This window comes from Paenibacillus sp. 7516 (assembly GCF_002272715.1).
Taxonomy (GTDB): Bacteria; Bacillota; Bacilli; order Paenibacillales; family Paenibacillaceae; genus Paenibacillus; species Paenibacillus illinoisensis_A.
Window position 1 is genome coordinate 286,118 of the sequence record NZ_NPBI01000009.1, and the last position, 57,671, is coordinate 343,788.

Here is a 57,671-nt window from a genome sequence, read left to right on the forward strand (position 1 = left end):
GGGTCTGTGCCTGTATTTTCATCAAGTCAGACGGTTCAATATTGAATAGGCGATCCATATTATTTAACCAGCCTTAGTAATAACCGCTCGCCTTCACTTCGTTTATGAACAGACTTTTCCAGGAACTCGGGCAGTTGCCGCAATTCGGCCGGACGATATCCGGGCCCGCATCCACAACTATGGAAGGTGATTCCGTGGCGATAAAGAATCGCTACCTTCTTCCATTGTTTCAGATCGCTTTGCTTCGGTGCTCTAAAATCTTTTCCCATGCTAACCATGGGTGCCGCACACTGCGGGCATTTAAATTCAAGCCTTTCATACACTTCAGGAGCGAGATCATGTCTCGATGTTTGCTTAAATGATTTGCGGCAGTCGAAACAGGCATACGTGTCTTTGTATGGTCCTGACATGGCATATCTGCACAAAGAACTGCACCTCCTTCATTAATTTCCATTATACGGTATATTCCAGGGAGATACGAATGCAAACTGGTAATTCCTAATGGAGAATATACTGAACTTTTTTTGATCCATCATTCGCCAGTAATACATTCATCCTGTCTTACCGCCAGCTTCCAGGCTTCACCGAGTTCCTTCACGGATGCATAGCGACGGGCCCGATCAGGATCCACTGCTCGAATTACAACCTGATATAAGGCTTTTCCAGCGTTCCACTTGGCATATGAATGATCCTTCTCTCCACCAAGCAGTACGAATGCCGCGGCACCCATGTTGAATACATTGGTTACTCCATCGATGGTAGCACCGAGCTCAAACTCCTCAGGAGACATGAAGCGGGATGAACCCCACATGCGTCCCATGATATTGGTAAACGAACCCTTCTGATACAGATCGATATCACAAATCTTGATCCTATTTTGTTCAAAATCATAGATCAGACTGCCATCGTAAAAATCAACAGCCACATACCCTTTTCGTTCTACCTCAATATGAAAATTCAAGATCTGCTCCATTGCCAGAATCTGCATCTTAATAGGGAGCTGTTTGAAACGATAATACGGTGAACGCGGATCTTCATATTTCGCTGGAGCCGGAAAATACCACTGGGAATGCAGACATTCTCCATCCACCCAATCAAATACACAGACATAACCCCGTTCCGTTGCAAAATGGTCTCTTAGTCGAATTAAAGCGTTATGCTTCAAATCCTCGTAGACTGAAACAGATGATCTCAAACTACGGATGGCTTCCTGCGGACTATTAAGTGTACTCGCATGAATGGTACGTGCTCCCGCATATTTTACAAAGAGCCTTGTTCCGTCCTTCTGTATCATACCAAAGGACAGATTACCGGAATCCTGCTGATCAAATACACGAAATACCTTGCCCAGTGGCCGTAACCATTCGAAAGAATGGGACTCTTGTAATACGAAGGCATACCCGTCTACTTCCAGATGAACCGCCTCGGTCATATGGACCTCACAGATGGATAAACGTATGTCATATGGGCTTCATCATAACCTTGTCCCCCAACTTCAAGAGCATAATTCTCTATGCCATACGTTTCGAATCCGTACTTTTCGTATAACCGTCTGGCTGATTCATTTGTCGTAACCACGCTAAGATTAATTTGCCTGATGCCCTCCAATGTCTCTCCCCGTTTCAATACTTCTCGAAGCAGCCTTGAAGCAAGCCCATGCCCCCGATATTGCGGGGCCACGTATACCCCCCAGATGAATCCCTTGTGCCTGAGTTTCATGCCGTATTCTCTCTTGAAACCCATCATTCCAACCAGTATTCCTTCTGCTGTATAGGCTCCAAGAATGTAATCATCGGGCTCATTATGTATGCGATCCTGCACTTCACTCATGGGAAGCTGAACGGACAACTCGTATGATGCTCCGAAGGACTCCGGATGATTTTTCAGCGCCTCCAGACGCAAAGACCAGTACTGATCCACTTCATCTCGCCGAATATTGCGAATATTGAACATGCTCTGCTTGATATCTTCACTCATTCTTCGATCACTCCTTGCATCTCGTAAGGATAATCGATCTGCCGCTTCACATTCTCGGCTGCCTCCCGTCCGGCAAGCAATCCCAGTACATAAATTCCGAGATCAATTGACGTTGCGACACCGCCGGCTGTAATGACATTTCCGTCCTTGACAATCCGGGCCTGGAGGACCTCGTCTGCGTACGGCTGCAGTAGATCATACACATTAGGATGAGTCGTAGCCTTCTTACCAGAAAGAAAACCAGCCGCACCCAGCAGCAATGAGCCCGTACATACCGACACCTTCATTGGAACCTTCTCCGCCTGTTTCAGCCAACCCACGAAAGCCTCATCAAACCGAAGCTTGCGCGTACCCATGCCACCAGGAACAAAAACCATATCGTACTCACCCAAGTCCGGCTTCACTCGATCCACTTGGAGCGTTAATCCGGATTCGTCCGTGACCTGATCGGTCATCGCGCAAGTTTCCCATGTACTGCCCTTGGTTGGTTCAAAGAAATTCAGCCGGTTGATCACATCATAAAATCCTGCAAAATCAAGAAAGGTTAAACCATCAAACAAAACAAAAGCAATTTTCAACGTGAAAACCTCCCATGTTTTTATTTCGACGCGTCTCGTTCCATCGCTTCCTTCACCCAATCACGTTCAGGGAGCTTGTTGTTGATCCGGAATAACAGTCCTACAACGGCTAAAAGCAATACAATCACGATGACTTCAAACAAGTTCAAGCCCTCCTGACTTAAATTTACAAGGTCTGCCCTATTTAAGACCACGCGCAATAATCCACTCCAACCACTTCCATGGAAGCAGCGTTTTGCCAACAATGAGCACACGTGATCCTTTGCCGAGTGCATAGCGGAGCCGTGGTGCACGCATCCGTGCAATGCGGGCGATCAGGTCAGCCACTTCCTGCGGATCGGGCGCAGTCTGGCCCGCATGTGTAGAATAACGAAGCACTGCGTCCAGCTTTTCTTTATAAGGGGAGTTATCATTGCGGTGTATTTCACCCAGTCCTTTATTCCAAATGGGTGTGCGATACGCTCCCGGCTCAACCAGGACTACCTTTACGCCAAACGAAGCCATCTCATGCCGAAGACTTTCGGTGAAACCTTCCACGGCAAATTTGGAAGCAGCATAGGGCGCATAGCCCGGGAACCCCGACAAACCGCTGACACTGGAGAGATTGATGATGAGTCCCCGCTTCTGTTTACGCATGACAGGAAGAACCGCACGCGTCATTGCAATGAGACCGAAGAGATTTGTCTCCATTTGCCGCCGCCAATCGTCCATGGTTACTTCCTCAATGAAACCACCAACTGCAAACCCTGCATTGTTCACCAGCATGTCAATTCGCCCATACATCTGAAGCACAGCCGCCACTGCCGCCTGTACCGAATCCGAATCCGTCACATCCAGACGCATATAATGCAATCGATCCGCAATGCCAGCTTGTTCTGCCAGCTGGACTAATTCTTCATTCCGGCTCAGATTGCGCATGGTTGCGGCAACCCGGTATCCCTGCTTGGCAAGTGTAATCGCAGTAAGCATGCCGAACCCACTCGAGGTGCCTGTAATTAACGCTACAGGTGCAGTCTCTCCCTTAATGTTCTGTACCATCTCCCCGTCCACCTTCCTCCATTGAATCGATTAGCTTCTCCCTTTCTATCATCACATGACTGAACATATCTGAATATCCGCTTCGCTTAAGTCCAAGTTCAACCACGCTGTCTCTCCACTCTGCGCAGCTTGGTCATTCCCGGTTCGAATGTATAGGGAACATAATCCGTCTGTGGCACAGTACACTCAAGCCGCTCCCCCAGTTTCAGCAGTTGACGCTGCACCTCGCCCTTCACCCACTCGAGATCATCACTATTCCCCCCAAGTCGAAGAGCGATTTCCAGTGATCCGTCCCTACACTGAACGACCCGGTAGTGCTCCAGATCCGAAGAAGCGGCAATGACCGCACGGGTGATGAAGTCCGGAAATACAGGTACCTCCTTGCTGGTATGACGATGTGAAAAATATAGCGTATCATCACAGCGGCCTTCGATCCGCTCAATGGCGGTAAAGGGAGAGCCGCAGTCACATGGGACGGCCGCCTCGGTTAGAATGTCATTCAGCCGATACCGGATTATCGGCTGTGATGTCCTGGAGAAGTCCGTAATAATGGGAACAAACCGCCGGGAAGCGGGATCAATAAACTCTTTTTCAATGTAAACAATATCTTCATTCAAATGCAGTGTGCCAAGACGGCAGGTCGCACCCAGAAATCCCTCTGTGCATTGGTAGACTTGATGAATGGTTTGACCAAAGACGCGCTCCAGCACCTTGCGATCGAGCGGATCCAGGACTTCGGCTACAGAGATGATTTTCTCCGGTATCACGGTCAACGAACCCGCTTGATAAGCATCGGCCAGCATTCTCAGCATGGATGGAGGAGCTACCCACACGGTGGGACGATACTCTTCCATACGCTCGACCAAGGTATGCACGGGTTCCAGCAGATCAAAATATCGAAATTGCAGCTTGCCCCGCTGCACCGATTCATACAGATTACTGTTAGCCCGCAGGAAAAAGGCAATCTTGGCAGGCTTCCACAGCCCACCTGGCAGCAGTTTGGCCAGCACTGTCCCCGTCCAGGCGTCCTGCTCCCGCTCACTCACAAGAAATAATCCCCGGTTCCCCGATGTCCCGGAGGAAAGACCAACCGTAATGCCTTGAACAGACGGCTTGAAATCACGTGTGTCCTCACTTTCTCCGGCAAGGGTCATGGCTTCGTTCTTCGAAATCCCGACCGTATTGAGCTGGTCGAAATGCTGCATCATGATCTTTTTATCGATTATCGGAAAGCTTCTCCAGGCGGATGCTTCAGCATCTCCCCACCACTCTCGATAAAACGGGGACTGTACACGAACTCGCTCGATATGCCGAAGGATCTGACGTTCCTGCCAGTGTTCGAGCTCCTTACGTGATTTCCATTTTCGCAGTCCGCGTGCCAAGGCATAATGATAGACAATACGCATGGTACTCATATGTAACTTCCTCCCGTCCCCCAGGCATTCAGCGCTTCCAGGCAATGGCTGGGTACAATTCGAATTTCGGGAAACTGCTGATGCAGCTTCACAAGCTTATCGAAATTCATTCTGTATTCGGATCGATCCGACATGATCATGCCTGCGAGCACATGCGGTCTGCGCTGTTCCCGGAAGGCCCGGCTGGACCACACCGTATCCGCGCACAAGAAGTAGTCCTGTTCTCCCGTGCTGAGCAAGATGCCCATCATGCCTTCTGCATGACCGGATACCTCTACACCAAGCAGGCTGCCATCACCGAAAAGATCGTATACCTCAGAAAAAGGGAAGTCGTCTCCCGCCTTCGTCCATCGCTCTGGCTGTGTCATCACGGGCAAGGATCGGTCCGTAAAATCTCCCGGCAAAAGTCCGGATAGAAATCCGGATTTCACGGCCGCCAACGGGCCAAGTGATCGCACCGCCTCGTATGCCTGGGGTAGATAGATGAACTGCGCATCCGGAAAGTCACGCACCCCTGCGATATGATCGCCGTGAAAATGCGAGAGAATAATGTAACGAATATCGGACGCTTTTAACCCTAACCTAGCCAGAAATTGTACCGCACTGTCCTCTTCACGATACACCACAGGCGTAATATGACGATACAGCGCATTGGGCAGATGTGCCGTCTCCTGGAAGAAACGGGAGCTGTACCCCGTGTCCAGCAGCATCGGACCATGCACGGGATGAATAATACAGGCAAAGCCCGCAGGAAAGGGCACTGGCCGTAAGCTTCCGCCCCGAATCGTCAGAAACTCCGGATGGGTACAGAAGCCTGCCGCCCCCAGATGAAGTTCTACCTTCGTTGTTGTCAGCATGATTTTGCCCTCCACCAATCTGCAAACTGCTGCAGGCCTTCTTCAATGGTTACTCGCGGTGTATAACCTATCCGCTCTCGGGCGTCATGAATATTCAGCGTTTGCGGAATGGCTAACGAACCCACGGTGTATCTGGTTAGCTGCGGTTCGCCCAGCATTGGCAGGAGACGATGCACATTCTCCAGCAACGATGCTGCTCCATAAGCTGCCCTGTAGGGAATATTTCGGCGATGCAGCGGCATACCCAGTAATTCAAACAGATGGCTCACCAGTTCGTGGAACGGTCTCGGGTCGCCATTGGAAATATTGTATGCCCTCCCCAGCGCTTCAGACGGCGCACTCCAGCATAACAGCAGGGCATCCACGACATTATCCACACAGCTGAGATCAATGACAGCCTGGCCGCCCCCAATCATGGGCACTCCTGATTTACGGTTAGCTGCGACGATTCTGGGGAAAAGCGTCTGATCATACGGACCAAAGATGGCTCTCGGGCGAATCATGATGGAAGGAAGTCCATTTGCATGGGCCCGCAACACCACTTGCTCTGCCATTCTTTTGGTCGCTGCGTAATGATTCGCTGGTTTGGCTGGCATGGGATCATCCTCATGAATGTCATATCGGGGTATATAATTAAAATACACACTGGGCGTTGATACGTGGATGAATCGCTGTACACCCGCTCGCCTGCAACCATCGACCAAATGCTGCGTCGCTTCCACATTGCTGCTGTAAAAGTCCTGGTATTTGCCCCAAGGCGACGATAGCGCCGCACAGTGAAAGACGGCATCCTGATTGGCGCATGCCTCAGCTGCTACGGACTTGTCACGCAGGTCACCCTGATAAAATTGGATCCCTTCGGCTTCCAGCTGAATACCGTATTCTTTTTTTCGGCCCATCCCGGTCACTCGCCAGCCCTGTTCTGCAAGCCTTAGCGCCAGATGTCTGCCCAAACAGCCTGTTGCTCCTGTAACCAATGCTCTATTCATGGTTGTTCACCGTTCCATTCTATGTCGTGAGTCAATGCTTCAGTCAGAGATAGCTTGTACTTGCGTGCAAGACGCCAGGCGGACAGGACCACGGCCGCTTGTTCCAGCATGGGGCGTCTATCATTCTGCAGGTGTACGACATCTCTTGTACCTCGCCAGGCTCTCATCCATGCTCGCCACTGTTCCGGTCGTCCAATCTGCTGCAATCCGCTGCCCAGCATAGGCAGCATGAGCATCGCCCTGCTGTGCTGTTTGGGAGTTATCAGGATACCTTCCTTCACCAGCGCTTCAGGCGTAACGATGGCACGCACCAATTCATCCCCCGGGTAGAAGAGATGGATTCCACTCGTAGCCCTGGGATTACACTCAATTGCAACCACCCGTCCCTGAGGTCCTTCAATAAAATCAAAACCAATCTGACCACTAAATCCGGTAGCCTCTACAAATTGCTGAACCCACTCATATGTACCCTCGTGCTCCACGTGTTCGAAATAGACACTGGCTCCCACGCTGCCTGTGCGATAGCGGCTGTCATACGTGGTATGAGCCACCATGTTCCCTTCATGGACAACACTGTATGTGCACAATGCTCGCCCAGCAACGTAAGCCTGAACTACCCAAGGGAGGGCTGATGATATTTCTGCCTCATCTGGAGGAACGTTCCGTGAGCCAGGCATGCGAACTCTGGCGGCAAATCGGGAATACACCGGCTTCCATACCCACTTCCCTTCCGTTTCCAGAACAGATTGTGTTTGAATCCATTCTTCCCGGCTGGTAATCAGACGTGTATCCGGTACAGCAAGGCCCATGGATTGCGCAAGCTGGATAAAATGAAACTTATGATGCAGCTTATGCAATTGCTCCAGTGGAGAAACAAGGACATGGCAATAAGGACGCAATCTCTCTGCTCCCTGCGCAATGTAGAACACTTCTTCACACATTGGAATAAGCAGGTCGATCTGCGATGCTTGAATAATCCGTTCGAGCTCAGACAAATATGACGCTGTTTCATGACGCGGGGATGGTACAACAAAGCATTGCTCCACTGCACCGGATAATCTGCATAGATGACGTGATGCACTCTCCGCAACATACACACGATAACCTGCACGCCGGAGCATACGTGCCAGATCAAGCGTAACGGGAGCACGTCCCCCAGTGAGTAATACATTTCGGATTGCAGGTGCATCATCGGATTCTCTCAATCTAGTAATCAAAAATAAGTCCTCCCAATGACAATCCAGCGGCCGTCCCGATCAGGAGCACCCGATCGCCTCGCCGGATACGCTGCTGCTTGATCGCCTCATGCAGTCCCATGGGAATGGATGCGGCAATGGTATTCCCATGGTTTCGTGTAATGTCCATAAAGCGGTCTTCGGGAATATTCAATTTCTTGCGAATCAATCTCATGGCCATGGCGCTACCCTGATGCGGAATGACCAGCTTAAAATCTTCCATCCGGTTTCCGGAGCTCTTCAGCATATCGTCCATGAATCCGGGAAGAAGCCTGGAAGCCATCCGGAAGATCGCCTGCCCATCCATATGAAAAAGGTAAGGCTCCGGCTGATCGGCCGCATAATTGGAGGCATGCAGCCGTGTCCCCCCACCGGCAATTTCCGAGAATCTCGCCCCTCGGCTGTACGTCTTCAGGGAAGCATGCACAATCCGGGAAGATTGCTCTTCTTCGGAACGTTCGATAATGACCGCGGCGGCTCCATCGCCAAAGAGGGCCGCACTCTCCTTATCCGACCAATTCAAACCTGCAGAAGCGATCTCCGTTGCTACGAGCAGTACCCGGCGATAACGACCCGCATCCACCATATAGGAAATGACGTCCAGACCGTTTAGAAAACTCAGACAGGTTGCATCCATATCAAATGCCGGTATGCCTGATTCCTGTTCTCCCATAGCATATTGAATGAATACCGCAGTACTTGGCAAAGGCTGCTCCTTCGTACCGCTGGTGCACACCAGACAGTCGATATCGGCAAATTGCAGTCCTGCGTCGGCAAGCGCAGCTTCTGCAGCTCTCGCCCCCATGAACGAAGATGTTTCCTGACCGGAAGCATAATGGCGAACACCTACACCCGTGGCTTTCGAGACCCAGCCTGCCGGCACCTTCAAGCGGATATCCAGCTCCTCGTCCGTTACTTTCCGCTCCGGCAGATACTTGCCCGTTCCGGCAATTCTCACTCTTCTAAGTCGCATTTCCCCAACCTCTTTCTGTTTCATCTGACTGATCAAATGACTTTTACACTGCACCAGAGATCCCGAAACGTCAGCGAACCCGAATCTCCAGAACATACAGCAGAAGGGCAGATCATCTGCCCTTCCGAATGAAACGTTGTATTCAATATAGTTGTTCAGTAATTCACACTATTTCAGAATCTCATCTAGTGCGGTGTCGAGCGTATCGTATATAAAAGTGAACCCTTCCTGCTCTATCCGCTCTGGGATAACCCAGCGGCTTTTGAGGACCAGCTCCGTTTCGGTCCGAATAAATCGCGCTCCCACTTCAAGCATCCAGCGAGGGGAAGGAAGCCCAATGCGGACGCCCATATGACGTCTCAGGCTCTCCATCAGTTGGCGATTGGTAACCGGATGCGGAGACGAAGCATTAAACACCCCTTCAAGTTCCGGATACTGCTGAAGATAAAGAACCATCCGAAACAAATCTTCAATATGAATCCAGCTGAACTGCTGTGTTCCGGGTCCCTGTGACCCGCCCAAGCCAAAACGCACCAGATTCGTGAGCGGCTCCATGACGCCGCCTTTGCCCAGTACAATCGCAATTCGTAAGGCAATCTGGCGGGTAGACGGCAGACTGAATTCGAAGAAAGCCTGTTCCCACGCCTTGGCAACATCCACCGAGAATCCGGAGCCAATCTCACCTTCTTTTTCTGTCATGGGGCGGTCTTCTGCATGTCTGTAGATCGTGGCCGTACTTGAATTGATCCATAGTTCAGGCGGATGGTCACATTCAAGGACAGACTCGCCAAGAATACGTGTCGTGCTGGTCCTGGACTCTAGGATAATCCTGCGATTCTCGTCGGTGTAACGACAGTTTACAGATTTTCCGGCCAGATTAATCAACATTTCGGCACCTTCAAGGGCTTGCCTGATACCATCGGAGTCCTCCCAGGCAATATGACCTGGCTGACGTGAGATGGTGAGCACCTCATATCCAAGTTTCTTTAACCTTTGTGCAAAATCCTGACCGACAAATCCCGTACCTCCGGCCAATACAACCTTCTTCACGTGATCCCCTCATTTCCATAAGCGATAAGACAATCCCTCATATATGGATAAACACGGTTACTGCACGTTTCGTTCGATGTTATCTGGCACCCATGGCTGCATACAGTCGATCCCGCTCTTGAATAGCCCAGGTGTTTGACGGATTCTGCTCCAGCTGATAACGGAGTTCATCATAGAAATCGTGAATCATGAATCCTTCGGGCAGTGTCCCAAGCATGCTTGCAAAATCATACTTCGGGAGGGCCCTCTGTCCTTCCCCAACCTGCTTCAGCCAGGTCATCCACGAGACAAGATCAAGCACTTCTTCCTGCCACAGTTCTGCCTGTAATCCCAGGGCATCCTGAAACTGCTCATAGGCAGCCGGATCAGGGAACTGCCGACAGGCCTTAACAGCCAGGTCATACAGCTCCATTAGAGCAGGCCGAACTTCATGCTTGATTTCCATGTCCAAACCTTCCGAGAAATCCTCAACCCGGATGCTCAAGCCGTCATCATATAATAATGGTGCTTGTGCAAGCAGGCGTACAATTTCTTCCATGTTGTTCGTTGAAATCTTCTTTTGCTCATAGAGAGCAGGTAACATATAAGTGGTAATCGTCATTCACTCCTACATCGTTCTTCTATTAATGACGTATATTATAACATGATTTGGCTGAGTATCCTTGAATTCACTTGAACAACGACAAAAAGCAGTTAAGCCAGAATTCATTCTGCTCAACTGCTTTTTGCACCATGTTATGAGATTCAGAACCTCGTGAAACTTTTAAATGTGAATAGAAAAGATTAACTCTACATAAAAGCCTTGACCACCGCAAAATACTCACGGATCATGTTGATCGGTTTCAGGTATCCCGGAGACGGGGCCGAAATGCCGTATTCGGCAGCGTAGCCATTTTTGGCAGCCAAATACTTGGAACGGAACATATGATAGTCACTGGTGACAATCATGATCTCGGGGTGATCCAGCCCCGCTTCGTCTATGATTTTTTTGGAAAAGGCCATATTCTCCTGCGTGCTGGTTGACTTGTCTTCCATAATAACCTGGGCTGGCGTAATCCCCTGTTCCACAAGATAGTTTTTCATGGCGAGTGCTTCTGGGATCGACTCCCCTGGCCCCTGTCCTCCGGATACAATGACCGGTGTCTGCGGATGGTTGCGGATATAGTCCAGACTGGCATCCAGCCTCTGCTTCAGTGTTAGTGATAACTCTGTTCCTCTGATGCCTGACCCCAAGATAATGACATAATCCGCCTGCTCCGGATCATTCGCATTCAGCTGCGTAAATACCAGTGCTTCAATAATGACAAAGGAAACCGCACCAATACTGAACGCCGTTAACAAAATGCGCTTAAGCACCACGTGCTTCTGGTAGTCAATCCGTCGAAGTACGATAAAAGCCACCGTAAGCAGCCCAAACAACATCACCGCGAAATTTCGGCCCCAGAATATCAGAAAAACGACAAAACAGGGTACCAGAACAAGATCAATGATCAGGCCTTTATCTTGAATAAACTTTTTCATTAACCGGGTAACACTCCTTCTTAAACCTGCACCGCTTGCTCTCTACGGATCCCATAATCAGGCTGTTGTATACCAAATAAACAAATTATTATGAAGGTTCGTTAAGACCCAAATTTGCCACCAGGCTCCATGGAATTATGAGGTCCATTACGGCCTTTGAAACTCATCCCTTCACAATCGTGAGCTTTGGCCATTGCTCCTGCCAGCGCTTCTTCTCTACACGCCGGTTGTACTCCAGGACATTCTCGTATAATGGACTGCGGCGAACAGTTAATGCATACAGGTCATCTAATCCATGCGGGGCACAGAACCCAATCCGGTCCTTTTCATCCAGCTGAACGCCTATGGCGGTTACGATCTCGGGCCAGTATCGCAGGGCATCTTCTGTAGACTGATAAGGCACTGTGCCATTGCGCAGATGCATTCTCGCCTGGTTTTTCACGGACCACTTGGGATTGCCTGTCGCCTCCCGCAGCTGCAGCTCCAGTTGTACATCGCGCCCTTCATTCAGGTCTTCGGGATCGAAGTATACCACATCAATATCGCTGTGCAGTTCGCGCTGAGTATATCCATGGAGAAGATCCCAAATGTAATTACGAATATACCCCGCACCGATGTAACACTGAGGCAGCCCCAGGCTCCGAACCTGCCGCAAATCATGCATTAATTTCTCATGTGCCTTAATGGACTGGGTGAATCTCTCCTCAAGCAGCACCTGATCCTCTCCTTACTTCTTTGCTCGTTAGGCTCTATTCTGTGACTCTATCTCTTGGAACTCTCTGACTCCAATATACCATGCTTAAGTACCTTCGATAAAATAGACAAATCCCCTCAGTCCATACCTGGAAGATCATCTTGGACAGATGCTCCTTAAGGTATGTCTCCACTGAGGGGATTGAAAAATTTATTTGGAAGCTTCAGAAGCCCGGAACAGCAGCAAGGACTTACACGATGTATCCATGACCTGGAATTGGAATCATCCCCACATGCCGATCAGCAGGATTCCACCAAAAATGACGATGGAGCAGAGAATTCGCTTTTTCCCCTGCTGCTCTTTTAACAATAAAATGCCGAGGAACGCCGCAAATACCGTTCCCACTTCACGCAAAGGGCCCAATCTCGCCATGGGAGCCTGCTCCAAAGCAAACAGGAATAACAGGTACGAACCTGGGTTCAATAGTGCCCCTAGCATAATGGTGGATCGGTTCACTTTCCACTCCTGGCGTAATTGCCGGGAAGCCAGAAGCGCCGGTGTCAGTCCGGCAACGAATCCGATGTTCGTCACCTCAAGCAGCGACAAGGGCGAGATATGCTGCAGGTTCAATTTGTCCACAAATACATAACTGGTCGTGCATAGCCCCACGCATAAAGCCATAAGGACCGGCTTCAATCCCTGTTTCCGTGAGCCCTGCTTGGCACCTTTGCCTCCAACCCCGCTAAGTACCAGAAATCCACCGAGCATGCAGGCAATCCCGATCCATCCGAACGAAGACAAGGTTTCTCCCAGGAAAAAGACACCGATCAGAGGCACCAGCAGGGTACTCGTTCCGCGCATAATCGGATAAATCTGAGACAAGTCACCAAGCTCGTAGGTTTGAGATAACAGCCAGGAATATAAAGCCTGCAGAGCCATCGACAAAACCAACAGGGCATAAGCCGGCATGGTTAAGGGTTCGCGTACCAGCTCCACAATGAGTACAGGCAGCAGGATGACGGTAGGAATCATCATAATGGACCACAGAAACACACTTTTATTCAAACTTCGTTTGGTGAACATGCTCCAGACGGCATGAGCCATTCCGGATGCGAGCACCAGAAATATCGGTAAAATCATACGTTATTAATCCTCTCTAATCGCCTTGCCCTTTTGAACTCTATTTCGCTGAATTGCTCTCAGGTTGATGTTCCGGCTGTTCCATGACGAGTGATCCGTCTTCGAGACGAATCCAGGTATCGAAGCTGCGCTGACCTGCCTGCAACTGAATGACCCTTCCTCCGCGCAGCATACCTTCTCTTCCATAGGTATTGTGCCCGCTCGAGCGCCCGTAACAGAGACGAATGCCGTGAAGTTCGCCGTGAAAATCATTCACGTGATCATGCCCGCAGAACGTACCCATCACATCGCCCATCTCCAGCAGCGCCGAGAACAGACCAGAGTTGACTTGCGCAGCACAGACGGGTTCGTGCTTGCCGCCGTAACATGTCTGAGTGTCCCACATCACTTGATATTCGGGAATCGGAATATGGAAAAACGCCAAGGCTGGAAGCTTCTCCCCGCGGCTGCGGCCGGGATTCACGCGTGTGGATTCAGACATCAGCCACTGGATCTGATTGGGCTGAACCCAGCCATAACCGGGGATCTCCGGGAACGACGAATAACTTCCCGAATCAAGAAAATACAACACGGCTGCCGGAGTGCCATCCGCTCCTGCAATCTCAAGTGTGTAATTGCCCAGGCCTGCAATTCCTCCGGGACCCGGTTCCGTTACCGTATGGTGATGCTCATGAATGACATCCATCAGACCAGCCGGTGTAATCCGATTTTCGGTATCATGATTACCGTACACAAATGCCCACGGAATCCCACATTCCTCCACGACAGATACGGCTTCGCGGAAGGCCTGTTCTGGATGCTCGCACGCCTTTTTCCCTGGATCAACGGGGCCTGTGTAGATTACATCTCCCGTAAACACGACCAGGTTCGGCTGCTCTGTTTCGATGACCGTTTTCATCAACTGACGGGTACGCAAGTCTTCAGGTCGACCATCTTTCCAATGCAGATCTGTAAACTGAACAATTTTGAACGTTTCATCCGCTTGAAATGCAAGCTGACGTCTCATATTGGTTCCCCCTAATAGTTCGTTATGTACATACATCGCACTGTTGTGGTTTAATGTGGTTTTTTGTTGTTTGTTTGATCCGATCTTATCCCCACCTCTTCATCCTGTCAATACATTTATTCCGGTCATGCAATAAGCACACTATAGCTAGAAGTATAAAAATTAACGTAGAATAGAAAAAAGTACGAATTGGAATACGGGAGGACATTTTATGTCATTAACCTACGAAGAACGAAGACAGACCATTCTAGCCCAATTGGCAACCCAGGGAAAAGTTCAGGTGCAGCTGCTGGCTGACCACTTTCAGGTATCAACGGAGACCATCCGGCGCGATTTGGACCGGCTTGAAAAGGAAGGTGAATTGCGTAAAGTCTATGGCGGTGCAGTTCGTGTGCGCTCCGGAATGATTGAAGACCCTTTTCAGAAGCGTTCATTACTGCAAATGACCGAAAAACAACGTATTGGCGCGGCTGCAGCATCTCTGATTGAGGATGGGGAAACCGTAATGCTGGACAACGGGACAACCACGCTTGAAATCATGCGCCAGCTGAGAAATCGTTCGCAGATCACGGTGATTACCAACTCTGTGCCCATTCTTGCCTGTGCTCTGGAGGATTTCGCAGGTAAGATCATTTTTGCCGGAGGCGATATCAATCCTGCGGTACAAGCCTCGACGGGTCATCTTGCTCATGAATTGTTGAATCAATTCAAAGTCAATAAAGCCTTCATCTCTGCCGGCGGGATATCGCTAACGGACGGCATCACAGATTATATGCTGGAGGAAGCCCAGATCTCCCGTAAGATGATGGAACGTGCGGAGGAATCTATTCTTGTAGCGGACCACACCAAATTTGGACGCTCTACCTTTGCGCAGATTGCACCCCTGGATCAGATCTCTATGGTCATCACGGACGATGGATGCCCGGCAGAGTGGGTAGACACGCTGCACGGAATGGAGATTGAAACGGTTCACAGAATTTGACAACCGAATTGGATTGTTATATTTTGGGGTATAATGATCGTTCTATCTGATCCTAAAGGGAGAGATTGCAGCTATGAGCAGTAAAAAGGAAATGCTGTTGAACGTGGCGGAAAATTTATTCTATCATCATGGATTTCACTCCATTGGCCTGAAGCGGATTATCACGGATGCAGATATTGCCATCATGACCTTATATAATCACTTTGATTCCAAGGATGACCTCATCGTGGAAGTTCTTCTTCGTAGAGAACAGCGATATCTGGAACAGCTGAGACAATATGCCGATAACAAGGCACAGCCCCTGTTTCTGAATTTAGCTGAAGGGCATGCACGCTGGCTGATGGAGCACGAGTCCCGAGGTTGTATGTTCTTGCGTGCCAAGGAAGAGTTTGGCGGCGATCCGGAACACGTGATTGTTCAAGCTGTGCATGCGCACAAAAAACATGTGATGACCCTGATAAAAAAATTGGATGCGTCCATTACGGATCGAGATATGATCCGATTTTCCCTACTCTTGGAGGGCTCCACCGCGCTCGCTGAGACTCAAGATGTAAGTATTGTCTGCCGGGAACTGCTTGACATGACTCGAAACAGTTTCAAGTTGTCCCACACCGGGTGAGTTATAGTTCAACTCACTTTTTTATTTCAGCAGAAATATAATGATCGTTCTATCTAAAAAGGCGGTGGATATGTTGAAAAAAATTATTTTCCCCGGGATCGCACTTATTTCGGTATGTTATGCGTTCGGGAGATTCAGTTATGGTCTGTTTATGCCGGAAATTTCGGAATCACTGCAGCTGAATGATACCCAGTCGGGTGCAATCAATTCGGCTACTTATATTGCCTATTGTCTCTCTTTGATCATTGCACCTTTGATTATTAATCGCATCGGTCACTACCCGGTTATTCATATGGCAGGCATAAGCGCCATACTTGGTTTACTTGGCATTGGCCTTTCTCCAAATGCCTTGGTCCTAACCATAGCCGTATTTCTCGCCGGACTGAGCACAGGCCTGGCTTCTCCTGCCTTGGGTAATACCGTCTATGCGGAACTTCAGCCTGAGCAGCAGGCCAGAGGTAACAGCTGGATTAACACGGGAACAAGCTTCGGCATTATCGTTTCTGGCCCCATTTATCTATTGTTCAGTGAATACTGGCGCTGGTCCTACATTTTTTTCGCCGTTCTTGGTGTTTTGGTTCTGCTGTGGAACAGACGCGCCCTTTCGCCTCGCAAAACCGAACCTTGCACCAAATCACTCTGGGCATGCATGAAACCCACTAGACCTGGTGTAGCTCTGCTTATGGCTTCCCTATTGACAGGCTTCAGTTCTGCGATCTATTGGACATTTGCACGAAGTTTTCTGACGGACGAAAAAGGGGCCTCCGATTCGGAAGCCGTATTGTTCTGGATTGTGATGGGGGTTTTGGGGATCTTGGGCGGTTGTGCCGGACGAATTATCGAACGAATCGGAATCGGGCGTTCCTATCATGTCGGTATCCTGCTGCTCGCCATTTCCCTTGGTGTTATTATTCTGCCATCCATGACTGCCAGTCTGACGTCTGCCGTCTTGTTCGGAAGCACCTACATCTTCCTGACCAGCGTGTTTATCGTGTGGGCGACCAGACTATTTCGTCCGAATACGTCGATCGGGATCAGCCTTGCCTTTCTTGCACTGGGTGCGGGACAGTTCTTCGGGTCTTCCATTGCGGGTTACACGATTGATGCATTCTCCAATACGACAGCATTTATCGCATTTGCCGTGCTGGGGCTGTTTGGATTGCTGATTCGGGTCAAGGTAGCAGAATGACGTCGATGTCTATGCCAGCTATATGGTCAATACATTCACGGCACATCGGAAACCGATGTGTCCAGTGGATGTATCTGGTGTATTGGGGATGCTTATGTTGAGGATGCACCTTAAATGCCTTGGTACGGTTGGATGATCAGCTCATCCCACACCTGAACTTCTATATAACGTTCCGGGCCCCGTTCACCATTCCGGTTCCATTCCTGAGGCCATCCATAGTTCTGAATGACCTGCAGGATTTCATCTTTGGTATACACCTGCTTTCGATACGGCTTATCATCCGAATAACGCATGGTTGGGAAGAGATCTCCATAGTAAAACTTACGGATTCGGCAGGCAGATCACACCAAGAAATTGCGATCCACTCCGGTTCCGTATACCATGATTTCAACCAATCGCAAGTCCCCAGAGTCATATAGTGGGGATAGGATTTCGACGGTTTCCCACCTTTGACAGTGAACTGCTCGTACGCTTTTTGTTCGAGCATTCTGCGAATCATCATGTAATCCGCTGAACGTTGACTGGCAAAATTTCGTCCTTCCTGCCTGATTTGCTGTGCAACGACTTCTGCATCCTGTTCAGACAAGCTGGAGAGGTTGCGGAACGGTCCAATACTTTTCTCAAAATAATGATATGCATTCAGGTCTGTCATATAGATCACGCCTTCGTCAGCGATATACATACACACTCTTCTATTAAAACTAACGTTATTTATGCCTCGTGCAGTCTGGCCTTCTGGATGACGGATTGAATAAAAGAAGCCTTAGCTGCAGTGTATCCCACACGGTCATGTCTGAACTGCTGTTCCAGCTTTTTCTTCAACGCGTAGTACTCCTGCATAACTTCCGAGTCTCTTCTGAGAGCGTCGCGAAACAGCAAGTTATCCGTCCATTCCAAGCTCCTGTACTTGTAGACATGGAGATGATGCGTACCAGCTCTCCATTGTCCTTTTCGGAAAAACAAACGTTCCGGGAAATCCGACTTGGGCACATACTCGTACCCCAGTTCTCCCAATGCTTCCATATGTACTGCCTTCACATCGCTCAACTCATGTACTCCTGCCATCATATCGATTAATGGTTTCGCGCCTAGACCCGGCACAGACGTACTTCCAATATGTTCAAAATCCACGCAGATCTCTGTCAGCACCCTCATGATGTTATCGCGTTCTACGTGATATTCTTCAACCCATCTTGGGTCATATTCCGATACGACCACTTCTTCTCTCATAGCAATTCAGGCCTTTCTGTCCCTTACATTTATTAGTCATAGTGTACAATATGTGAAGAATGATAGAAATAACGGTTGTAAATCAATTCGGTCTGGTTTCAAATGGTTTATTTAGCATTATTCATTATTAATAAGGAAATATTAACCACTTAATGATAAACTAATAAAAAGGTGGTTCGCCTTAACTCATGACTGATTAGGAGGACATACGATGTTAGGTGTAAAAGTAGAGCAAGAAAATGATCAACTGAATATTCGCTGGCAGTTTTCTAAAATTAGTATTCCGATCACAGATATCCAATCCGTTACACTTGATGAAACCTATGGTGGAAGTGAGCCTTCAGCCATTCGAATCGGTGCAGCGTATGGCGCTTCTGAAACCATCCTAATCCGCACAACCCATCAATCTTACGTCCTGTTCACTTCCAATGAGACTTTATTTCCGAAGATCAATACTCTGATATCGAGCTCAGCCAGTATCCCTTACATTTAATTACCATCCAGATCCATTAAAATCACGATTAAAAAGCGTTGGCATCCGCATAATTTCTTATGCCATGCTAACGCTTTTTGGTTCACAATACGCTTAACGCCATGAACGGCTATTTCCAACTCCACTCAGGCAACTGATCCAGAGTTACGACGTAGTCGCTGTTATACACTTCTTTTAAAAATTCCACTGTATTATGCTGGCCACCCCTCAGAAACTCACCTGTCCAGGTACAGAACCAGCTCCAATGAATGCCCTGCTCCTCCATCTGCTGCGGATCAGGAATGGAGCCGTTCTCCGCGAGTGCTATCATTTTGCTGTCACTCACCAAATTCCGCAAGTTCTCGTAACGTTCTGCAAGTGGATCATGGTCCCCTGGCTTCGGATATACATCCACACTCACAATGTCCACAACATCATCGCCCGGATACCATTGCGGCTGTTCCGAGTTCCACACCCAGATGAGATTATTTAGCTCATGTTGGTTAACCAATCGATCATACAGCAGACGATACAACTGTTTGGCAGGTTCAGGTCCTTTCGCTCCCCACCAAAACCACCCTCCTTCAGCTTCATGAAGTGGGCGAAATAACACAGGTACGCCTACATCCTTAAGCTCTTGCAGATGGCCGGCGATTACATCGATATCCCGGATCAACAAGGCATATTCATCCGATTCAGGGTGAGCCAACGCGGAGGCGATATCGAACGTTGTGGCCTCCGTATAAAAGCCCCGCCACCATTCTTTGCCGGGTTCATCGATCAGTTGGGACGGTGCATTCCAGTGCCAACACAAGGTCACGATCCCGCCTTGCTGATGCCATGCAATCATATCTCGTATTTCCTCGGAGGTCGCGCCCCGCTCTGTCCTTGAAGGTGAGTATTCCATCAGATCAAACCCAATTACAGCCGGTTTCCGTCCCGTATTCTCATTAATCCAGTTCAGGTTGCTGTATTCCTGCTGTCCCGAGAGCACTGCCGTCCCATAATTCTTCACCAAGTACTTCATCAATTCATTGGCCTCGGAAGTCGCATCTTGATTCACCAAGGTACTGCTTATCTTATTTTCCGTCATTGATAATCCTCCATTCCAAGGCAGGGCACATAGCGACCCAAATATCAAAATCAACCGAATTACGTATCCTATATGACTACGCCAAGCCCGCTTAACCAACAACGCCAGAACGCTCAATACTTTCCACGAAATAACGCTGTACAAACAGATACAAAATAATCAGCGGCGCAATCGCCAGCAAAATGCCTGTATCCACGATCATGGCGACATAGTTCGGATCAGCCTTCATGCCGGAGCTCGAACCAAAACCCATCAGTTGAGGAATCAGCTGATTCGCCTGAGCGGGTAATGAAGCGACCTTCAGTGAGATTAGTGGACTTTCACTCATGAACAGCGCCGAATAGAACGTATCATTGTACTGCCACACAAAGGAAAATAGGATAACAGTGATCAGTGGGGAAATGGCGTTGGGCAGCATGATTCGGGCAAATGTACGGAACCCGCCTGCACCATCGATCAGTGCAGCTTCTTCGATCTCTTTGGGCATACCCTTGAAGAACTGCCGGAAAATATAAATGAACAGCCCTGCCTTGAGCCCTCCAGCCGTCGCTGCAGTAATCACGGAAGGCCAATAGGTGTTTAGCAGATTGACCCCCTCCCTGCCCGTAAACAGCTGAATGATGCCCAGAAAGTCGAAACTCCGGAAATGCAGATACATCGGCACCATCAGCGTGCTTGTCGGCACCAGAATGGTGAGAATCACCAGCACAAAGAGGACATTACTGCCTGGAAAAGTAAAGCGGGCAAATCCATATCCGGCAAGCGCACAGGATATCGCCGTCAAAAGCGTCGTTATGGTAACAAACAGCAAGGTGTTCGCGAGCAAGGGCAGGTAATCCATTACCTGTGCGGCCAGCCTGATATTGTCCAGCGTGAAATGCTGGGGAATCATATAAATGGTTGGATTATAGATGTCTTGTTTATCCTTGAACGCAACCGAGATTTTAAGAAATAACGGATACAGAATAATAAATGAAATGCCGATGATCAATGCATATCTGAATATCGAATACAGGAGGTCCGATGTTTTATTTCGAACTCGCTGCAGTTGATAATTCTGCTTCGGAACCACCACCATGCGATCCGTTCCCGACACAGCCATAGTCTAGTAGCCCTCCTTTTACATTATCCGTCAGTTGTAATGCACCCGCCGTGACAATACCCAGCCAACAACGAGCAGCACAAGGCCGATCACCAGCGTATACAGCCAGGACATCGCCGAGCTCAGGTCAAAATTCTGGGTCTTAAATGCCGTTTGGTAGATGGCTTGTGTGACCGGACTTCCGGCGAATGAATCAATGATCGTGTAAATGACATTCGTCAATATCAGCGGACTGACCATTGGAAATGTAATTTTCCAAAATGATTCATAGGCTGTTGCCCCTTCGATTTTGGCTACTTCATACATGGAACCGGGTACGGACTGCAGGGCCGCGAGAAAGATCAGAATCTGAACGCCTGAGCGGCTAATGATCTCGTAAATTCGCATGATGGCTTCCACGATGTAATCCACATAGGCCATCGGCAGTCCAACATCAGCCAGCATTCGCACGATGGAAACCACGTTAAACGAAGCGCCTCCATCAGCCGTCGATTCAACGGCACTGGCGTCACCCATCAGATTGATCAGACCTGCAGATTCGGCTGCCGCTACCGCACTGGAGGCCAGAATAACGGGCAGGAAGAAGATCGCCCGCGCCATGGTTCTGCCCTTGAATTTCTGATTGAGTAAGGTCGCCGTAAAAAGGCTGAAAAACAATATCATGGGCACATTCAGCAGCATGGCCCCAACCGAATCAATCAGAATCCGGTTAAAGGTAGCATCCACGAGAAGTGCATCCTTAAAATTTTTCAGTCCGACAAAGTCAAGAACGTATCCTCCTGGAGCCACTGACAAATTGCTGAAGCTGAACCGAATCGATTGCAGGAGCGGCGTGGCAAAAAGGAAGATGAAACCGAGCAGCCATGGCGAGATAAACGCAAGACCGAGCAGCGCTCTCCGTGATTTCAATGATAAACGCAGGGTTCTCATTGGCTCACTCCTTCCACGGCATAGTCCATTTTGCCAACCGACACTCCGTCTACAGTCACCCGATCGTCAGTGTAGTTTACAAGGATACTCGTACCGCCGCTGTACGTGACCTGGACCACGCCTTCCTGAATTCGTTCATGCCCGGTCATCTGCTGATTCCCCAATCCTTTCAACACCTCATTTGCTTCCTTGTACAGTGCAACGGCATCATCTATCCAGTCTTCGTACGCGGTAGCATAAGCCGAATCATAATTCGTCAACTTCAGCCTGGATGATGGTTCATGTGTCCATTGGAAATGCGGCGCTGCACCAAGCTCAAGACTTCGCAGCAGCTGCTTGCGCAGATCCTGATCTCCTGATGTATTCATGGGAGATGCTGCGTAGTTCATATAACCATGAATGACCATTTCATAAAAAGGAACTTCCTCATCAGTAATGTTGAACCAACTGGAGCCTTGAGGCACATCCACTACATGCTCCGCAAATCCCCATGCATAGGCATTAGCCGATGATAACATTATGCTCGGATACTCCTGCTGCAGCTTGCCAAGCTGCTCCTTCACAATGTTCTTGGCCGTCTCGCGGTGAATGACACGGCTATCCCGATAATCGGAAGTCAGAACCTGCCCGAGATCACGGAGTGACAATCCGCCGAGCTCCAGTTTTGTAATGTTCCCGGAAAATTCGCTGATCACATATGGAAGCTTCGCAGCCGAGAGCAGATAATAGCTGTCCTTGCTCTGATCCATTCGGTTGAGCGCAGGACTGTAAGGATACAATTCTGCGGTCTCCTTGGTTACAAACCTGGCCGCATCGGAAGACGGCGCAAAACGCCAGTCATCATGATAGATCCGCTGGAATGCCACATCAGGGAATAGCGCTCCACCAGACTGCTGCAATTGGGTAGACAGCCCCTGCAGCTCAGAACGACTGCCTACCTCACGATCCAGCTTCACTTGGGTCGGTGTATGGTGGCTAAACCCGCCACCGAACCAGCCCTGATACCGCATCTGTACACGGCTCACACCTTCCTGCTGTAACGTTGCTGCCATGTCGGCAGCCTGTTCATACGTCGTCATGGCTAGTGTGGTCCGATAAGGCACACCCAGAAATGAGGCTTTTTGGTCGACTGCACCGAGTACACTCACATAGAACGGCAGCTCCGCCTGTTCTGCCAGCGGCTTCAGCACATCCCCATCTACCAACTGCTGCTGATACAGGCGAGCCATACCGGAATAACTGGCATCTTCTCCATGCAGGAAATGATATCGGACCTGGATATCTCCGCGAAAAGGCTCTTCACTCAGCAGTTGAATCTCCTGCATTTTCTGCGAGGTATACATCTCCAGTTCATCCTCCCCACGCAGGGAGAAGGTCGCATGTACATGGTTGTAGCTGTTCTGCCTGCCTCCGATATCGGCAGAGATGCTGGCCATTCCGTCTCCTTTTTCAATCACGGCAAACCAGGCATGCTCCCCGTTCTTCAGGCCAAATACAGGCATATGTGCTGATTCGCTAACCTGGGGCCGACTGAGCGAATTGTCGTTCGGGTCTGCACCGTATACACGCTGTACATATTGCTCTTCCTTGACCTTTCCGTTATTCAGATGGATCAAGCTGCCTGACCCGTCCGGCACGAACATATACCCTTGTCCTTTGGTATCCGCGGCACCGAAGTATGCGAGCAAATCCATGTTACGAATACGATATTGACCACTCTCTTCCACTTGACTCAGAGGTACGGTCACCACCAGCGAGCCTTGATCCAACCGATATTCCATCGGGATGACGAAGCTGGGCTTATCCGATGCACCACCACCTTCAACCCCATTTTCCTGATTGTCATAAGCAAGATCGTCTGCCGTGTAACCTGCTGTCTTAAAGGCATCCAGCATCTTGTTCAGGACAAGCTGCTTCGAGATCTGTCCATCCAGCCTTTCCAGAACATCCGGGTTGTTCTTGGTTGGATAGTAACGGGCAGAAGCATACCTTGCGGCGGTGGCATCCAGTTTCGAAAGAACCTTCTCCTCCAGGCGCTGTTTGCTAATCAATCTGGGCAATGCATCGATACCGAGCGAGGTATCTCCAAGTGTATAGGTAATTCGGATTCCCCCGTCCACATTGGCAGCAACAAATTGTTTGTTGGTAATACTGGTGCTGAAATTCGGAAAGTTCTCCAGTGTACCTATCGCATCCCGGAAATTGATATTTAGTTGGGACGACAAAACTTCCTTCTCGTAAGCCGAAGCCAGACCATCTTGGGCGCGTTCTTTCGGATTGCTGTACCAGATCTCCCCGCTAGCCCCGTCGCGCACGGCGATCTCGGTCGTCTCCTCGTTATAATAAAGCGCCAAGCCCTGATCCTCAGCGACCAATTGCATGCCTGGCACTCCCTGTGAGGTATCCGTAAGATACTTCAGTGAATCCGTTTCGGCTGGTATCGCCTCCGTTGTTGCTTCCAGATAAGCCGCTACTTCTACAGCGGGTACTCCCCTGTTGTTGATATACAGCAGTCCGGCTGTCATCAGAATCACAGCTGTGCCACTGGCCAGCACCGTATATAATCGTTGCCTTTTGATCACGGATGCCGCCTCCTTTAGGTCCGAAAAATCAACTCGCGGTATATGTTATAACCGAATTCATATAATTGCTGCAGCATACTGAACACGAGCGCTCCAAGGAAAACGATAATCCCCATCACAATGAGCGTCAGCAGCATCGTAATGATCGTTTTGAACACCGTATATTGGTGCAACGTCATCGTGCCAATGAACAGGAGCAGCAGAAACCAGAAGAATGCGATGCTATTAAACAGATAATAAAAAGCAGTCTCCTCCTGCACCATGAACCGGCTTATCACAATCATCGGAGCATAAATCAGAATAACCGGAATGAGCGAGTATCCTGTCGCCAGAAAGATCTCTCTAAACTTGCCTTCCCCTTCCATCAGCGTCGTCACCGACCAGTTGGCAATGCACCATAGAAAGAACGGCACCGCAACCGTCGCGATCTCCACAATACTGTTGATGGTGCGAGGATCAGTAAAATTGACGAGAAATCCCGCGTATTGCTTTTGCAAAGTCATCATGATGATGGTCAGCGCGAGTGACAAAAAAGCAACAAGCATCCGGCCCCGGTTATCCGACTTGAGGTCCCAGTATGCATCGATAGGGTGAAAAATGAGATGCAGCGGAAACTTAATGTAATCCTGCTTCACGGTCAATCTGCCTCCTCCGTCTCCATTTAACCGCCACCCGGGCCAGGATCAGAATGAAAATCAGGGCAATACCTGCGGTCAGGAACGTGCCGAAATGTTCTTTCATCATCTCCCGCCGATATCTTTTGAACGCCACCGAATAACTTTTACGGTCCATCCCAAGCTCGAAGTAACCGAGAGCCTCCTTATTTTTCTTCTCCATGAGCAAGGATTTGCCAATCCCGATATAGGCAATATCATAATTGGCATTCAGCTTCAGTACTTCTTGCCAGATATGTACAGCTTCCGTATCCTCACCCTGATAATGAAGGGCAACCGCCTCATTCACATGGGTTCCAAACCGAGTCGGCTCATAGACCACCAGATTGCTCTTCCCCCGGTCAAGAACCAGTTGGTGATCGCCGGATTGCTCAATCGCAACGGGTGTTTTGAGCGTGCCTACCTGATTTCCTTTGCCACCATAGATGTAGAGCAGATGACCCTCGTCGTCGTAAGTGAACACCCGATTCTGTGTCGCGTCCAGCACACTGTACATGCCGTTGCCCAGCACTTTCACATCAATAAGCTTGGATGGCCCTGTATTGTTGCGGAACCGGATATCCCCCTTGACGTCAAAATAACCAAACCGCTTCAGCACATCTTCTCCGGACGGATTGAGTCGTTTGATCGGCTCATTCGAACCAGGATCGATGTTGGTTGCGTAGACAAATCCTTTATGATCAATATCCACGCTCGAAAACTCGGTCGGTACAAACAGAACCATCTGTGCCCGCTGGGCCTTGGTGGAGAACATGCGCCAGATATATTCGCCGTAGTCCCGCTCCACCTTATTGGTGCCGACGTATCCGATGAACTTCCCCGTCTCGTCAAACTGCATAATTCCTTCGTAAACGCCTTGAGCTACTACATAAACCCGGCCCACCTGGTCAACCGTCAACTTCAGCGGCTGGAATTGAAAATTCGTCGCCAGAACATCCGACTCGGGCGCCTTGATAATATGATCCAATTGTCCCTCCGCATCCAGGATCACGACCCGACTGTTCCCTGTATCTGCAACGTAGATTCGCTCCTCTTCATCCACAAACAGTCCACCGGGAGCATTGAAAGTTTCCTTGGCGCCTTCTCTCGTGAACCCGTCCATGACCCGAAGAAGCTTATACTCTGCGTCCAATATAACAATCCGGCTGTTGCCGCTATCCAAAATATAGATCTGACCGGATGGAGATACATTCACATCACCGGGATCCTTAAACTCCCCGATGCCCAAATCGCTGCCCGAGATGGTTCGCTTGGGCAGATAGGCATCCGGGGAAGGAACGGCTTCTCTCCAGGAGTTGTAGTTGTAACTCTCATACGGCGCCGAAGAAGCCGCCGCAGGCACGGTATTCGCCAGCAGCAGGGATACTGCCGCCAGGAGAACAAGCCATCTTTTCACTGTGCGTGCCATATCGCTCCCCCTCAATCCTTCATGCCCGAGCTCGCCATCGTCTCAATAATGCGGCTCTGCGAGAAAATAAACAGTGTAATCGGCACACTCATCAGAATAAGTGCCACCGCAGCACCTGCTCCTGCCCGGGATATTCCGCCTTGAATGATCTGGCCTGCTGCGTAGTGCAGTGTCTTGAGCTGCTCGCTGTAAATGTAGCCATTGCCGTCACTGCCCCATAACATCTGGAACAGCAGGATGATCAAGGTCAGCCAGGCCGGCTTCACGTTCGGCATCACGATGGACCAGAAGATCCGGTATTCACTCGCACCATCAATCTTCGCTGCTTCCAGCAGGGCATCCGGGATCTGCTCCATGAACTGTTTCATCAGATACAGACCAAGTGAATAGGCGAATGCCGGAATAATAACGGCCCAATACGTGTCGATCCAGCCGAGCCAAGACATGATCATATAATTGGGAATGGCCGTTACAGCAGGTGTGAACATAAGCGACAGCACAACCACCTGGAACATGAACACTTTCCCCGGAAATTTATGCTTGGCAAGTGGATAAGCTGCTGCAGAAGCCAAGAGCACATGACCCACAATACCGATGCCTGTAATAAATACTGTGTTGAAAATATAACGTGAGAACGGTACCCACGAGTCACTCAGCAGATTCAGCAGATCCGTAAAGTTGCTGAGCGTGGGATTTTTGACAAACAGCGTTGGCGGAAAGGTGAAAATCTCATCCAATGGTTTGAACGCATTGTTGATGGCATAAATCAGCGGCAGCACCATGAAGGCACCAAATACGAGCAAAAGGGCAAACAGGGAGAGACTGCCGGATAACGAGCGATTCACCCGCTTTTTTCCTGTCGCAATTGCAGCCATAGCTATTCTCCCACCCTTCGCAGCAATTTCTGTACCAGTAAGTTGGTGCCTACCATAATCATGAAAAGTACGGTTGCAATCGCCGAAGCGTAACCCATCTCAAACCGTGTTGTACCAAAGTCGATCAGGTGAGTGACCACCGTCTCTGCCGCATAGTTCACGCTTGGAAACCCAGCCAGTGCGATGGAGACATCCGCCACAGCAAACGAGGTTGTCAGTTGAATGACTGCACCGAACATCAGCTGCGGCCGCATGGAAGGCAATGTAATATACCAGAGCTCCTGCCAGCGATTTTTGACCCCGTCTACCGCACCTGCTTCATATAACGTCCGATCAACCGTCTGCAACCCGGCGATGAATGCCAGAAACCCTGTACCCAAGCTCAGCCACAGCTGCACAAGTATAAGGATAGGCATGATGTACGCCTCCGTCTTCAGCCACTGAATCGGCTCCAGCAGGAAGCCCCATCGGATCAATAATCCATTGGCAATACCGTAGCGATCGCCCGAGAAGATCATCAACCAGATAAAGTAGACATTCCCGGAAATGGATGGCGCGTAGAAGATCAACGTCATGAATGCCCTCCATTTGGGCGTCAATTCATTAATGATCCAGGCAAACACGAAGCAGGCAATATAACTGATAGGTCCGGTAATAATGGCAAACAACAGCGTATTCTTGATGGCAATCAGGAATACGTCATCCTCCAAAAACAGTCGAGTATAGTTCTGCCAGCCAATAAAACGCGGAAACTCCAGCATGTTGAAATAGGTAAAGCTGAGTATGATTGAGATAACAACCGGGATCACGGTAAACATGGTGAACAGAATCATGTAGGGAGCCAGCAGGACGTAGGAATGCTTGCTGGCTTTCATCTCCTGGAGCTTCCAGCTCCACCATGATTTCATGCCCATCCTTGAAGCCTTCTCAGGAGGACTGTGTTGACCGTCTCGGAGTGATATTTGTGACACTGTTAACCCTCCCTCTGCTTACGGAAGACCAAATTCATTACGTTTGACCCGAATCTCGTCCTGAATATACTGGGTGTAGTCCATAATGGATTCTCTGGCTTCCACTTGACCAACCACCGTTTTGTAAAAGGCATTGAACAGATGGCGCCCGGTAAAATAACCCCCTGGCACTTCGGGAATTCCCTTCACCGTTTCGAATTGTGCCTTAAGATTGGCATAATCCTCAGCTGGCCACGGCAATGAATCAAGCGCCTTGATGTTGGCCGTGGGATAACGCGCAGCAGCGCCCATCAGTCCTTCCATCTCGCGGCCGAATTCAGCCTGTACCGGCGTGCTGGTCCACCATTTCATGAACTCCCACGCGGCCTCTTGATCCTTGGCGCTCTCCAGCATCATGACTGCACTACCTCCGCCGGGCACATCCCGATTCAATGTGCCATCCGCCTGTACCGTACCCGGGACAGGAACGAAGCCCCATAGTCCGCGAATCTCCGGTGCAAATACGGATAGCTGGTTATACATCGTGTAATCCGTCAAGCCGATCGGCATCTGCCCTGTTCTGAAGCGGTTGGCAAAGTCATATTCCCGCTCCAGCTTGTAATCGGTATAGAACTCTGTCCACTGCTTGAATGTCTCGATCCCAATACGGGAATCCAGATCGGATTCCTTGCCATCGTTGCGATAGAAGGATCCCCCATTCTGTAGAAGCATGGTTGCGTACTGCGAATTGGGCGGAATGTTGACACCCTGCATATTGGCCTGAGTTACAACCGGCATGCCGAATTCCATGTGGTTTTTGCTCAAAATAGCCAGCAGGCTCTCGACGTCTTCCCACGTTTGAGGGACTTCAAGTCCCAGTTCTGCGAGCACGTCTTTCCGGTAAAAGAGCATATTAAAAGTCTGTGTTTCCGGTAGGGCATACACACCTGAATCATAGACATAGGGGATGATGGCACTTTCCCTGAACTCCTGTTCCACCGAGGAATAGTCAGCGAACTTCGTCAGATCCACCGCCGAGTTCCTCATAGCAAAGTTTACCGGCAGATCATTGCCGATCTGCATCGCTACATCCGGTCCTTCACCAGACAAGGTAGCCGGCAATAACGTCCCCATGTTGACGAGCTTCAGATTGACATTAATGCCGCTCTCCGGCGTAAAGGTTTCATCAATCATTGCCTTCATCGTATTGGCCTGGTCACGCCCACTGCCGATCCAAACCGTCACGGTACGCTGGTCTTCCGAAGTGGCAACATTGCCGATTTGGTTATAGTCAATGAAGAACGAATGATAGAATGTCTTCGCTTCATGACCAACCTTTGCCAGCGCTCCCATACCTTTATGAGGGATGCTGCTGTCGATGGACGTGACATACAGGGCGTCAATTTCAAGCGGCTGCTCCCGTGCCTGCTGCACCCAGGTACCGAGACCACCCGTATTGGTTTTGTAAGCTGCAAGCCGTCTTGGAATGGTATCCGGCTTGTCAATCATCTCGTCCAGCTGCTGCGCCATCGTCTTGATCAATGCCTCCTGATCACTGGACTGGCCAGACAGAAGGCGAAGCTGTGCTGCCACGTCCTTGAGTCGTTTACTCTCCCCGGCAAATACCTCCAGCAGGTTCGGAATCTGCTTCTCCACCCGGTAATCCCGGAATTCATCCGGCTTGGTGCCTGTGATCATCAGAATTCTCCGGTACATGGAGTTCAGGTTATAGAGACTATCCTCTACATTGCGGATCAACGGAGCGAAGTCACCAAGGCTGTTCTCCAGCCGTATGACATGTTTGCCTTTTTCCAGCTGAAACTTGTAGGGTTCCTTCCCGCCCATCACATCCACGCGATAGTCACTTTGATAACGGAAAGGTGCTTTTGCCATCTCGGCAAATGGGACCTTACCATCAATGGTTAATTTGCGCGTGGAATAGATGCCTTTGACGAAATTCTGCTGTGCAGTAAAGCCGATATGATAAAGTCCACTCTCCGGCACATCGACCTCCCACTCAATCCACTGTCCCGGCAGACGCCAGTTGTAGCCACCAATCGTATTGACGCGCACTTGGGAAGCACTATAAGGGAATACCGCTGAACTTGATCTTTCGCTGGTCGGGTACAACGTTGGTGAGGATTTGGCAATCTCCGCTTCTCCTTCAATCCGAATGAGTACATCTTTTGGCTGTCCGGAAGAATCCGTCTGCTGTGCCCCTGCGGTTTCCGCATAAGGAAGGGCATTCTTCTCATTGAAGAGCCGCAAGGATCGAATGACCATCGGTTCACGCGTAGATTTCAGCGTTAGGGTGTGTTCCCCTTTTTCAAGAAAAAACTTGAATGGTGCCTGTTCGTATCCATCTGAATCCTGGAACGTCTCTTCCATCCAGCGGGGTTTTTCCACCTGCTTCGGACGAAGATCATTCCCCTGATTATCCTGTTGGACGGCTTCTTTCTCACTGCCCCATACCCGGTCAAATTGCAAATAAGCCGCTTCCGCAAATGGAAGTTCACCGTCAATATATAGCGCACGCTCAATCGCGGAACTTTTGCCTTCTACAGGAAAATAAACTGCCGAGAGATTATACATTCCGGTTTCCGGCACATCGACAACCCAATCGACCTCTCCTGTCTCGCCGGTATACAAGGAAACCCCTTCCTTGCCTTCATAATCGATCAGTTTGCGGACCTCTTCACCCTCAGCTCGTATGTAGTCCCCCACTTCAATGGTGATATCCACCTTTGGCCGCAATGCTTCACCTGCTTGGATTACATATTGTTCGTATCCCTTCTTCTGCCTCGTCTGCTGCAAGATTGCATCCACCTCAATAGTGGGCAGACTGCCAGGCGGGACATCCGCACTCTTCACATCCGTACCGGAAGCGAAATACAGCAAAATGCCGGCTGCAGCCGCTACGAGTACAGTAGGCAGGATCCATCGGTTTCGTTGTAGAATTCCAGCCATTCTACGAGTCCTCCTCATCAAGGCTGATGCCAGCAACACCCTGGTTGGAATTCAGAAAAACGGGGTTTCGTGCATGATTACAGGCACTGGAAACCCCCTCTCTGAATCACTTGCTGGTGTTATTGCTTGCCAAGTTTATCAACTGCAGCTTGTGCCTGAGCCTTATATTTCTCAGCTGTCGCTGTAACGGACGCGTTGTTTTTGATGATGTCGTTCACATAATCTCCGATGGGATACCCTGCGTAGGCATCATCGAGCAAGATACGTCCTGTACCGGCAATATGCTCACGAATCATGGCAATGTCCTTCTCGTCGGTATAGCGGCTCTCCAGGTAATCCTGACCCGGGTACTCTTCAATCTGCGGGATATCATAGGTCTCTTCATAAATCTGGTAGACAATCTTAGGATCTTCTACACCTTTGGGAATGAATTTCGCTGAGGCTGCGTTGTTGGCGTACGTCACATCCTTGCTGCCCTGAGGTCCGTTTGGAATGGGAACTACACCAGCGGCAAAGGTGATATCGCCCAGCTGCCATTCAGCGGCAGTGAATAAGGCAACGTCTCCATCCTTGAATGTATTGCTTTCCTCCCAGTTGGTTTTGTCCCCCGTTTTGACCTTCACGACATTCTCCACGTTATACAGACGTTTAACGAATTCGGCAGCTTCAATGGTTTTGGGATCGGACAATCCTTCTTTTGCATTTTCGTCATCTACGATCGTGCCGCCATTGGCAGCGGTGAAGTGACGAAGCACGTCAATCGGCCAACCGGAGAATCCGTATACGTCAATTTTGCCGTCGTTATCCGTATCTTTCGTTGCCTGTTTGGCCAGTTCCATGAATTTATCCCAATTCCACTCGCCTTGGTTATAGAGCTCCTGTGGATCAGGCAGCGACATTTTTTTGAACAGGTCGCGGTTATAGTGAAGTCCCAGACCGATGCTGATTGGATTATCGAATGAGTAGTAATCACCAGCGATAGCCGGATATTTGGTAATCAGGTTAGCTTCCTGATTAATGTTGTTCTCGGCTGTGGTGAATTCGGAGATCGGCAGCAGCTGCCCTTTGAGGATCGCGGGAAGAGCGGACTTGTATTCCATCTGGACGATGTCTGCGAATGGCTCGCCAGCCAGCGCAGTCGTGGTGAATTTATTCATGTATTCTTCGAATGGAACATTGACAAACTCGATTTTCACGTTATATTTTTTTTCGACTTCAGCAATCTTATCGAGACGGGCCTTATCCGATGCGGTCTCGCCCGCTGGCGTCAGATCCCACCAGGCAGCAACCTTGATGACACGTCCACCGAGATCCGGTACATTAGCTGCCACCTCTTCTGCCCCGGTTTCTGTCTCTGTTCCGGCAGTTTCGGTCGTCGTGCCCGAATTGGCGGTCCCCTCTGGATTCGTGCCATTTTGCGCTGTTCCACCTCCACTGCAAGCGGATACAAAAAGGATCACAGCCAGTAACATCAACGGCAGAACGTTCCATTTTCTAATCATGATTTTTACAACCTCCCCGAATGTGTATGCCTGAAATGGTCATGTTAAATCGCTAGCACTCACTCACCTAATAAAATCAGAACACCACCACCATTTGTTATTTCAACGTTTGGTTTGAACAAACAAAATTTAACATAGCAAAATGTAAGCGTCAACATTTTATTGTTAACATTTTCTAATTTATCTGATAATATGCTGATATAACCCATAAAAACGCTGATAATAAGCATACTAGAAATATTTTCTCTGTCCTAATCTTTGGCTTGGCGATTTCAACTTCGTTAAAATTTGTTATTTTATATAAATAACAAAAGGATAATAACGAGTGACATATTCCGATCTTTTCTCTCACCAAACTTCATCATTCCTATTTCAGGTCCAACTCACAACGATAGAACCACTAACATTTTTTATTCTGTATCCGTTATTAGATTAGAGGAAATATATCATGATATACTGGAATCAGTTTCATGCTACATGGTCAAGAATACGGCAGAACTAAGAATGTAAGGATGGTATGATGAAGACGAAGGTAACAATTCAGGAAATTGCACATTTTACGGGTCTGTCAAAATTTGCGGTTTCACGTGCGCTCTCGGGTAAATCCGGTGTGAGCGACCAGACACGTGATATCATCCTCAAGGCCGCTGGCAAACTTGGATATTTCAAAGATAACAGCCTGTTATCTGGCGATATGAACAACAGCAATGAACTTCACGACCCTCAAAACATACGGTGGAGCGGAACGATCCTCATTCTGTTTCCCAATGTCCGTTATCAAAACCAAGAATCTGTCTACTGGGGTCCTATCTTTAACGGGATATCATCCAGACTGAACCAGAAAGGGTTTAATATCCTCACTCTGACGGAGCCTTCTGCAGATCAATTATTTACACTGCTGAATCCCGATGCCATTCGGGGCATTATTACAGTCGGTTCGATTTCAACACCTATTTTGCTAGAAATCAAACGTCTGGGAATCCCTGTTGTTATGGTGGATCATCTCGACCCAGTCTTCCACAGTGACAGCATTTTTACGGACAACTTTGCTTCCATGCGTGAAATTATGCTATATCTCCTTCGTAAGGGATTCAAAAGCTTCCAATTTGTCGGGAACACCAGTGACGCCCATAGCTTTTATGAACGTTGGATTGCATACAGCTCTGTACTTACGGGTAACGGAATAGAGATGAATCAGATACCTGAATTGTGCAGTCCTGCGGTGGATGATTTCCGGCAAACGTTTACTTCAGTGCTCCATGAAGCGAACTTGCCAGAGGTATTTGTATGTGCCAATGACTTTTTCGCCCTCTACACCATTGAAGCACTGGAGAGCATGGGGATCAGCGTACCTGAACAATGTGTTGTCACCGGTTTTGATAACACGTACGACAATATTCCCGTGCTTGCCACGGTCAATGTGAACAAGGAATTAATCGGTGCACGTGCAGTGGACCAGATGTTGTGGCGCATTATAAACCCCGAAAGTAATGTGGAGAAAAAGCTGATTATGGCTGATGTCCTCATTCGGGAGCAATATAGCCGGCATAGCGGATAAACCACGCAAACGACAAAAAATCCCCCACGCCAGTGTTTAACTGGCTGGGGGATTTTGAGATCATGCCTACATATCATAGTCCTATGCTTATTACGTATCTGTCCGAACGTCATCCCATTCCTGATCCATATAACAAATGAGCCAATTCAGAGCACGGTGGCGTTCGTAAGCCACGCCTCCATTCAACCCCGCGGGAGGTGTTTGCTCATTAATCCGGCTGTTCACACATACCCAGTTGTAACGGTAGATCAGGTCGGCCGCATCGAGAATTTCACTTTTGCTCCGCAGGGATGCACCCGCGAGGAAGTCCTCGAAGCTGTCCTTTTGCTGCAAATAACCTACAGCCTGTCCAACGTTACATAGCTCTACTGGAGCTCCCAGCTCATCGACATAACCAAGCGCCCACAGCATGACATGATAGGCTTCGTATCCCCACGAAAAGGTGATGACTTCCTGCTGCTGCGCTCCATACTGCTCAATAAATCGTTTCTCCGCTGGAGAGAAAAATGAGGCTGCATCGTACTTGTCGATGACTTCCTGAACGAGTGCTGCGGTGTCCTCTGCACTTTCTCCTGCACCAAGGCATTCACCCTTGAGTGCTGCGATACATAAGGCTACCCCTCGTTGTGCCACTTCTTCCACACTTCGGATCGTTGTATGCTCATCTCCAGCCCTTGCGGGTAAATGCACATTAAATGGAATCCCCTGCGCTGCCATAATGGACTCGGAATTTTCCTTGCGGCGAGTACCTGACTCGGACGGTGGTCTGACATCATCCAAAAGACTGGTGTGCGCCGTCACTTGGTAATCCTCTACCTCCGATTCCCCATTCACGTCCAGCAACAGCTGTCCTTGTGCGTCCAGCAGGGAGCCGCCTCCCCAAAAAATAACCGCATCCAGCCCTTGAGCAAGCTTCAATAATTCCTGGAAGAACTCCTCTGATATGTCTTCTTCGGTCTCAATGCCAATGACCATGTTCAGGGTCGAGCATTTGATCAGCACTTTTTCCTGCACTGCCGGATTACGTCCTTCAATCTGACTCATGAACCCCATCATACCCTGAATCATCGAAGTGAATTCTTGTGGGTGTGTCTGACTGGTCATGATATTGAAGCCCTTGGTTTTCTTGCTGAGCCACTTTTTGCGGATAACCTGAATATGCGTCTTGTCTTCCTTGCGTATGATCTTATCCTGTGGATAGATGGATTGAATTAGTTCAAACAGCTGATCCAGGTCAAACTGGGAGCTGTATAATGCGCAGTTTCTCATGGTGCTCACCTTCTTCTATTAAATTCGAGTAATTCATAATTAAACAAGTACTCCCGGGACAGAACCTAGTTCACTAGTCCTTATATGGATCAAATTCATTGCCACCAGCCATGGCAACGCCAACAGGGCGCAGCACATGATTGATTTTTAGCGTGTTTGCATGAGCATTCAGGACGTCCTGAAGCTTTTTATACACAAACGGGCTTTCGTCTGTACCTGCCCCCCTCAGCTCCACGCCATACGCACGAATGGCCGCACGCATCTGTTCTTCACTGATCTCCCCGCCCATGCGAGTGCGCAGCTTGTAGTTCATTTTCCCGGCAGCCTGGGTACGACTCATGATCCGTCCAGCCCCATGCACCGTGCTGCGGTAGGATTCCGTATTCTCCTCACTGTGGATACCCTCGACAATCACCGAGATATCTCCCATGCTGCCTCCGACAAAACCAAGCTGTCCGGGTGCCAGCGGGGTGGCTCCCTTACGGACGACGACCACATCTTCGCCCATATGCTGTTCTTTCCAGGCAAAGTTATGATGGTTATGCACCGAGTATTCCGCACTCGCTCCAAGAATACCAAGGACCTGTTCTATAACATAATCTCGTCCTGCATAGGCATACCGGCCTGCGAGTGTCATTCCGTCCCAATACATCTCGCCCATTTCGCTGTTCAAGTTAAACAACGTTGGTGGCTGATCCATGGATTCTCCAGGCGCTTTCCCGCTGAACTCACGACCTGCAGCCAGATTAAGGAAACCACTCGCGATTTTATGACCAAACCCGCGACTGCCGAAATGATTCGCAACCCATACTTTACCCGTTGATTCCTCTACGAAAATATCCACAAAGTGATTGCCGCTGCCTACCGTACCAAGCTGGTTGCGTGCGAGCGTTTTTAATTTGTGCTGCAGTCCAGGTTCAATCGAATCGAACAGCTTCCAACTCGCATCATCAAACAGCTCGTGATCAACCGGTGTTGGATTATTGCGACCCACACCGAACGATACGTTTGCATTGATATCATCCATAATAACGGCAATCTGGTCCTTGATATCCTCCCACATGAGGTTGGTACGAACCGCCTTGTTTCCGCAGGCAATATCGTATCCAACGCCAGAAGGACTAATCATGTTACGGTAGGCGACAACACCTCCGATCGGTTGCGAATACCCTTTGTGATGGTCAGCCATCAGCGCAACGCCAAGCACATCTCCATGCTGTGAACACGTCACTGCCTGATTCACTGCATTCTCCAGCGGCTCCCCCCATACTTTGATGTTATCCACGATTCTCATGTTATGTATGACCTCCAGTCTTATCAAACACTTTGTATATATTACCAAAAACCATACCAAATGGGCAGTACATCAATCCCTATTGAATGAACAAATTGCTGCTCTGATGGCAGGTCTTTCTAATGATCGCTGTATGTAATCGGAACAATTTTAAGTTTTCATATTCAACTCATGCATCCTATATCAAACAAAATGACATATATATATTGCAAAAAGACTCAAATAATATTATCATAAAGCCCATAGGAAATATTCCCCACATTTTCAATTCCTACAAAGGAGAGGGTCATCATGAAATGGTTCAAAAAAAAGGGCAATCAGGATGAGCGTATCGTCAATCTCAAAAACAAGGTGTACAAGGAAGCTTACATAGTAATTATGTATCTATGCGGCATCTCCATCTTGGTCAAAAGTTTTTTCCAATGGGAAACGTATTCCACGTTGACGGAATTGATCGTCATTCTCGCAGGAAGTATTTATTTCGGAGTTCGGTCCGTCATGCTGGGCATTTATTCGGATGAAGTTGAGGTCCACGACCAGACAAGCAAAATGTCGTACAGCCAGCGAAACGTAATTACGGGTCTCATTATCGGTATTTCGATGGCCTTGTTCCTAGGCATAAGAAGCTCCGTTTTGTTTGCCGATACGGCGCATGAGAAGTGGTGGTATTTCTTCCTCGTGTTCATATTTTCACTGCTGCTTTACATTCCGCTCTTTGCGGGATTTAATGTCATCGTTCATCACTTTGCAAACAAGGCGAGTCAAAAGGCCGCAAGTAAAGATCAGTGTGATTCATAGAAAGGATACAAGGGTGAATGGGCATGAAAAATATACGATTGAAAGTCGCCAGGGTAGAAAAAGATCTGTCACAGGATGATCTGGCACGGATCGTCGGTGTATCGAGGCAGACCATTGGTCTCATAGAACTGGGCAAGTATAATCCGTCTCTCAGCTTATGTATTGCCATATGCAAGGCACTCTCCAGAACACTGAATGATCTGTTCTGGGACGATGAGCAGACATAAGCCGGAACGTTCATTACGGAATCATTATGTTAATTTATAGATGGAGGAGGCGTTATTTTGAGCTATTTCAGAAAACGAAAAACGGGTGCAGTGCTTGCACTGTCTACAGTCATACTGGTGAATCTGCTCTACCCAACCGGATATGCAGGTGCAGCTTCATCAACCACTATGGAGACCATTCATGGACAGGTAACCCAGGTGGAAACTGCGAAAACATCGGATGAGAAAATTGCAGAATGGAACAAGTGGGCTAAAGATCATGCATATCGACTGGAGAGCATCCAGCCTGTGAAGACAGGTCAGGAGACCGATTCCTTCTCGGATCTCGAGATGTTGAAACCCCTGCTCCATGACAAGCGAATTGTATTCCTTGGTGAAAGCTCTCATGGGGTTGCCGAGTTTAATCTGGCGAAGACCCGACTGATCCAGTTTTTGCATCAGGAAATGGGATATAACGTTCTTGCATTTGAGAGCGGTCTTTCCAACACGTCGCTGGCTAATGCCACGGTCAACCAGCAGCATCCGGAGCAAACGATGAAAAACGCCATTTTCGGCGTCTGGTGGTCCAAGGAAATGATGCCCTTATTCGATTACCTCAAAACAAGTACAAAAACCGAACAGCCCCTCATTCTAACCGGTTTCGACATGCAGCTGCAATTCCCGTTGTTGGATGGTAAGTGGCTGAAGGATAAAGAACTTGCCAATCGTCTCGCACACACGGAACAAAAACTGTCCAGTTTCTCTACTGGAACGGATCTGAAAGCCTATCAAGCTGAGAAAAATAAAATCATCAAGGTATACCAAGACGTTATTCAATCCCTGAAGTCCGAATCGAACCAGGCCTATCTGCAAAAAGAATACCCGGATCAGCCCAAGCTTTCCATGCTGCTAGAGCGAAGCCTCAGTGATCGAATTCGCGTCGCGAGGGAATATGTCGATCTTTCCATCCGGGCTACGGCTGAAATGAATGAAGGCAAATATGAGACATTTCTAGATTCCATGGAGTGGCGTGATCAGGCGATGCATGACAATCTCATGTGGCTTGCAACCGAAGTTTATCCAAACGAAAAATTTATAGTATGGGGACATAATGATCACATCAGAAAGGCGCAGAGCGAAGTCATGGGCTCGCCCTATCCCATAACCATGATGGGGGAGAAACTTTCGGAAGAAATGAAAAAATACAGTTATGTTTTGGGATTGTATGCATCAAGTGGCCAAACAGCCGATAACACCGGCGGAATTCATGCCGTTGAGCCGGCAGCACCCGGTTCCATTGAAGGTATTATGTCTGCGACGAACACACCTTATAGCTTCCTGGATCTTCGGTACCAGAACAGAGAGAATGGGAACTCCTGGATGTTCGAACCACGATTTGCATACAGCTGGGGCATGATCCCTGAGAGCCTCGTCCCGCGTGATCAGTATGACGGCATTTTGATGATTGACGACGTACATCCACCGCAATATATCCGCTCCTCCTCATCAGAGTCCTAGGGACATAATAAGGAATAAATACAAAAAGAGAGCTGAAAGCTCTCTTTTTTCTTGCCATTTCACCGGTTCTCACTTCTTGCTAATTTTGAATTTGAACTCCCATGTTGCCGTGTTACCCGAATAACGGCCTCTGTTCTCCTTTACAACAACGGAAAGTGTCTTATTCGTTGATTTGGAGAATGAAGATACCTTAACATTAGCACTCTTGCTTCCGATATCCGGAATCTTATCCTGTTCTTCGGCTTCCACTTTTAATTTCAGCGTATCGGTTGATTTCAGATTTAATGTAACCGATGAACCTTCCTTCAGGTTTTTGCCGTTTACGCTTGCGCCAATCGCCCATTCGTTTCCGACGGAGTTGTTCTCTACCAGCTCGGCGCTGACCAGCGTCACCGTTACCTTAAACGTTTTGGCAGCGGCGTAGGATGTTGGGGAACATACGGCGAAGATCAAACTCACAATCATCAAGACATTAGCCCATTTTTTGAACACGAGAGTGCCTCCCTCAGATCCATGAAGTTTTCATGTTGACTATGCCTTATTCGCCTTGCTCCTTAAGTAATCCTTCTGGTCATCAAGGGGGTTCTTATGCACCAGTGTTTGCCACTGAACACAAATTTCCACTGCGCTTGTGCATAGCTTCTCCATTAGCAGCAAATACCTAACTTAGAGGTGTTGACCATATGTTCCAATTTATTTTTAGAAAAAAACAAAAATCAGAAGAGTTCCTTCCTGTACCAGCAGGCCCTCAAACGAAGACAGCTGATCAAGGGAGTGCTGCTCCTGATTTCATCCAACCAAATCTGAAGTCTAACCTTCAGGGATTACAAAATTCGTTCACAAACTGTTCTGATGTCGTTTTCCGCACGATCACTGTTGAAAACTCTCTAGTCGCTTGCCTGATCTATATTGATGGTTTGTGTGACACCGAACTGCTCGATCAGCTGCTGCTCCAGCCTTTTCTTCCAGGGGGAGAACTTGCTCAGGCTGCTGCAGAAAAGAACTTGGGCACCTTAACACGCGATAAACTGGCAGCAGCAGGCAAGGTTCAGCAGGCTCAAACATTGACCAACCTGATGGATGGCATCCTGATTGGACAAACAGGGATTCTGATTGAGGGAGAAAGCCAAGGCCTTCTTGCGGATTTTTCCAAATCTGCTCAACGAGGCATTGAGGAACCTACCTCAGAAAAGGTCGTGCGCGGTCCCAGGGATGGCTTTACTGAAACTCTGCGTGTTAATACTTCACTTCTGCGCAAAAGAATTCACAGCAGCCAGCTGAAGATGGAATCGATGAGCATAGGTGAATTGACTAGAACGGAAGTCGTCCTCTGTTATATTGAAGGTATCGTTCAGGATGAGCTGCTTCATCTCGTTCGAAAGAGGCTCCAGCAGATCCACATTCAGGCTTTGGGAGGGGCAGCTAATATTGAGGAGCTGATTGAGGATAATCCCTATTCCCCATTTCCACAACTGCAGAATACCGAACGCCCGGATGTAACAGCGGCGAGTCTGCTAGAAGGTAAGGTTGCCATTCTTGTGGACAACAACCCGTTTGTACTTATTGCTCCAATGAATTATTGGACCGGTCTTCAGTCTGCCGAAGACTACCATGAACGTTTTCAATACATGACGTTTGTACGCTGGATTCGTTATACTTTTGTACACATTTCTCTGCTGCTTCCGTCACTCTATGTCGCACTGACCACCTTTCATCCTCAGGTCATTCCAACATCCCTATTGATTAGCGTTGCCTCTGCCCGCGAAGGAGTTCCATTACCGGCCGTTTTTGAAGCGCTCATCATGGAATTTGTGTTTGAAGGGCTGCGTGAAGCGGGAATCAGGCTGCCTCAGCAAGTCGGTCCAGCGGTCAGCATTGCAGGTGCCTTGGTAATCGGTCAGGCTGCAGTAGAGGCGGGCATTATTTCGGCACCCATGGTGATTATTGTCGCTACGACCGGAATTGCCTCCTTTGCTTTTCCCAGGTACAATTTGGGATTTGCATTTCGGATGCTCCGTTTCCCACTGCTTGTCTGCGCTGGTTTTATGGGTTTCTATGGGATTGTATTGTTTCTGATTGCGCTGAGTGTCCACCTTGTTTCGCTGAAGCCATTCGGTGTCCCGTACATGACGCCTGTTGCACCATCATCTTCCCGCCATCTGAATGATGTTCTATTCCGAGGTCCGGTATGGAAAAAGAAAAATAAAAAACAGCTGCTTGCCAGCATTCCGCCCGATATGGAGTCAGACCAAACCCAAGAGAGCAGGAGTAGATCCAAATGAACAGCGTACGATTTTATACCATGATGCCGCTTCTTTTCGTACTTTTGGTGATCACTACGGGCTGCTGGGACCGGCAAGAAATGAATGACAGGGCGATCATCCTTGGCTGGGGCATGGACCTTAACGAAGATGGGAGCTACATGGCAACAGCGAACATTGTGGTGCCCATGAGTACCAAATCAGGTGGTGCTCAAGGAGGAAATAATGAATATATGTTGCAGACTGCGAGAGGCAGGAGTGTTATTGACGCTGCACAAAACATTCAAAAAAAAATGTCACGTGTTTTGTTTGCAAGCCATCGCCGCAATATTTTCCTTGGGGAATCCTTGGCCAAAAAGGGTGTCGGCCATATCGTCGATGAATATGCCAGAAACCCGGAGTTGCGTCTAAGGACCAATATCTTCGTGGTCAAAGGAGGAACAGCCCAGCAGGCTATGTCGTTGTCCAATCAGTTGGAGAAAAACCCCTCTGTTGCCGTACTCAAGATTCAGGAAAAAGTTGGTGCACCGGTAGGCCGTTCTCTACTTGATTTTTTTATCATGAGTAATGCTTACGGCGGATCGGTCATGCCCGTGCTGCAGATTGCTTTACCGCCCGGCGAGTCCAAAAAAAAGAATGAGAATGATAGCCCTCCTATGCCGACACTTGAAGCAGCTGGTTCCGCTATCTTTGACCGTTCCCTGAAACTGACCGGGTACCTGAATTACAACGAATACTGGGCAAGATTGTGGATCGTCAACAAACTTCGTAACCGGGATTTGATCGCGCAGATGGACGGACCGGAGAGCACAGTCGCAGTGCGAGCCAGGAATTTCAAATCCAAAGTCACGCCGGTGATTAACACTCATCCAATTCGGCTGAACGTCGAGCTCTCTGCTCAAGGGCAGATACCCGAGAACAATACCAGTTTAGATCTGTCGATTCCCGAGAATATCAAAAAAGTGGAGACACGCTTGAATTTGCAGCTTCAACGGCAAATCGAACATATCGTGACTAAGGTTCAGGATGAGTTTCAGACAGATATTTTTGATCTCGGAGATATCATCCATCGCAAGTATCCTCAGCAGTGGAAAAAGATGGCCGGAGATTGGAATACGCTTTTCCGAGCCGCAGATATTTCCGTGAAAGTGAATGTCAAAGTGGATGGAGCGGGATTGACGGGAAAATCATTGCTGCCGGATGTATACAAAGGAGAAGAATAAAATGCAGATCAGTAACCGTCAATTGTTCTGGCTTATCATGTCTATCGAGATCGGCATGAACCTGCTGCTCTCCATTAACTTTGCAATCCAGAGCAGCAAGCAGGATGTCTGGATATCAATGATCCTGGCCGGTCTGGTCAGTCTGTTCATTGGGTGGATATGTATCAAGGTCAGCCTGCTATATCCGGATCAAACACTGATGGAATTCACCACCACGATCCTTGGCAAAGGATTAGGAAAAGTTGTAGGCCTTTTCTATCTTGCCCAGTGGTATTGGGTGGTCGCAGTTATGCTCAGGGAGGAGTATACTTTTGTCCGGCTCAGCCTGTTGCCCAAAACACCGGACTATCTGATCGTCCTGACAATGCTTGCTGTTGTGGTCTATGCTGTCTACAAAGGTGGAATTGAGACCATTGGACGCTTAAGTGAACTTTGGGGCCCCATTCTATTGATCATTCTCGTGTTCACCATTATTTTGACTTCTCATAATCTTCGGGTCCATGCCCTGATGCCGATCTATTCGGATTCAGGCATGTTGCCGATTATGAGAGGGTCTCTGACACCAACCTCCTTGCTCGGCGAAGTCTCTCTAATCATGATGCTAATCTCTTTCACCTCTTTTTCCGGTAAGACAGATAAACAGCGACAGCTATCCAAAAGTATACTGAGCGCGGTCTTCTTATCGACAACGTTTCTGATTGTGGGGGCTGTGTGGGTCATCATGACCTTTGGAGCAGAATTGGCCGCACGAATCCATTATCCTTTTTTTGAAATGGTCAAGCTTGTCTATCTGATGGAATTTATTCAGAGTCTGGAAATCATCATGGTATCCATTTGGGTGATCAGTGTCTTCATTAAGCAATCCGTCTACCTGTTCATCGCCAGTTATGGCTCAGCCCAATGGATTGGTCGAACCTCTGGGTGGAAAAAGTGGCTGTGGGTTGCCGCGTTTATCATTGGGGTTTTGGCCATAACTATAGTCAGGATTGATCCTTCCTCCAAAATCCTGCTGGAAGTCATCTGGATTCGGTTTGTGCTGCCAATTAACTTCCTTATTTTTCCATTAACGCTATACATCGTCGGACGCTTGCGAAAGAGAAAACAGGGACACAAAGCAAGCCCATGATTGTAACACATCGGATTTCCCCTCTCGTGCAACAAAGACACGCTCCTGTACAAGAAGCATTAACTGCCCGAGAGGTTTCACTATTATTTTCCCCGGTACAATTACTGATGGAAAATACTCATTTCAAATGCTTCCGATACCCTTGAACCTTCTCATCCTTGAATCCAAGCTTTTCATAGAAAAGATGTGCTTCCTTGCGCTGATCTCCAGATACCAGAATCATGTACGCGCACCCGAGGTCTCTCGCAATCCGTTCAATCTGGAGCATCAGCTTCTGACCGATTCCCTGTCTCCGCACCTGATCAGATACGATCACATTCTCCACAACCATGAAGGGCTTGCATTGTCCCACGAGATCCATGCATTCGATCCCCATAACAGATCCGGCCAGCTCGCCATTGTAAAATGCACCAAGCACATGATAATGATCATTTTGCTGTATGTACTTAAACATTTTCTGCATCTGCTCCTCATTAGTGGGGGTCCCCATCAACTCATTGTACAATTTGCTTAAGGCCGGCAAATCCTGAAGTTCAATAGCTTTGATTGTAACCATAGATCGATCCTCCTAAATTCCTATCATGTTGTTCCGTACCCTATATCTTACCCTACGTTAGATCCTTCTTAAAGTAATAATGACTGTGCCCAGTTGGCGCGTTCTCAATGGTTGTCATCAATTGGTATCCATGCTTCTCATAGAAGCCCGGTGCCTGGAACGAAAATGTATTCAGCATAATAAAATCACAGCTTTTCTCACGTGCAATACGTTCAATCTCGAGCAGCAATTGGGAACCATAGCCTTGGTGCCGCTGCTTCTCATCTACCCAGAGGATATCGAGTTCCAACCAGTTCCAGCACAGCGTGCTGAGGACGCCGGCAACGATATCCCCTGCCTCGTTTTTGATATTAAAATTCAATCCTCATACCGATGCTTCAGATTCTCGCTCAGATGAGCGGCATTAAATGCAATCAGTTGATTACGAACATAGGCTGATTCTTCTGCATTACTTGGATTCAACGTACCTTCGGACATTGTTCATTCTCCTCCCTTTCACTCTCGCCGTTATAAACGGAATCATTCCTATACATTCCTTGAATATTCTAACATTATTGGAGTGCATGCAGCATAAAAAAACGCACCTCCAGAGGAGATGCGCAACACCTGATATTATTTGATTGCTTGAATGTAAAAGCCACTAATTTTAGAGCAATTCTTCTTTCGTTTTAAGCATGACCTCTACGTATCCTGTGTCCATTCTGCCCAGCACGTCTCTAGCCTGCACGTGGATTTGAATCGGGGTTTCACTTGATGCAAGAGCTCTGACGTAGAGCTTCTGTCCTTCCATTCTGACTTCAGCTAGATGCGAGTCCGGTGACTCTGCTGTGAGAATCAGTGTTGAACGATCATCATCTTCATCTTCAAACATGTATGCCAAATCGATCTCGGTCTCTTCGTCACCAACATAAACGGTATTCCCAGCGGGGGCCTCCACCAGAACTGGTGCAGCATCATCGAAATCGTACATCGGTAAACGTTCAAGCAGCCCCATATGCAAAGTAAAGTCAGGCTCGTCTCTGAGCATAATGGAATTATAACGGATATTTAAGTTTTGGAGTAAAAGTAGGTCAGCAACTCCGGTTGGGAAATGATTCAGTTGGTTATCGCCAATGTCCAACATTTGAAGGGAACTCAGGCCACTTACATCAAGTGATGTCATCTGATTGTAGGACAATACCAGTTCCTCAAGGTTTGAAAGTCCCGATACATGGACCTCTGTAAGTTGATTGCTGTATAAATTCAGCTTCTTCAACTGTGTAAATCCTTCAGCATTCACACGACTGATGTTGTTCCCGGATAGGTCAATTTCCGTAACGTTCATGCCTTTGAAAATTTCATATCCTGTCAGGTCAGAGATGCCCGCGTCTCGTGCATACAGTCCTCCGTCCGTCTGTACTAGTGCTTCTACCAGTTCCTGCTTGGTTAACGGATCATTCACATCCTTCTCGAGCCAATAGGCTATGGCTCCCGCCAGATGAGGATCAGGGAATTGCCTGCTGATCGTATTCGCAAGGACCGTGATCTTGAGCTGTGCAGTAACACTGGCACCCTGGTTATCGACAGCCTTGACTGTCAGTACAACTTCTCCTTCTGCCACGGGTGTAAGCTTGATTGTCTGACCATCAACCACAGTAGAAACAACCGTTTCATCTCCATCTATAATACTAAATTGCAGGGCTCCTCCATCCGGATCGCTGAAGTAAGAGGAAACCTGAAACTCCAGAGACGCATGATCCAGAATAAGCTCCTGATCGGGTAACCCCTCGTTGATCACCACTGGGGCTTGATTCTCAGGTTCTGGGTTGGAAGGAGTCTCTGGATTGGTTGGATTGGTTGGATTGGTTGGATTGGTTGGCGTTGATCCGCTGCCTCCTCCTGCATTTCCAATTCCACTGCCGGAATTGTTTCCACTCCCATTCGTTGCGTTTCCACCAGAATTCCCTGTAACTCCACTACCTGTAGTCGTCCCCTCAACTTCCGTCACTTGATCTGGCTTATCCGAATGAGAATCTGATGCTGCATCATCCAGTTCCGATGATTCTTCAAGCGTCTTGATCGCGTCGCTTCCACGCAAAGCAATCACAGCCATCTCTTGTCTTGTCGTAGGACGTTTCGGAGCAAACTGGCCATTCTCGCCCTTTAACAAACCCAGTCCAACTGCCTGCTTCACGCTCTCTGCAGCCCATGGACTGATGCTGGAAGCATCCTTGAAAGATAGCATGGAGTTACCACCTGCTTCAGTAAATCCTCTAAAATGAATCAAACGCATCAGAGTCACTGCGAGTTGTTCCCTGGTGACCAATCCGTCCGGACGAAATGTGCCATCAGGATAGCCCTTCATGATTCCTGTTGAGCTTATCAATTCAATAAAAGCAAGGTAATCCGTCCCTGAATTCAGATCCTTGAAAGCTTCGGATGAATTCTGAACTTCAGACTCCTGATCCAAATCCGCCATGCGAACCAATATATACGCCAGATCACCGCGTGTAAGACTCCCTCCCGGATGAAACAATCCATCCTGCATACCTGGGAACATCTGTTGTTCTGTAACGATCTCAATGGCCTGTCTCGCCCAAGACGAGGCTTGCTGTAAGTCATTTGTGGTCCCGGTTCCCGCAGCCGCCCCGACGGTACCAGAAACAGTAAGAGTAGAGACGGACAATAGAACTGCCAGATAAGGTAAGATTCTGTTGTTTTTGTTACGTGATTTTCCTTTGTATAGACGTGTTGACATTGTTAAGCTTTACCCCCCACATGACTCTAACCTTGCTTCTTCTTAAACAGCAAAGTTATTAATTGTCTTTATTGTAGGAGAGACTTCCATGAGAAAATAGTCTACAAAATGATAGACAGCTTGCTGTACATTCACAGCCAGCCCTGCTGCTCGGCAATCTGTACGGCATGCGCACGACTACTCGCGCCTAGCTTCGCAAACACCCGCCTGATATGCGTATTAACCGTTCCTGCTGAAATCCCAAACTCAGCTGCGATTTGTTTGCTGGTTAACCCCTCAGCAATGTATCCAAATACTCTTTGCTCCATGGGACTAAGTCGTACGGAGGGAATGCCATCCCGATTTTCTTTTGCAAATGATGATAGCAGCTCCTTTACATAGACCAGTTTAATGCCCGAGTCTGGTATGGAATGCGTACGACGCAAATGCAGGTAGTGCTGCAAAAGGCTTTTGACGGGTTCCCCTTCGTTAATAAAAGAACGAATGTAGCCCTCGGAACTGCCAATCGCTATAGCGCGCAAAAGCGGAGCCATACACTCCTCCTGACGCCCTTGGCGTTGAAAAATCTGAGCCTCAAGCAGTCCGCATTCGACTTGTTCCGTTAACCAGTTCCGTCCTTCAGCAAGCGTACGTATGCGTTTCAGCTCATTCAGGGACTCTTCATCATCCCCTAACAGGAGTTTAGCCCGCACACGTACAAGCGAGCTGAATACCTGATCACAGCTGATCTCAGGGTTCACAATTTCGATAATGGAGTCATCAACCAGGAGCTGTGCTGTTTCAATAGGTTGAATCTCGAGTTGCAATCGGTATTGATGTGCCTGAATGATCGGCTGCCAGTATTCCAGATCCTTGACAGATAACAGAACGCAGAGCTGCTGCAGCAGCTTCACCCCTTCATTCGGTCTGTGTAGTGCCATTTCTATTCTTGCTTTAAGAACGTAGGCAGGTACTAGAAGTGCAGCGACTTTGATCTGGAGTGCAATTTCAAGAGCACGATCCGCATAATAAATCGCCTCGGACAAACGATTTTGCTCCAGCTTTATTTCAGCATAGCCAGTACCATAATAGGAGGTCACATAAGAACTCTCTGTAAACCAACGATTCGTGATTGTACCGAAGCATTGTTCGCCTTGTTGCAGGGAACCGTTCACACCGTGGAAGCTGCGCAGACGCATGCTTTCCCTCCGGTCATAATCCATATACTGAAACGCTATATCATCCGGATAACCTTGATCGATATAGGAGATCAGATGGTCAGACAGCCCTTGTAAATTCCTGTTTAGATAAGCCATATAAGCCCTCATCACACAAACCACCTGGAGCAAATAACTACTAATCTCAGGTGGCAATTGGTCCTGTAAATGCGCCTGAATCATGTGCTCCAGTCCATCAAGCTCTTTCACCATCTCACCATACGGCCGTTCACGAGCAACAAGGAATAAATAGGACATATACAATTTGGGACGTGCCTTCACTACCTCCTGTGGCAGAACATCGAAGTACCTTCGAAGTGTCCACCATTCACCCATAATAAAATGTGCAAATAATTCCTCCAGCAGCCGTGCCGCATCCTGCATATGCTGTCCGTGAATATAATGATCCAGTGCTTCAGCTGCATATCCATGCTGTTCGTACCACCGTGCTGCCTTCGCATGAAGTGCGTTCACCTGTTCCGTTCCGGAACGAGCAAGCTCACGCCGCAGAAAGGATGAGAACATATGATGATAACGGAACCAATACGCTCCCCGATCCATTGTAATTAGAAACAGGTGCTCCTTCTCCAAATGCCTAAGCAATTGCGGGGCTTCCCCTATATCGGTCAGTGCTCTGCATAGATCTCCATTCATCCGCTGTACGACAGAGGTGCTGAGCAAGAAATGCTGCATTTCCGGAGATTGCCGATGAAACACTTCCTCCAGCAAATATTCGGAAACTGACCGATCACCATAGTGATGCTGATCATCCTGAGAAGTTAGAGCCAGTCGATTGGCACTGCGCGATCTTACTTGTTCTGTGCTATCGGTATAGGACAGAGCCAGCAGCTTAAGCCCGGCCACCCACCCTTCTGTCTGCTGCACCCACTCATGGACATGAGAACGGGTAACGTTGAGCTTCAGGCCATCCTGACAGAACTCTACTCCTTCTTCGGCGGTGAACGCCAGATCCTGAAGCATAACCTGCCTAAGTTCACCACGAAGCTTCAGCTTCTCCAGTTTCAACGGCGGAGATGTCCGACTCGATAATACGAGATGAACGGACGGAGGCATATTTTCAACAAAATACTCCATTTGTTCATGAATCTCTGCTTGGGTTACAGCATGGTAATCATCCAAAATAAGTAAAACTGGACTCTCTGCCAAGGCAAGGTGATTCATTAACAACACCAGTGCTGATCGCGGATCCATGCTGTAGCCTCGCAAAAAATGCGCCAGGATTTCACGGCAGAAATCCGGTTTAACCCGATCGAGCGCATGAATAATATACAACCAAAATTGAAGCGGGTCCTGATCTTTGTCATCCAGGCAAACACAGGCTGCTTGCTCGTGCTGCACCCAGCTGCCTAACAATGTGGATTTCCCGGAGCCCGCCGGAGCAGTAAGCAGCGTGACTTTAAACTTGTATAATTGTTCTCTGATTGAACTGAGCCTTGGACGATCCAGCGTATTTGGAGGCAAGGGAGGCAGTTCCAGTTTGGTTTTTAATATCATGAATTGAATCCAGTTTTCCTCTAGACCCACGGTATGCTCTTGGTGCATTAAAATCCTCCTGAATCAGCACATTTGTGCCATTTTCCGATATGTATCATGTGGTTTCAACTACTACTACAAGTATACTCGGGAACGCTGCTAAGGCCCTATACTTTTTTGATTGCTGTCGTGTTATAGAAAAAAGGAGCCTGCATTTTTCATGCAGGCTCCTTTTTGTGATGTATACTATTTGGGTAACTCCGATACCCATTTACGCAAAGCATCAATTTCTATAAATAGTTCTTCACCGTCATCTTTCGGTCTGGATATATCGAGCCCACTTGGTATAGGGTTCTCACGCAGCATCTTGATCCATAGGAATTCAATAGATCTCAAAATTTCAAGTAGAAACGTCCGGGCATGTATGGTGAACTGTGTGAGTATATGGTGGGGAACCAGCTCCAAACGTATAGCAAACCTTATTTGTCCATTTGTATACTGCTCCATTTCAAGCAAGAGCGGATCAATGCCGTAACTCGCACAGACTTTCCCCTGCTCCATCACAATACGAATCGCTTTCAGATAATCGTGCCAAATATTCAAGCCACTTGGGACTTCATATCCGATTAAAGGTTGTCCGCGATCATCAAATACATGAATAGCCATCTGAAGAGCGTCAAGACCAAACTTTCTACTCCTCATCAATCGATTTATCTGATTACGATCATTTACATCGGCATACTGAACCTCCGGCTGTTTTGTCACTGCAATCAGCCAGTTATCTCCCCCCGTTTCCTCCTCTATTAATGAACCTGGTTTGACTAGCAAAATTTTAGCTTCAATCAGTGCTCTCAACCTCCTCATCTGACAGGTAAACCGTATTTCCCTAATTTATTTTCATAATTGAAGCATCTTATAGTTCGCCCGTATGTAATTCATCCCGGATAAGAGTGTAATGCCTGCTGCCACCCACAGTCAGCCATGTCCACCCGGATATCCGTCAGCAGGTGAAACGGATAATTGCCCAGCAATATTGCTATGATTGCAGCAACCTGCAGCACCATTTTGAGTTTGCCATACTGATCTGCTGCGAGCCCAGAATTGAAGGCGATAACGGAACAAAGCACAGCATAAATAACGGAATCAAAGCCATCCTAGCGAGCGTGATTCGATTAGCCCAATTCATCATACCTGCCCCTTCCATGATAAGATCATCCGAAAGTACTCTTACCTCTAATGATTTCGCCCAGAATTAATTATCCCCTGTTTTTTCCAGAGAAAATATTTTAGTTGATATCCGTTTGAACTTTAAAAGGGAACTAACTTGCCAGTATACTTAACCTGTAGCTACAGCTCCATTTCATTTATCAAAGGAGGATATATTATGGGTAGGACATCCGCAGTAACATTAACGATAAAACGCCAATTCGTTGCATCTTCAGAACAGGTATTTGATGCCTGGCTTGATTCGAATATCATGAAGAAGTGGCTTTTTACCACGGAAATAACGAATAAAGTAACCCATAATGACCCTCAGGTTGGTGGAAGCTGGGAGATCGTTGATCATCGTCAAGGCAAGGATTATAGAGCCATCGGTGAATATTTAGATATCAGACGGCCCAATACACTTGTTTTCACCTTTGCCATGCCTCAATTCAGCGATACAAAGGACCTGATCAAGGTTAACATCGCAGCAACTGGACAAGGTTCCGAAATGACCTTCATTCAAGAGATGATTGTTCCCCATGAAGAGGACTGGACAGCAAGCGACATTGAAAAGGCAGAACGTGAATATATAACAAGTTCAGAACAGGGCTGGAACCTAATGTTTGATGGATTACAGCAACTGCTGGAAACAGGTGAAGTAAATCATCCATTGTGATGACTAAAAGGCCAGGCTGCGAGAGATGCAGCCTGACCTTTTTACGTTTTATTTTACCATATCATATATTCCGATCTACAACGCTTCCTTAATGACCCGCTTGTAGTACCACACCGATAACAATCCAAAGATTGAATACAGCAATGTGTACAGAATCATGACAATGACCGTTGGTGTCACCAGTTCCGTACCGAAGAAGAACCACCCGGATTTCACCGCAAAATAGCTATGACTCAATCCCACCACCAGCGGAATTCCGAAATTAAAGACCTGCTTCAGTTGAATGCCATTCAACAGATTGCCCTGTGTGAATCCAAGTTTGCGCAGGATGGTGTAACTCGGCTTCTCCTCTTCACTTTCATTCATTTGTTTGAAGTACAGGATGCACCCCGAGGTAATCAGGAAGGTCAAACCAAGGAAACCGACAATGAACATGATCAGCCCCATATTGGTGCGCTGGTTATTTTTGAACTCGATCTGGGAGAAGCTTGGGGTCGTAAGCTGTTGTTCTTGGAAAACGCTATAAGCCTCTTCTGCTTGTTTCTCGTTCACAATACGCACACCATAATAATCCGTCGGCTCGCCTTCTTGCAATGAAGGATCAAGATCCTTCTGAAGCTGCTGGTAGACCGTTTCATCCACCACAGCTACGGGTGTACCCTTCGTATAGTATACGGGAAGGACTCCCTGTTTGGTTGTACCGACCAACTGCTGATCTAAGGTTTGCTTCAAGCCATGCAGAACGATTGAACCCTTTTCCTGAATGGAGATCATCTGTTTAACAACATTGCCATAACCCATAAATATTACTTCACCAGGCTTCAGATCCATATCATCGACCATGCTGTCACTGACCACGCTGCTGAACAGAAGCTCTCCTTTCAATGAATCGTCCATTACTTCGCTGGCATCGATTTCAATATAAATGGGCTGTCTGTGCTCCTCCTCGTATGGAATCTGTTTCTCCTCAAGCTCTGCTACAAACCGATTTTTTACACTTGCCTGAGCAAAAGAGAAATCTTCCGGCAAGCTCTGTTTCGCTTGGGCTTCAGCCGAATAGTATGAAATGTAACTCAGTGACAGCATGCCGATGGCAAGTGCGGACACTGTCGTAATAATCGTGAGCAGCAGCGCATTCGACTTCATGCGGAACATGATGGAGGATAGCGACAAGACTTCATGGATGGAAAGGTAGCCGTTTTTGCTTTTGCGAATCAGATTAAATATAAAACTGACTGAACCCTTGTAGAACAGATACGTCCCCAGGATGACCGAAAACAGGATCAGGAGCATCATATACATCAGCTGCTGCATATCCAGTGCTTGGCCGCTGAACATCCTTGCGGATAATGCGTATCCAAACACGATCAGGACAATACCCAGGATCCCGATGATGATCTGTGCGATAGACATCTTCTGCACCTGCTGCTCAGCCTTAGCCGTTACCCGGAAAAGCGAGAGAATACTCTGTGCCTTGATAAAGGTATAATTCATCAGCATGATAAGCAAATACAGCACCGCAAACACAATCATGGTCTGGACCAAGGCCATCGGAGAGAAATACAGTTTCGTCATCGCATCAATGCCAAGGATCTTGAACAAAATCATCAGCACCAGCTTGGAACCAAGGAAACCGATCAGAACACCTACCGCCATGGAGCCAAAATAGAGAACGAAATTTTCCGTACTCAGAATGCCAAAAATTTTTCCTTTCGTCAGCCCAATCAACTGAAATAAACCAATCTCCTTACTCCGTCTCTTAATAAAGATGGTGTTGGCGTAGAGCAGGAAAATGCCCACAATGACGATCAATAATACGGAAGACGTACCAATCGCCGCCGCTCCTTTGGTTGAGGCCGCCACTTCATCCATGGAAGGATCATACTGCAGCGTCACAAATGAAAAATATAAGGCCACGCTAAAAATAAGCGCAAATACATATAAATAATAACTCTTCAGGTTCTTTCTCAGATTGCGGAAGATGATGTAACGCAAGCTCATTGCTGCACACCACCCAACACGCCTTGGGTTTTGATAATGTCGTTGAAGAAGGACTGACGGGACTCGTCTCCTTTATTCAATTGAGTATAGATCTGCCCGTCCCGGATGAAAATCACCCTGCTGCAATAACTCGCGGCAACCGGATCGTGAGTGACCATCACAATGGTAGCCTGATGCTTGATATTCATTTCGCTTAATTTGCCAAGCAGATCCGAAGCTGATTTGGAGTCCAGTGCGCCTGTCGGCTCATCGGCAAATATGATGCTCGGATCATGAACAAAGGCTCGTGCAGCCGAGGTCCGCTGTTTCTGACCACCCGAAATTTCGGATGGATATTTGTCTTTTAGTTCATAGATGCCCAGTTCACGGGCAATTTGTTCGAACTTCCGATGTGCTTCCTGCTTCGGCACGCTCGTGATGGAAAGCGGCAGCAGCACATTTTCCTTCACGGTAAGCGTATCAAGCAAGTTATATTCCTGAAAAATAAAACCAAGATGATGTTTGCGGAATTCAGCAAGCTGCTTCTCCTTCATCCCGGTGAACTCCTTGCCTTCAATCTCAATGGACCCCTGACTTACCCGGTCTATCGAAGAGAGCACATTAAGTAATGTTGTTTTTCCTGAACCCGACGGTCCCATGATGCCTACAAATTCTCCTCTGCCAACCCCGAGATCAATCCCTTTCAGCACTTCCTGCTTATTCAGTTTGTTGCCATATACTTTGCTAATTTTTTTGGCTTCCAGTATCCACATATCCCACACACTCTCCTTTGGTATGTCTCTATCATAGGCGGGATCTGCCAACTTATCGTGCGATTCAACGAACAAAACGAAAAAGCATGTGACATTGTTGTCACACGCCCGCAAGATGCACCATGTCGTTTTTCCGGGGGAAGGTTAGTTTGACGGTTGTGCCTTCGCCGGGAGCAGACTCGACGTGAATGTCCATATGAAGCGTTTGGGCCACCTGCTGGGTCAGGTACAGCCCCATTCCGGTGGCCGCACCTTCCAGCCTGCCTCGGGTTGACGTGAAGCCTTTATCGAAGATACGGGGTAAATCCTGCGCTTCAATCCCTCGTCCTTGATCCTGAATCGAAAGAACGTAATGTCCTTCCTGCTCCCAGCTTGCGATGATAATATCCGAAGATTCACTGTATTTCACCGCATTGCTCAGCAGTTGCCTGATCATAAAACTCAGCCATTTACTGTCGGTCAGAACACGCGTAACCCCTAGAGACACATCGAAACCGATGCCTTTGGAAATGCACCAGGATTTCAAGGCTCGAATCTCTACATTCAAAATTGGTTCAAGCTCCGTCTCTTCGATAAACAGATCGTTATGCATAAATGGAATTCGCTTCTGATGCAGCTGTTGATCGAGCAGTTGATGAATTCGCAGCCACTCGAACGTCATCTGATTCCGCAGTTTCTCATCCGGGGTACGTTCGATCATTAACTGCAGCGCCGTGAGCGGTGTCTTCACCTCATGGATCCAGGATAACATCTGGTCCTTCTCCTGCTCGAGCAGAATTAGACTAGATGAGGATTCCTTCCGATAGCGCTCGGTCTGAGAGGTTACGGCATCCTGCACGATAAGCTCGTAGGGACTTTCAGCCGTATCCAGATCTGCCAGATCATAGGTATGGTCCCAGGTTGTTAATTTTTTATAGAAACGTGTCTCCCTCGGATATCTCGCCCAGATAAACACAATGCAAATCACCAAATTCAGGATAACAACGTATGCCAAGGATTGAAGAGGGATGGAAGAATCAATATAGGCAACAAACAAAATGATGAGCTGCATGGCTACCAGCAGCAAGATCCAGCTAAGCTTTTCTCTGATGTATTTGCCGATCATGCTTCGGCCTCTTCCGTTGCCATATATCCCTGTCCCACTTTGGTTTCGATATACGCATCCAGTCCAAGTGGCTCGAGCTTCTTGCGAAGCCGATTGACGTTGACCGTCAACGTGTTATCACTTACAAAGTGTTCATGATCCCACAAGCTTCGAATCATTTCCTCACGGGTGACAATCTGATTTTTGTGCTCTACCAGCACTTTGAGAATAAACATCTCGTTTTTGGTCAAAAGAACCACTTCAGAACCCAGCGTAAGTGTATTTTTCACATATTCTATCGCAGCCCCTCGCCAGGTTCGAAGTTCGATGCGTTCCGTGTTGTAGTTGTATACCCTCCGCAAAGTAGCCTGGATTTTCGCGATCAAGACGTCGAAATGAAAGGGCTTCTGGATAAAATCATCCGCTCCCAGGTGCATGGACATGACCATATCCGTAGGATGATCCCGTGAGGACAAAAAGATAATGGGCACGTTCGAGTGAGCTCGAATCATCCGGCACCAGTGAAAACCGTCATATTTGGGCAATTGTATATCAATGATGACCAGCTGCGGCTGAACGTCACTATACTCCTGCATGACTTTACCGAAATCCTGTATGCCATATATGTCATAAGACCATTGGGACAGCCTTTCCTTGATCTCGCTGAATAAGGATTCATCGTCTTCAATAAGCATAATTTTAAACAAGGGTCCTTCACCACATTTCCGTTCTTCTAAGGCTGGTATAAATTAATTACAAATGAACTAATCCCATCTCAGTATGTTGTCAGTTTACAGGGAAGTTGAAGTTAGATCAAAGGGAAAGTGGTTTTCTCCATAACGTCACCCACAGGATCGGCAGGCCGAAACGGTGATCTTCCTTACCCATCGCCTGCATTGGGCGCAGCTCCACGCATTCAAACGGATCTTCCAGCAAATAACGAAGCTTCTCCTCTGTAAAAGCCAGTCCGCCCTTCATGGATCTCTCTTGATACACTTCCCAGTCATTCATCACGGTCTCAGGTCCGCCCAACCCTCCAAAACCGGGAGCAAAACACGTCATGCCAAAATAACCCCCAGGCTTGAGTGCATTGGTAATCATCTGAATGTAAGGGATACGCTGGTGTGGCAGCAAGTGGTGCAAGCAGCCGGAATCATAAACAAGGTCATACGCCTGCTGCGGTTTTAGTTCAAATACAGATCGGCATTCAAAGTTCACATCCAACTGCATTTCGGCAGCTCGTTCCTTGGCCCATGCAATCGCTGTTTCGGAAAGGTCATACGCATCGACGCTGTACCCTGCCTGTGTCAAATAGAGTGCATTCCGCCCGGGTCCGCACCCAAGCTCCATTGCTTTTCCGCCCGTAAGTAAGCCCGAGTTCACTTGCTCAACCAGATTCTCATCAGGCTTGTTAGGGAAAAAGGGAATCGGACGATCCCGATCTTCATAGAATGGCTCCCAAAATTGCTTCGCTGACCTAAACTCTGCATCCAGCATATTATACAGATCCTGTACATTTTTAATCGTCTTCTCCAACGCAAAATCCCTCCTCCAATATCTCCAAAAAGATGCTCCTGCCTGATCTCTCTTATGTATGAAACTAATCGTTAGTTATCCATGCAAAACCCATGGTACATAGCCCTTTCAACTCATCTTATTGCTTCAAAA

General features: G+C 48.2%; 56 protein-coding genes (1 of these 56 cut by a window edge). 12 read left to right on the forward strand and 44 right to left on the reverse strand.

The genetic code is table 11. The features are described from left to right. The 18 genes from CHI14_RS10415 to CHI14_RS10495 form a co-directional block, all read right to left on the reverse strand. Positions 1 to 58, reverse strand: partial view of a GNAT family N-acetyltransferase gene (locus CHI14_RS10415; protein ID WP_095288364.1) — the 5' end (the start) only. It extends 638 nt beyond the left edge of the window; only the first 58 of its 696 coding nucleotides appear in the window; the start codon lies at positions 56 to 58; the stop codon falls past the left edge of the window. 1 nt (position 59) lies between these two features. Continuing rightward, positions 60 to 425: a hypothetical protein gene (locus CHI14_RS10420; RefSeq protein ID WP_095288365.1), complete on the reverse strand. Its 366-nt coding sequence runs from the start codon at positions 423 to 425 to the stop codon at positions 60 to 62. Positions 426 to 532: 107 nt separating this feature from the next. Beyond that, on the reverse strand, positions 533 to 1,432 hold the full coding sequence (locus tag CHI14_RS10425; protein ID WP_095288366.1) for a protein kinase family protein: 900 nt from the start codon (positions 1,430 to 1,432) through the stop codon (positions 533 to 535). Continuing rightward, complete coding sequence (locus tag CHI14_RS10430; RefSeq protein ID WP_170948083.1) at positions 1,429 to 1,977, reverse strand: GNAT family N-acetyltransferase; 549 nt, start codon at positions 1,975 to 1,977, stop codon at positions 1,429 to 1,431. Before CHI14_RS10430 ends, CHI14_RS10425 begins: the two co-directional genes overlap by 4 nt. Beyond that, complete coding sequence (locus CHI14_RS10435) at positions 1,974 to 2,555, reverse strand: DJ-1/PfpI family protein (RefSeq protein ID WP_095288367.1); 582 nt, start codon at positions 2,553 to 2,555, stop codon at positions 1,974 to 1,976. Before CHI14_RS10435 ends, CHI14_RS10430 begins: the two co-directional genes overlap by 4 nt. A 20-nt stretch (positions 2,556 to 2,575) precedes the next feature. Continuing rightward, positions 2,576 to 2,698 carry a hypothetical protein gene (locus tag CHI14_RS30635; protein ID WP_283163815.1) on the reverse strand — a complete coding sequence of 41 codons (123 nt, stop codon included), beginning with the start codon at positions 2,696 to 2,698 and terminating at the stop codon, positions 2,576 to 2,578. Between the two features lie 37 nt (positions 2,699 to 2,735). Next, positions 2,736 to 3,593: an SDR family oxidoreductase gene (locus CHI14_RS10440; protein ID WP_095288368.1), complete on the reverse strand. Its 858-nt coding sequence runs from the start codon at positions 3,591 to 3,593 to the stop codon at positions 2,736 to 2,738. A 98-nt stretch (positions 3,594 to 3,691) separates the two neighbouring features. Next, positions 3,692 to 5,008, reverse strand: a complete 1,317-nt coding sequence (locus CHI14_RS10445; RefSeq protein WP_095288369.1) for a F390 synthetase-related protein — start codon at positions 5,006 to 5,008, stop codon at positions 3,692 to 3,694. Continuing rightward, the gene (locus CHI14_RS10450; RefSeq protein ID WP_095288370.1) at positions 5,005 to 5,865 is read right to left on the reverse strand and encodes an MBL fold metallo-hydrolase; all 861 of its coding nucleotides are present in this window, start codon (positions 5,863 to 5,865) and stop codon (positions 5,005 to 5,007) included. Before CHI14_RS10450 ends, CHI14_RS10445 begins: the two co-directional genes overlap by 4 nt. Then, positions 5,859 to 6,854 (reverse strand): NAD-dependent epimerase/dehydratase family protein, encoded by a 996-nt coding sequence (locus CHI14_RS10455; protein ID WP_095288371.1) that lies wholly within the window; start codon positions 6,852 to 6,854, stop codon positions 5,859 to 5,861. Before CHI14_RS10455 ends, CHI14_RS10450 begins: the two co-directional genes overlap by 7 nt. After that, positions 6,851 to 8,071 (reverse strand): ATP-grasp domain-containing protein, encoded by a 1,221-nt coding sequence (locus tag CHI14_RS10460; protein WP_095288372.1) that lies wholly within the window; start codon positions 8,069 to 8,071, stop codon positions 6,851 to 6,853. The genes CHI14_RS10455 and CHI14_RS10460 overlap by 4 nt, the downstream gene beginning before the upstream one ends. Further along, positions 8,061 to 9,062, reverse strand: coding sequence for a beta-ketoacyl-ACP synthase III (locus CHI14_RS10465; protein WP_095288373.1), 1,002 nt, complete (start codon positions 9,060 to 9,062; stop codon positions 8,061 to 8,063). Before CHI14_RS10465 ends, CHI14_RS10460 begins: the two co-directional genes overlap by 11 nt. Positions 9,063 to 9,230: 168 nt before the next feature. Next, on the reverse strand, positions 9,231 to 10,112 hold the full coding sequence (locus tag CHI14_RS10470) for a TIGR01777 family oxidoreductase (protein WP_095288374.1): 882 nt from the start codon (positions 10,110 to 10,112) through the stop codon (positions 9,231 to 9,233). Positions 10,113 to 10,191: 79 nt separating this feature from the next. Then, positions 10,192 to 10,713: a hypothetical protein gene (locus CHI14_RS10475; protein WP_095288375.1), complete on the reverse strand. Its 522-nt coding sequence runs from the start codon at positions 10,711 to 10,713 to the stop codon at positions 10,192 to 10,194. 188 nt (positions 10,714 to 10,901) lie between these two features. Then, a complete protein-coding gene (locus tag CHI14_RS10480) occupies positions 10,902 to 11,633 on the reverse strand; it encodes a YdcF family protein (protein WP_095288376.1) in 732 nt (243 codons plus the stop codon). Positions 11,634 to 11,796: 163 nt separating this feature from the next. Beyond that, entirely contained in the window at positions 11,797 to 12,348 is a 552-nt protein-coding gene (locus tag CHI14_RS10485; RefSeq protein ID WP_349290363.1) for a nucleotidyltransferase family protein, read from the reverse strand. 261 nt (positions 12,349 to 12,609) lie between these two features. Continuing rightward, the gene (locus tag CHI14_RS10490; protein WP_095288377.1) at positions 12,610 to 13,467 is read right to left on the reverse strand and encodes an EamA family transporter; all 858 of its coding nucleotides are present in this window, start codon (positions 13,465 to 13,467) and stop codon (positions 12,610 to 12,612) included. Positions 13,468 to 13,507: 40 nt separating this feature from the next. Beyond that, complete coding sequence (locus CHI14_RS10495; protein WP_095288378.1) at positions 13,508 to 14,473, reverse strand: metallophosphoesterase family protein; 966 nt, start codon at positions 14,471 to 14,473, stop codon at positions 13,508 to 13,510. A gap of 211 nt (positions 14,474 to 14,684) precedes the next feature. Here CHI14_RS10495 and CHI14_RS10500 point away from each other — a divergent pair, with 211 nt between their 5' ends. From CHI14_RS10500 to CHI14_RS10510, 3 genes are all read left to right on the forward strand, one after another. Next, entirely contained in the window at positions 14,685 to 15,455 is a 771-nt protein-coding gene (locus tag CHI14_RS10500) for a DeoR/GlpR family DNA-binding transcription regulator (protein ID WP_095288379.1), read from the forward strand. A 73-nt stretch (positions 15,456 to 15,528) separates the two neighbouring features. Beyond that, a complete protein-coding gene (locus CHI14_RS10505; protein ID WP_095288380.1) occupies positions 15,529 to 16,074 on the forward strand; it encodes a TetR/AcrR family transcriptional regulator in 546 nt (181 codons plus the stop codon). Positions 16,075 to 16,147: 73 nt separating this feature from the next. Beyond that, positions 16,148 to 17,263, forward strand: a complete 1,116-nt coding sequence (locus CHI14_RS10510; protein WP_095288441.1) for an MFS transporter — start codon at positions 16,148 to 16,150, stop codon at positions 17,261 to 17,263. Between the two features lie 110 nt (positions 17,264 to 17,373). On the opposite strand, the gene CHI14_RS30430 is transcribed toward CHI14_RS10510, so the two are convergent. Together CHI14_RS30430 and CHI14_RS10520 are read right to left on the reverse strand one after the other, a co-directional pair. Next, positions 17,374 to 17,556 (reverse strand): hypothetical protein, encoded by a 183-nt coding sequence (locus tag CHI14_RS30430; RefSeq protein ID WP_249281057.1) that lies wholly within the window; start codon positions 17,554 to 17,556, stop codon positions 17,374 to 17,376. A gap of 418 nt (positions 17,557 to 17,974) precedes the next feature. Next, complete coding sequence (locus tag CHI14_RS10520; protein ID WP_095288381.1) at positions 17,975 to 18,493, reverse strand: GrpB family protein; 519 nt, start codon at positions 18,491 to 18,493, stop codon at positions 17,975 to 17,977. A gap of 211 nt (positions 18,494 to 18,704) precedes the next feature. On the opposite strand from CHI14_RS10520, the gene CHI14_RS10525 reads away from it, so the two are divergent. After that, a complete protein-coding gene (locus CHI14_RS10525) occupies positions 18,705 to 18,986 on the forward strand; it encodes a SunI/YnzG family protein (RefSeq protein ID WP_095288382.1) in 282 nt (93 codons plus the stop codon). 109 nt (positions 18,987 to 19,095) lie between these two features. On the opposite strand, the gene CHI14_RS10530 is transcribed toward CHI14_RS10525, so the two are convergent. From CHI14_RS10530 to CHI14_RS10575, 10 genes are all read right to left on the reverse strand, one after another. Continuing rightward, positions 19,096 to 20,058: a glycosyl hydrolase gene (locus CHI14_RS10530; RefSeq protein ID WP_095288383.1), complete on the reverse strand. Its 963-nt coding sequence runs from the start codon at positions 20,056 to 20,058 to the stop codon at positions 19,096 to 19,098. Between the two features lie 91 nt (positions 20,059 to 20,149). Beyond that, a complete protein-coding gene (locus CHI14_RS10535) occupies positions 20,150 to 21,160 on the reverse strand; it encodes a carbohydrate ABC transporter permease (RefSeq protein ID WP_095288384.1) in 1,011 nt (336 codons plus the stop codon). Between the two features lie 30 nt (positions 21,161 to 21,190). After that, on the reverse strand, positions 21,191 to 22,090 hold the full coding sequence (locus CHI14_RS10540; RefSeq protein WP_095288385.1) for a carbohydrate ABC transporter permease: 900 nt from the start codon (positions 22,088 to 22,090) through the stop codon (positions 21,191 to 21,193). Then, complete coding sequence (locus tag CHI14_RS10545; RefSeq protein ID WP_095288386.1) at positions 22,087 to 24,672, reverse strand: DUF5696 domain-containing protein; 2,586 nt, start codon at positions 24,670 to 24,672, stop codon at positions 22,087 to 22,089. Before CHI14_RS10545 ends, CHI14_RS10540 begins: the two co-directional genes overlap by 4 nt. Before the next feature lie 14 nt (positions 24,673 to 24,686). Then, positions 24,687 to 25,307 carry a YIP1 family protein gene (locus CHI14_RS10550; RefSeq protein ID WP_095288387.1) on the reverse strand — a complete coding sequence of 207 codons (621 nt, stop codon included), beginning with the start codon at positions 25,305 to 25,307 and terminating at the stop codon, positions 24,687 to 24,689. Then, positions 25,288 to 26,754, reverse strand: coding sequence for an NHL repeat-containing protein (locus CHI14_RS10555; protein WP_095288388.1), 1,467 nt, complete (start codon positions 26,752 to 26,754; stop codon positions 25,288 to 25,290). The genes CHI14_RS10550 and CHI14_RS10555 overlap by 20 nt, the downstream gene beginning before the upstream one ends. Positions 26,755 to 26,765: 11 nt before the next feature. Beyond that, positions 26,766 to 27,629, reverse strand: a complete 864-nt coding sequence (locus CHI14_RS10560) for a carbohydrate ABC transporter permease (protein WP_095288389.1) — start codon at positions 27,627 to 27,629, stop codon at positions 26,766 to 26,768. Positions 27,630 to 27,631: 2 nt separating this feature from the next. Then, on the reverse strand, positions 27,632 to 28,543 hold the full coding sequence (locus CHI14_RS10565) for a carbohydrate ABC transporter permease (protein ID WP_095288390.1): 912 nt from the start codon (positions 28,541 to 28,543) through the stop codon (positions 27,632 to 27,634). 75 nt (positions 28,544 to 28,618) lie between these two features. Then, positions 28,619 to 31,546, reverse strand: a complete 2,928-nt coding sequence (locus CHI14_RS10570; protein WP_095288391.1) for an extracellular solute-binding protein — start codon at positions 31,544 to 31,546, stop codon at positions 28,619 to 28,621. A 119-nt stretch (positions 31,547 to 31,665) separates the two neighbouring features. After that, positions 31,666 to 33,048: an ABC transporter substrate-binding protein gene (locus CHI14_RS10575; protein WP_481856399.1), complete on the reverse strand. Its 1,383-nt coding sequence runs from the start codon at positions 33,046 to 33,048 to the stop codon at positions 31,666 to 31,668. Between the two features lie 520 nt (positions 33,049 to 33,568). Here CHI14_RS10575 and CHI14_RS10580 point away from each other — a divergent pair. Then, a complete protein-coding gene (locus tag CHI14_RS10580) occupies positions 33,569 to 34,606 on the forward strand; it encodes a LacI family DNA-binding transcriptional regulator (RefSeq protein WP_095288392.1) in 1,038 nt (345 codons plus the stop codon). A gap of 90 nt (positions 34,607 to 34,696) precedes the next feature. Here the strand turns inward: CHI14_RS10580 and CHI14_RS10585 are convergent, their stop codons facing one another. Together CHI14_RS10585 and CHI14_RS10590 are read right to left on the reverse strand one after the other, a co-directional pair. Beyond that, complete coding sequence (locus CHI14_RS10585) at positions 34,697 to 35,875, reverse strand: DUF4272 domain-containing protein (protein WP_095288393.1); 1,179 nt, start codon at positions 35,873 to 35,875, stop codon at positions 34,697 to 34,699. A gap of 73 nt (positions 35,876 to 35,948) precedes the next feature. Next, positions 35,949 to 37,169, reverse strand: coding sequence for an RtcB family protein (locus tag CHI14_RS10590; RefSeq protein ID WP_095288394.1), 1,221 nt, complete (start codon positions 37,167 to 37,169; stop codon positions 35,949 to 35,951). A 291-nt stretch (positions 37,170 to 37,460) separates the two neighbouring features. Between CHI14_RS10590 and CHI14_RS10595 the strand changes: the two genes are divergently transcribed. From CHI14_RS10595 to CHI14_RS10605, 3 genes are read left to right on the forward strand one after another with little or no spacing between them, the layout of a single operon-like run. Continuing rightward, positions 37,461 to 37,967: a DUF6773 family protein gene (locus tag CHI14_RS10595; RefSeq protein ID WP_095288395.1), complete on the forward strand. Its 507-nt coding sequence runs from the start codon at positions 37,461 to 37,463 to the stop codon at positions 37,965 to 37,967. Positions 37,968 to 37,990: 23 nt separating this feature from the next. Continuing rightward, a complete protein-coding gene (locus tag CHI14_RS10600) occupies positions 37,991 to 38,194 on the forward strand; it encodes a helix-turn-helix transcriptional regulator (protein WP_095288443.1) in 204 nt (67 codons plus the stop codon). Between the two features lie 57 nt (positions 38,195 to 38,251). Continuing rightward, entirely contained in the window at positions 38,252 to 39,691 is a 1,440-nt protein-coding gene (locus tag CHI14_RS10605; RefSeq protein WP_349290364.1) for an erythromycin esterase family protein, read from the forward strand. A 69-nt stretch (positions 39,692 to 39,760) separates the two neighbouring features. Here the strand turns inward: CHI14_RS10605 and CHI14_RS10610 are convergent, their stop codons facing one another. Further along, a complete protein-coding gene (locus tag CHI14_RS10610) occupies positions 39,761 to 40,183 on the reverse strand; it encodes a hypothetical protein (RefSeq protein WP_249281058.1) in 423 nt (140 codons plus the stop codon). A 191-nt stretch (positions 40,184 to 40,374) separates the two neighbouring features. Between CHI14_RS10610 and CHI14_RS10615 the strand changes: the two genes are divergently transcribed. Genes CHI14_RS10615 through CHI14_RS10625 form a run of 3 tightly spaced genes read left to right on the forward strand, consistent with a single transcriptional unit; the run spans position 40,375 to position 44,301 of the window. Next, positions 40,375 to 41,973: a spore germination protein gene (locus tag CHI14_RS10615; protein WP_095288396.1), complete on the forward strand. Its 1,599-nt coding sequence runs from the start codon at positions 40,375 to 40,377 to the stop codon at positions 41,971 to 41,973. Next, the gene (locus CHI14_RS10620) at positions 41,970 to 43,175 is read left to right on the forward strand and encodes a Ger(x)C family spore germination protein (protein WP_095288397.1); all 1,206 of its coding nucleotides are present in this window, start codon (positions 41,970 to 41,972) and stop codon (positions 43,173 to 43,175) included. The genes CHI14_RS10615 and CHI14_RS10620 overlap by 4 nt, the downstream gene beginning before the upstream one ends. Position 43,176: 1 nt before the next feature. After that, complete coding sequence (locus CHI14_RS10625) at positions 43,177 to 44,301, forward strand: GerAB/ArcD/ProY family transporter (protein WP_170948084.1); 1,125 nt, start codon at positions 43,177 to 43,179, stop codon at positions 44,299 to 44,301. 118 nt (positions 44,302 to 44,419) lie between these two features. Here CHI14_RS10625 and CHI14_RS10630 read toward each other — a convergent pair whose 3' ends face one another. The 6 genes from CHI14_RS10630 to CHI14_RS10655 form a co-directional block, all read right to left on the reverse strand. Next, positions 44,420 to 44,857, reverse strand: coding sequence for a GNAT family N-acetyltransferase (locus CHI14_RS10630; RefSeq protein ID WP_095288399.1), 438 nt, complete (start codon positions 44,855 to 44,857; stop codon positions 44,420 to 44,422). Positions 44,858 to 44,909: 52 nt separating this feature from the next. After that, positions 44,910 to 45,218 (reverse strand): GNAT family N-acetyltransferase, encoded by a 309-nt coding sequence (locus CHI14_RS10635; protein ID WP_481856400.1) that lies wholly within the window; start codon positions 45,216 to 45,218, stop codon positions 44,910 to 44,912. Positions 45,219 to 45,503: 285 nt separating this feature from the next. Then, the gene (locus tag CHI14_RS10640) at positions 45,504 to 47,594 is read right to left on the reverse strand and encodes an S-layer homology domain-containing protein (RefSeq protein WP_095288400.1); all 2,091 of its coding nucleotides are present in this window, start codon (positions 47,592 to 47,594) and stop codon (positions 45,504 to 45,506) included. A 131-nt stretch (positions 47,595 to 47,725) separates the two neighbouring features. Then, complete coding sequence (locus CHI14_RS10645; RefSeq protein WP_095288401.1) at positions 47,726 to 50,353, reverse strand: winged helix-turn-helix domain-containing protein; 2,628 nt, start codon at positions 50,351 to 50,353, stop codon at positions 47,726 to 47,728. 177 nt (positions 50,354 to 50,530) lie between these two features. Beyond that, positions 50,531 to 51,139, reverse strand: coding sequence for a hypothetical protein (locus tag CHI14_RS10650; RefSeq protein WP_095288402.1), 609 nt, complete (start codon positions 51,137 to 51,139; stop codon positions 50,531 to 50,533). 80 nt (positions 51,140 to 51,219) lie between these two features. Further along, positions 51,220 to 51,411, reverse strand: coding sequence for a hypothetical protein (locus tag CHI14_RS10655; RefSeq protein WP_095288403.1), 192 nt, complete (start codon positions 51,409 to 51,411; stop codon positions 51,220 to 51,222). A gap of 257 nt (positions 51,412 to 51,668) precedes the next feature. On the opposite strand from CHI14_RS10655, the gene CHI14_RS10660 reads away from it, so the two are divergent. Then, positions 51,669 to 52,166: an SRPBCC family protein gene (locus CHI14_RS10660; RefSeq protein WP_095288404.1), complete on the forward strand. Its 498-nt coding sequence runs from the start codon at positions 51,669 to 51,671 to the stop codon at positions 52,164 to 52,166. A gap of 75 nt (positions 52,167 to 52,241) precedes the next feature. Here CHI14_RS10660 and CHI14_RS10665 read toward each other — a convergent pair whose 3' ends face one another. From CHI14_RS10665 to CHI14_RS10685, 5 genes are all read right to left on the reverse strand, one after another. Further along, a complete protein-coding gene (locus CHI14_RS10665; RefSeq protein WP_095288405.1) occupies positions 52,242 to 54,167 on the reverse strand; it encodes an FtsX-like permease family protein in 1,926 nt (641 codons plus the stop codon). Continuing rightward, positions 54,164 to 54,919, reverse strand: coding sequence for an ABC transporter ATP-binding protein (locus tag CHI14_RS10670; RefSeq protein ID WP_095288406.1), 756 nt, complete (start codon positions 54,917 to 54,919; stop codon positions 54,164 to 54,166). The genes CHI14_RS10665 and CHI14_RS10670 overlap by 4 nt, the downstream gene beginning before the upstream one ends. A 100-nt stretch (positions 54,920 to 55,019) precedes the next feature. Beyond that, positions 55,020 to 56,024, reverse strand: coding sequence for a sensor histidine kinase (locus CHI14_RS10675; RefSeq protein WP_095288407.1), 1,005 nt, complete (start codon positions 56,022 to 56,024; stop codon positions 55,020 to 55,022). Then, positions 56,021 to 56,710 carry a response regulator transcription factor gene (locus CHI14_RS10680; protein ID WP_095288408.1) on the reverse strand — a complete coding sequence of 230 codons (690 nt, stop codon included), beginning with the start codon at positions 56,708 to 56,710 and terminating at the stop codon, positions 56,021 to 56,023. Before CHI14_RS10680 ends, CHI14_RS10675 begins: the two co-directional genes overlap by 4 nt. Before the next feature lie 106 nt (positions 56,711 to 56,816). Next, positions 56,817 to 57,539 carry a class I SAM-dependent methyltransferase gene (locus tag CHI14_RS10685; RefSeq protein WP_095288409.1) on the reverse strand — a complete coding sequence of 241 codons (723 nt, stop codon included), beginning with the start codon at positions 57,537 to 57,539 and terminating at the stop codon, positions 56,817 to 56,819. Positions 57,540 to 57,671: the final 132 nt, after the last annotated feature.

What these genes read in the sequence shown, in the direction of transcription:
- CHI14_RS10425 (WP_095288366.1), bottom strand. Translation starts at nt 1,432, where the DNA reads ATGACCGAGGCGGTTCATCTGGAAGTAGACGGGTATGCCTTCGTATTA.
- CHI14_RS10430 (WP_170948083.1), bottom strand. Translation starts at nt 1,977, where the DNA reads ATGAGTGAAGATATCAAGCAGAGCATGTTCAATATTCGCAATATTCGG.
- CHI14_RS10440 (WP_095288368.1), bottom strand. Translation starts at nt 3,593, where the DNA reads ATGGTACAGAACATTAAGGGAGAGACTGCACCTGTAGCGTTAATTACA.
- CHI14_RS10445 (WP_095288369.1), bottom strand. Translation starts at nt 5,008, where the DNA reads ATGAGTACCATGCGTATTGTCTATCATTATGCCTTGGCACGCGGACTG.
- CHI14_RS10450 (WP_095288370.1), bottom strand. Translation starts at nt 5,865, where the DNA reads ATGCTGACAACAACGAAGGTAGAACTTCATCTGGGGGCGGCAGGCTTC.
- CHI14_RS10455 (WP_095288371.1), bottom strand. Translation starts at nt 6,854, where the DNA reads ATGAATAGAGCATTGGTTACAGGAGCAACAGGCTGTTTGGGCAGACAT.
- CHI14_RS10465 (WP_095288373.1), bottom strand. Translation starts at nt 9,062, where the DNA reads ATGCGACTTAGAAGAGTGAGAATTGCCGGAACGGGCAAGTATCTGCCG.
- CHI14_RS10475 (WP_095288375.1), bottom strand. Translation starts at nt 10,713, where the DNA reads ATGACGATTACCACTTATATGTTACCTGCTCTCTATGAGCAAAAGAAG.
- CHI14_RS10480 (WP_095288376.1), bottom strand. Translation starts at nt 11,633, where the DNA reads ATGAAAAAGTTTATTCAAGATAAAGGCCTGATCATTGATCTTGTTCTG.
- CHI14_RS10490 (WP_095288377.1), bottom strand. Translation starts at nt 13,467, where the DNA reads ATGATTTTACCGATATTTCTGGTGCTCGCATCCGGAATGGCTCATGCC.
- CHI14_RS10495 (WP_095288378.1), bottom strand. Translation starts at nt 14,473, where the DNA reads ATGAGACGTCAGCTTGCATTTCAAGCGGATGAAACGTTCAAAATTGTT.
- CHI14_RS10500 (WP_095288379.1), top strand. Translation starts at nt 14,685, where the DNA reads ATGTCATTAACCTACGAAGAACGAAGACAGACCATTCTAGCCCAATTG.
- CHI14_RS10505 (WP_095288380.1), top strand. Translation starts at nt 15,529, where the DNA reads ATGAGCAGTAAAAAGGAAATGCTGTTGAACGTGGCGGAAAATTTATTC.
- CHI14_RS30430 (WP_249281057.1), bottom strand. Translation starts at nt 17,556, where the DNA reads ATGCGTTATTCGGATGATAAGCCGTATCGAAAGCAGGTGTATACCAAA.
- CHI14_RS10520 (WP_095288381.1), bottom strand. Translation starts at nt 18,493, where the DNA reads ATGAGAGAAGAAGTGGTCGTATCGGAATATGACCCAAGATGGGTTGAA.
- CHI14_RS10525 (WP_095288382.1), top strand. Translation starts at nt 18,705, where the DNA reads ATGTTAGGTGTAAAAGTAGAGCAAGAAAATGATCAACTGAATATTCGC.
- CHI14_RS10530 (WP_095288383.1), bottom strand. Translation starts at nt 20,058, where the DNA reads ATGACGGAAAATAAGATAAGCAGTACCTTGGTGAATCAAGATGCGACT.
- CHI14_RS10535 (WP_095288384.1), bottom strand. Translation starts at nt 21,160, where the DNA reads ATGGCTGTGTCGGGAACGGATCGCATGGTGGTGGTTCCGAAGCAGAAT.
- CHI14_RS10540 (WP_095288385.1), bottom strand. Translation starts at nt 22,090, where the DNA reads ATGAGAACCCTGCGTTTATCATTGAAATCACGGAGAGCGCTGCTCGGT.
- CHI14_RS10555 (WP_095288388.1), bottom strand. Translation starts at nt 26,754, where the DNA reads ATGGCACGCACAGTGAAAAGATGGCTTGTTCTCCTGGCGGCAGTATCC.
- CHI14_RS10560 (WP_095288389.1), bottom strand. Translation starts at nt 27,629, where the DNA reads ATGGCTGCAATTGCGACAGGAAAAAAGCGGGTGAATCGCTCGTTATCC.
- CHI14_RS10565 (WP_095288390.1), bottom strand. Translation starts at nt 28,543, where the DNA reads ATGGGCATGAAATCATGGTGGAGCTGGAAGCTCCAGGAGATGAAAGCC.
- CHI14_RS10570 (WP_095288391.1), bottom strand. Translation starts at nt 31,546, where the DNA reads ATGGCTGGAATTCTACAACGAAACCGATGGATCCTGCCTACTGTACTC.
- CHI14_RS10575 (WP_481856399.1), bottom strand. Translation starts at nt 33,048, where the DNA reads ATGATTAGAAAATGGAACGTTCTGCCGTTGATGTTACTGGCTGTGATC.
- CHI14_RS10580 (WP_095288392.1), top strand. Translation starts at nt 33,569, where the DNA reads ATGAAGACGAAGGTAACAATTCAGGAAATTGCACATTTTACGGGTCTG.
- CHI14_RS10585 (WP_095288393.1), bottom strand. Translation starts at nt 35,875, where the DNA reads ATGAGAAACTGCGCATTATACAGCTCCCAGTTTGACCTGGATCAGCTG.
- CHI14_RS10590 (WP_095288394.1), bottom strand. Translation starts at nt 37,169, where the DNA reads ATGAGAATCGTGGATAACATCAAAGTATGGGGGGAGCCGCTGGAGAAT.
- CHI14_RS10595 (WP_095288395.1), top strand. Translation starts at nt 37,461, where the DNA reads ATGAAATGGTTCAAAAAAAAGGGCAATCAGGATGAGCGTATCGTCAAT.
- CHI14_RS10600 (WP_095288443.1), top strand. Translation starts at nt 37,991, where the DNA reads ATGAAAAATATACGATTGAAAGTCGCCAGGGTAGAAAAAGATCTGTCA.
- CHI14_RS10615 (WP_095288396.1), top strand. Translation starts at nt 40,375, where the DNA reads ATGTTCCAATTTATTTTTAGAAAAAAACAAAAATCAGAAGAGTTCCTT.
- CHI14_RS10620 (WP_095288397.1), top strand. Translation starts at nt 41,970, where the DNA reads ATGAACAGCGTACGATTTTATACCATGATGCCGCTTCTTTTCGTACTT.
- CHI14_RS10625 (WP_170948084.1), top strand. Translation starts at nt 43,177, where the DNA reads ATGCAGATCAGTAACCGTCAATTGTTCTGGCTTATCATGTCTATCGAG.
- CHI14_RS10630 (WP_095288399.1), bottom strand. Translation starts at nt 44,857, where the DNA reads ATGGTTACAATCAAAGCTATTGAACTTCAGGATTTGCCGGCCTTAAGC.
- CHI14_RS10640 (WP_095288400.1), bottom strand. Translation starts at nt 47,594, where the DNA reads ATGTCAACACGTCTATACAAAGGAAAATCACGTAACAAAAACAACAGA.
- CHI14_RS10645 (WP_095288401.1), bottom strand. Translation starts at nt 50,353, where the DNA reads ATGCACCAAGAGCATACCGTGGGTCTAGAGGAAAACTGGATTCAATTC.
- CHI14_RS10660 (WP_095288404.1), top strand. Translation starts at nt 51,669, where the DNA reads ATGGGTAGGACATCCGCAGTAACATTAACGATAAAACGCCAATTCGTT.
- CHI14_RS10665 (WP_095288405.1), bottom strand. Translation starts at nt 54,167, where the DNA reads ATGAGCTTGCGTTACATCATCTTCCGCAATCTGAGAAAGAACCTGAAG.
- CHI14_RS10670 (WP_095288406.1), bottom strand. Translation starts at nt 54,919, where the DNA reads ATGTGGATACTGGAAGCCAAAAAAATTAGCAAAGTATATGGCAACAAA.
- CHI14_RS10675 (WP_095288407.1), bottom strand. Translation starts at nt 56,024, where the DNA reads ATGATCGGCAAATACATCAGAGAAAAGCTTAGCTGGATCTTGCTGCTG.